General features: G+C 32.5%; 50 protein-coding genes (2 of these 50 cut by a window edge). 32 read left to right on the top strand and 18 right to left on the bottom strand.

What is annotated here, in order from left to right; translation table 11 throughout:
- The 5 genes from EP747_RS18555 to EP747_RS24350 all read left to right on the top strand — a co-directional run.
- A protein-coding gene (locus EP747_RS18555; protein WP_056468118.1) for a PTS lactose/cellobiose transporter subunit IIA crosses the window boundary here: on the top strand, positions 1–79 show its 3' end. It extends 242 nt beyond the left edge of the window; only the last 79 of its 321 coding nucleotides appear in the window; its start codon lies off the left edge, out of view; the stop codon is at positions 77–79.
- A gap of 17 nt (positions 80–96) precedes the next feature.
- Positions 97–1431, top strand: a complete 1335-nt coding sequence (locus EP747_RS18550; protein ID WP_129691567.1) for a 6-phospho-beta-glucosidase — start codon at positions 97–99, stop codon at positions 1429–1431.
- Positions 1424–2131, top strand: coding sequence for a chitin disaccharide deacetylase (gene chbG / locus EP747_RS18545; RefSeq protein ID WP_129691566.1), 708 nt, complete (start codon positions 1424–1426; stop codon positions 2129–2131). The genes EP747_RS18550 and chbG overlap by 8 nt, the downstream gene beginning before the upstream one ends.
- Before the next feature lie 170 nt (positions 2132–2301).
- Positions 2302–3561: a helix-turn-helix domain-containing protein gene (locus EP747_RS18540; protein WP_129691565.1), complete on the top strand. Its 1260-nt coding sequence runs from the start codon at positions 2302–2304 to the stop codon at positions 3559–3561.
- Positions 3558–3710: a hypothetical protein gene (locus EP747_RS24350; protein WP_165347142.1), complete on the top strand. Its 153-nt coding sequence runs from the start codon at positions 3558–3560 to the stop codon at positions 3708–3710. The genes EP747_RS18540 and EP747_RS24350 overlap by 4 nt, the downstream gene beginning before the upstream one ends.
- Before the next feature lie 150 nt (positions 3711–3860).
- On the opposite strand, the gene EP747_RS18535 is transcribed toward EP747_RS24350, so the two are convergent.
- Positions 3861–6887: an efflux RND transporter permease subunit gene (locus EP747_RS18535; RefSeq protein ID WP_129691564.1), complete on the bottom strand. Its 3027-nt coding sequence runs from the start codon at positions 6885–6887 to the stop codon at positions 3861–3863.
- 334 nt (positions 6888–7221) lie between these two features.
- Between EP747_RS18535 and EP747_RS18530 the strand changes: the two genes are divergently transcribed.
- Both EP747_RS18530 and EP747_RS18525 read left to right on the top strand, forming a co-directional pair.
- On the top strand, positions 7222–8934 hold the full coding sequence (locus EP747_RS18530; protein WP_129691563.1) for an ABC transporter ATP-binding protein: 1713 nt from the start codon (positions 7222–7224) through the stop codon (positions 8932–8934).
- A gap of 36 nt (positions 8935–8970) precedes the next feature.
- A complete protein-coding gene (locus tag EP747_RS18525; RefSeq protein WP_235832934.1) occupies positions 8971–9720 on the top strand; it encodes a class I SAM-dependent methyltransferase in 750 nt (249 codons plus the stop codon).
- Positions 9721–9907: 187 nt separating this feature from the next.
- On the opposite strand, the gene EP747_RS18520 is transcribed toward EP747_RS18525, so the two are convergent.
- A complete protein-coding gene (locus EP747_RS18520) occupies positions 9908–10819 on the bottom strand; it encodes a bifunctional helix-turn-helix transcriptional regulator/GNAT family N-acetyltransferase (RefSeq protein ID WP_129691561.1) in 912 nt (303 codons plus the stop codon).
- A 213-nt stretch (positions 10820–11032) separates the two neighbouring features.
- Between EP747_RS18520 and EP747_RS18515 the strand changes: the two genes are divergently transcribed.
- A complete protein-coding gene (locus EP747_RS18515; RefSeq protein ID WP_129691560.1) occupies positions 11033–11779 on the top strand; it encodes a TerC family protein in 747 nt (248 codons plus the stop codon).
- Positions 11780–11837: 58 nt separating this feature from the next.
- Here the strand turns inward: EP747_RS18515 and EP747_RS18510 are convergent, their stop codons facing one another.
- From EP747_RS18510 to EP747_RS18495, 3 genes are all read right to left on the bottom strand, one after another.
- Positions 11838–12473 (bottom strand): FusB/FusC family EF-G-binding protein, encoded by a 636-nt coding sequence (locus EP747_RS18510; protein WP_129691559.1) that lies wholly within the window; start codon positions 12471–12473, stop codon positions 11838–11840.
- Positions 12474–13146: 673 nt separating this feature from the next.
- Positions 13147–13410, bottom strand: coding sequence for a CD3324 family protein (locus tag EP747_RS18500; RefSeq protein WP_129691558.1), 264 nt, complete (start codon positions 13408–13410; stop codon positions 13147–13149).
- A gap of 304 nt (positions 13411–13714) precedes the next feature.
- Positions 13715–14617: a LysR family transcriptional regulator gene (locus tag EP747_RS18495; protein ID WP_129691557.1), complete on the bottom strand. Its 903-nt coding sequence runs from the start codon at positions 14615–14617 to the stop codon at positions 13715–13717.
- Positions 14618–15154: 537 nt separating this feature from the next.
- Here EP747_RS18495 and EP747_RS18490 point away from each other — a divergent pair.
- Positions 15155–15841, top strand: coding sequence for a response regulator transcription factor (locus tag EP747_RS18490; protein WP_129691556.1), 687 nt, complete (start codon positions 15155–15157; stop codon positions 15839–15841).
- A 74-nt stretch (positions 15842–15915) separates the two neighbouring features.
- On the opposite strand, the gene EP747_RS18485 is transcribed toward EP747_RS18490, so the two are convergent.
- The gene (locus tag EP747_RS18485) at positions 15916–16680 is read right to left on the bottom strand and encodes a DUF2935 domain-containing protein (protein ID WP_129691555.1); all 765 of its coding nucleotides are present in this window, start codon (positions 16678–16680) and stop codon (positions 15916–15918) included.
- 195 nt (positions 16681–16875) lie between these two features.
- Here EP747_RS18485 and EP747_RS24345 point away from each other — a divergent pair, with 195 nt between their 5' ends.
- Both EP747_RS24345 and EP747_RS18480 read left to right on the top strand, forming a co-directional pair.
- On the top strand, positions 16876–17016 hold the full coding sequence (locus EP747_RS24345) for a hypothetical protein (protein ID WP_165347140.1): 141 nt from the start codon (positions 16876–16878) through the stop codon (positions 17014–17016).
- 191 nt (positions 17017–17207) lie between these two features.
- The gene (locus EP747_RS18480) at positions 17208–17687 is read left to right on the top strand and encodes a hypothetical protein (protein WP_129691554.1); all 480 of its coding nucleotides are present in this window, start codon (positions 17208–17210) and stop codon (positions 17685–17687) included.
- A gap of 126 nt (positions 17688–17813) precedes the next feature.
- Here EP747_RS18480 and EP747_RS18475 read toward each other — a convergent pair whose 3' ends face one another.
- Entirely contained in the window at positions 17814–19007 is a 1194-nt protein-coding gene (locus EP747_RS18475) for a M20 metallopeptidase family protein (protein ID WP_129691553.1), read from the bottom strand.
- Between the two features lie 415 nt (positions 19008–19422).
- On the opposite strand from EP747_RS18475, the gene anmK reads away from it, so the two are divergent.
- The 11 genes from anmK to EP747_RS18420 all read left to right on the top strand — a co-directional run bounded on the left by anmK (position 19423) and on the right by EP747_RS18420 (position 29733).
- Positions 19423–20571, top strand: coding sequence for an anhydro-N-acetylmuramic acid kinase AnmK (anmK, locus tag EP747_RS18470; RefSeq protein WP_129691552.1), 1149 nt, complete (start codon positions 19423–19425; stop codon positions 20569–20571).
- Positions 20572–20582: 11 nt separating this feature from the next.
- Positions 20583–21677, top strand: coding sequence for a DUF871 domain-containing protein (locus EP747_RS18465; protein ID WP_129691551.1), 1095 nt, complete (start codon positions 20583–20585; stop codon positions 21675–21677).
- A 176-nt stretch (positions 21678–21853) separates the two neighbouring features.
- Complete coding sequence (locus tag EP747_RS18460) at positions 21854–22159, top strand: PTS sugar transporter subunit IIB (protein WP_098230765.1); 306 nt, start codon at positions 21854–21856, stop codon at positions 22157–22159.
- A 33-nt stretch (positions 22160–22192) separates the two neighbouring features.
- A complete protein-coding gene (locus tag EP747_RS18455; RefSeq protein ID WP_129691550.1) occupies positions 22193–23491 on the top strand; it encodes a PTS sugar transporter subunit IIC in 1299 nt (432 codons plus the stop codon).
- Positions 23492–23572: 81 nt separating this feature from the next.
- Positions 23573–23860: a hypothetical protein gene (locus tag EP747_RS18450; protein WP_129691549.1), complete on the top strand. Its 288-nt coding sequence runs from the start codon at positions 23573–23575 to the stop codon at positions 23858–23860.
- Between the two features lie 30 nt (positions 23861–23890).
- A complete protein-coding gene (locus EP747_RS18445; protein WP_129691548.1) occupies positions 23891–25231 on the top strand; it encodes a 6-phospho-beta-glucosidase in 1341 nt (446 codons plus the stop codon).
- A 36-nt stretch (positions 25232–25267) separates the two neighbouring features.
- Entirely contained in the window at positions 25268–25585 is a 318-nt protein-coding gene (locus EP747_RS18440) for a PTS lactose/cellobiose transporter subunit IIA (protein ID WP_129691547.1), read from the top strand.
- A gap of 50 nt (positions 25586–25635) precedes the next feature.
- A complete protein-coding gene (locus tag EP747_RS18435) occupies positions 25636–26544 on the top strand; it encodes a BadF/BadG/BcrA/BcrD ATPase family protein (protein WP_129691546.1) in 909 nt (302 codons plus the stop codon).
- 67 nt (positions 26545–26611) lie between these two features.
- Complete coding sequence (gene murQ / locus EP747_RS18430; RefSeq protein ID WP_129691545.1) at positions 26612–27502, top strand: N-acetylmuramic acid 6-phosphate etherase; 891 nt, start codon at positions 26612–26614, stop codon at positions 27500–27502.
- A 204-nt stretch (positions 27503–27706) separates the two neighbouring features.
- On the top strand, positions 27707–28561 hold the full coding sequence (locus EP747_RS18425) for a MurR/RpiR family transcriptional regulator (protein WP_205753849.1): 855 nt from the start codon (positions 27707–27709) through the stop codon (positions 28559–28561).
- A 596-nt stretch (positions 28562–29157) separates the two neighbouring features.
- The gene (locus tag EP747_RS18420; RefSeq protein WP_129691544.1) at positions 29158–29733 is read left to right on the top strand and encodes a hypothetical protein; all 576 of its coding nucleotides are present in this window, start codon (positions 29158–29160) and stop codon (positions 29731–29733) included.
- A 124-nt stretch (positions 29734–29857) separates the two neighbouring features.
- Here EP747_RS18420 and EP747_RS25435 read toward each other — a convergent pair whose 3' ends face one another.
- Positions 29858–29941, bottom strand: coding sequence for a hypothetical protein (locus EP747_RS25435; protein WP_129691585.1), 84 nt, complete (start codon positions 29939–29941; stop codon positions 29858–29860).
- Positions 29942–30271: 330 nt separating this feature from the next.
- On the opposite strand from EP747_RS25435, the gene EP747_RS18410 reads away from it, so the two are divergent.
- Positions 30272–30412, top strand: coding sequence for a VOC family protein (locus EP747_RS18410; protein WP_419179325.1), 141 nt, complete (start codon positions 30272–30274; stop codon positions 30410–30412).
- Positions 30413–30569: 157 nt separating this feature from the next.
- Here EP747_RS18410 and EP747_RS18405 read toward each other — a convergent pair whose 3' ends face one another.
- Positions 30570–31721 (bottom strand): SLC13 family permease, encoded by a 1152-nt coding sequence (locus EP747_RS18405; protein ID WP_129691543.1) that lies wholly within the window; start codon positions 31719–31721, stop codon positions 30570–30572.
- Positions 31722–32100: 379 nt separating this feature from the next.
- Positions 32101–33510 carry a SpoVR family protein gene (locus EP747_RS18400; RefSeq protein WP_129691542.1) on the bottom strand — a complete coding sequence of 470 codons (1410 nt, stop codon included), beginning with the start codon at positions 33508–33510 and terminating at the stop codon, positions 32101–32103.
- A gap of 389 nt (positions 33511–33899) precedes the next feature.
- Here EP747_RS18400 and EP747_RS18395 point away from each other — a divergent pair, with 389 nt between their 5' ends.
- Both EP747_RS18395 and EP747_RS18390 read left to right on the top strand, forming a co-directional pair.
- Positions 33900–34403: a hypothetical protein gene (locus tag EP747_RS18395; protein ID WP_129691541.1), complete on the top strand. Its 504-nt coding sequence runs from the start codon at positions 33900–33902 to the stop codon at positions 34401–34403.
- 496 nt (positions 34404–34899) lie between these two features.
- Positions 34900–36327, top strand: a complete 1428-nt coding sequence (locus tag EP747_RS18390) for an Ig-like domain-containing protein (RefSeq protein ID WP_129691540.1) — start codon at positions 34900–34902, stop codon at positions 36325–36327.
- Positions 36328–36438: 111 nt separating this feature from the next.
- On the opposite strand, the gene EP747_RS18385 is transcribed toward EP747_RS18390, so the two are convergent.
- From EP747_RS18385 to EP747_RS18375, 3 genes are all read right to left on the bottom strand, one after another.
- Entirely contained in the window at positions 36439–37773 is a 1335-nt protein-coding gene (locus tag EP747_RS18385; RefSeq protein ID WP_129691539.1) for a (Fe-S)-binding protein, read from the bottom strand.
- Positions 37770–39182, bottom strand: a complete 1413-nt coding sequence (gene glcD, locus EP747_RS18380) for a glycolate oxidase subunit GlcD (RefSeq protein ID WP_129691538.1) — start codon at positions 39180–39182, stop codon at positions 37770–37772. The genes EP747_RS18385 and glcD overlap by 4 nt, the downstream gene beginning before the upstream one ends.
- Positions 39183–39268: 86 nt before the next feature.
- On the bottom strand, positions 39269–40387 hold the full coding sequence (locus tag EP747_RS18375) for a CdaR family transcriptional regulator (RefSeq protein WP_129691537.1): 1119 nt from the start codon (positions 40385–40387) through the stop codon (positions 39269–39271).
- Between the two features lie 246 nt (positions 40388–40633).
- Between EP747_RS18375 and truA the strand changes: the two genes are divergently transcribed.
- Positions 40634–41377 (top strand): tRNA pseudouridine(38-40) synthase TruA, encoded by a 744-nt coding sequence (gene truA / locus EP747_RS18370; protein ID WP_129691536.1) that lies wholly within the window; start codon positions 40634–40636, stop codon positions 41375–41377.
- A gap of 47 nt (positions 41378–41424) precedes the next feature.
- On the opposite strand, the gene EP747_RS18365 is transcribed toward truA, so the two are convergent.
- From EP747_RS18365 to EP747_RS18345, 5 genes are all read right to left on the bottom strand, one after another.
- A complete protein-coding gene (locus EP747_RS18365) occupies positions 41425–42657 on the bottom strand; it encodes an MFS transporter (protein WP_129691535.1) in 1233 nt (410 codons plus the stop codon).
- 178 nt (positions 42658–42835) lie between these two features.
- A complete protein-coding gene (locus EP747_RS18360; RefSeq protein WP_129691534.1) occupies positions 42836–44026 on the bottom strand; it encodes a MalY/PatB family protein in 1191 nt (396 codons plus the stop codon).
- 20 nt (positions 44027–44046) lie between these two features.
- A complete protein-coding gene (gene malX / locus EP747_RS18355; RefSeq protein WP_129691533.1) occupies positions 44047–45609 on the bottom strand; it encodes a maltose/glucose-specific PTS transporter subunit IIBC in 1563 nt (520 codons plus the stop codon).
- Positions 45610–45798: 189 nt separating this feature from the next.
- A complete protein-coding gene (locus EP747_RS18350) occupies positions 45799–46569 on the bottom strand; it encodes a MurR/RpiR family transcriptional regulator (RefSeq protein WP_129691532.1) in 771 nt (256 codons plus the stop codon).
- 185 nt (positions 46570–46754) lie between these two features.
- On the bottom strand, positions 46755–47177 hold the full coding sequence (locus tag EP747_RS18345; RefSeq protein WP_129691531.1) for a VOC family protein: 423 nt from the start codon (positions 47175–47177) through the stop codon (positions 46755–46757).
- Between the two features lie 876 nt (positions 47178–48053).
- On the opposite strand from EP747_RS18345, the gene EP747_RS25240 reads away from it, so the two are divergent.
- The 6 genes from EP747_RS25240 to EP747_RS18315 form a co-directional block, all read left to right on the top strand.
- Positions 48054–51560, top strand: a complete 3507-nt coding sequence (locus EP747_RS25240) for a S8 family serine peptidase (RefSeq protein WP_129691530.1) — start codon at positions 48054–48056, stop codon at positions 51558–51560.
- 183 nt (positions 51561–51743) lie between these two features.
- Positions 51744–52598 carry a MurR/RpiR family transcriptional regulator gene (locus tag EP747_RS18335; RefSeq protein WP_129691529.1) on the top strand — a complete coding sequence of 285 codons (855 nt, stop codon included), beginning with the start codon at positions 51744–51746 and terminating at the stop codon, positions 52596–52598.
- 403 nt (positions 52599–53001) lie between these two features.
- Positions 53002–55380 (top strand): immune inhibitor A domain-containing protein, encoded by a 2379-nt coding sequence (locus EP747_RS18330; RefSeq protein ID WP_129691528.1) that lies wholly within the window; start codon positions 53002–53004, stop codon positions 55378–55380.
- A gap of 196 nt (positions 55381–55576) precedes the next feature.
- Positions 55577–56641 (top strand): DUF871 domain-containing protein, encoded by a 1065-nt coding sequence (locus tag EP747_RS18325; RefSeq protein WP_129691527.1) that lies wholly within the window; start codon positions 55577–55579, stop codon positions 56639–56641.
- Positions 56642–56735: 94 nt separating this feature from the next.
- Entirely contained in the window at positions 56736–57344 is a 609-nt protein-coding gene (locus EP747_RS18320) for a methyltransferase domain-containing protein (protein ID WP_129691526.1), read from the top strand.
- Positions 57345–57435: 91 nt separating this feature from the next.
- Positions 57436–57671: the 5' portion of a threonine aldolase family protein gene (locus EP747_RS18315; RefSeq protein WP_235832933.1), read on the top strand. Its footprint extends 856 nt past the window's final position; 236 of the gene's 1092 nt are visible here — the first part of the coding sequence; its start codon is at positions 57436–57438; its stop codon lies off the right edge, out of view.

The raw sequence follows: 57671 nt of genomic DNA, 5'->3' as shown, positions 1-57671 counted from the left end.
TCATTTAATGACAGCAATGACGCTTAAAGATTTAGCAAGGGAGATTATTGAACTACGGCAAGAAGTAAGCAACCAATAAAAGGAGGTTTACATAGTATGAGTAAATCAATCAAAATTGCGACAATTGGTGGAGGCTCAAGTTATACTCCAGAGTTAGTAGAAGGTTTTATTAAGCGGTACAATGAGCTTCCATTACGAGAGCTATGGCTTGTAGATGTTGAAGAAGGCAAAGAGAAATTAGAGATTGTTGGTCAATTAGCAAAACGAATGTTTCAAAAGGCAGGTCTTCCTGTAGAAGTTCATTTGACACTTGATCGAAAAAAGGCACTTAAAGATGCTGACTTTGTTACAACGCAATTCCGCGTTGGTTTGTTAGATGCGAGAGCAAAGGATGAAAGAATACCTTTAAAATATGGTGTACTTGGTCAAGAAACAAATGGACCAGGAGGATTATTTAAAGGTTTGCGAACAATTCCAGTAATTTTAGATATTGTAAAAGATATGAGGGAGCTTTGTCCCAATGCGTGGTTAGTTAATTTTACAAATCCTGCTGGTATGGTTACTGAGGCGGTACTTCGTTACACCGACCATCGAAAAGTAGTAGGTTTATGTAATGTCCCAATTGGAATGGAAATGGGAATTGCCAAATTATTAAATGTCGAGCATTCTCGCGTACGAATTGATTTTGCTGGATTAAATCATATGGTTTATGGGCTTGATGTATTTGTTGACGGCGAAAGTGTAAAAGATCAAGTCATTGAATTATTAACGAATCCGGAAAACTCTAGTTTTGTTAAGAATATTCAAGGATATGGATGGGAACCTGAGTTTCTTCGTGCTTTAAACGCACTACCTTGTCCATATCATAACTATTATTATAAAACTCGTGAGATGGTTGAAAAGGATATTAAAAATGCCGAAACTGTAGGAACTCGTGCTGAAGTTGTTAAAAAATTAGAGGATGATCTTTTTGAACTTTATAAAGATCCAAATCTATCAATCAAACCACCTCAACTTGAAAAAAGAGGTGGAGCTTATTACAGTGATGCAGCGGTTCGCTTAATTTCTTCTATTTATAATGATAAAGGTGATATTCAACCAGTTAATACGATGAATAATGGTTCGATTGCCAGTATTCCTAACGACTCAGCAGTAGAGGTTAGCTGTGTTATCACAAAGGATGGGCCAAAACCAATCGTAATGGGGGATCTACCGGTATCTGTAAGGGGGCTCGTTCAACAAATCAAATCATTTGAAAGAGTAGCTTGTGAAGCGGCGGTGACTGGTGATTATGATTTGGCAATTCTAGCGTTAACGATTAACCCGTTAGTTGCATCTGATAAAGTTGCTAAGGAAATTGTTGATGAAATGTTAGAAGCACACAAGAAATACTTACCTCAATTTTTTAAAGAGGTGAATGTAAATGATTAAACTAATTGTGAATGCAGATGATTTTGGCTATTCAAGGGGAATTAATTATGGAATAATTGATGCACATAAAAATGGAGTTGTTAACTCAGCTACGATGATGATGAATATGCCCGGCGTAAGTCACGCAGTAGAGCTAGCAAAAGAAAATCCTAGCCTTCAAGTAGGAATCCATCTTGTTCTAACTTGTGGAAAGCCACTATTAAATGATGTTCCAACACTTGTTAATGAAAATGGTAACTTTAAAAGTCGACATGAATTCTTTGAAGATAAAAATATATCACTAGATGAATTAGAAAGAGAATGGACTGCACAAATAGAAAAATTCTTAGAATTGGGACTAAAACCAACTCATTTTGATAGCCACCACCATGTTCATACCGTACCTGAGTTTTTACCAGTCGTACAGAAGTTAGCTCAAAAATATAATTTAAGTGCTAGACGCATTTCTGAAAATGCTTTACAAGGAATCGCTCCTTTTACGGATGTTTTTCTTCATGATTTCTATGGGGAAGGCGTGACGGATGACTATTTTGAAAAGATAATAACACGCGTTCAGGACGGTCAATCTGTTGAAGTCATGTGTCATCCTGGTTATCTTGATTACGAGATACTAAACAATTCCTCTTACGCTAAAGATCGAGTAAAGGAGACGCTAATTTTATCTGCTGTTAAACTACCAAAAGAGATTGATTTATTATAGGGTAATTTAATTACTAGCATAGAGTCTGAAATGGGCTCTATGCTTTTTTTTTAGTATATATATATAATTAGAGTTTTATAATCATGGGAAAAAATGTAAGATGAAATAGGAGTAGTTTTACACTATAATGAATATTAACAATATTAAAATAATATTTAAGGAAAATATCTATGAAAATTGGAAAAATTATTAATTACCATCGAAAAAAACAACAGATGACACAAGAGCAACTATGTGATGGAATTTGTTCAATTTCTCATTTAAGTAAGATTGAGAACAACTCAAAAGAGGTTAATATCGAAACTTTAAACTTATTGTGTATGAAGTTAGGTATATCAGTTGAAGATGAAAAAAATAAAGTTAATCATATTAAAATAAAACTACAGGAGTTCTATGACGCAATGGAACGACTGCATCATAAAAAAGCAAATACACTCTATCTAGACCTCACGGAATATAAAGAGTTTGTCCAATATACGGAATTGCTTTATGTATATGAATTATACATGTTAAGGTATACTTTGTTTTTAAATCAGGTCGATTTGGCAGAGCAATTGATTGAAAAAATGGGTCAAAATACGAAGATGTTTTCTGAATTTGAACTATTTGTTTGGAATGTATTAAATGCAATTTTTAATCATAAAAGGAATAATTTTATTAAATCTTTAGATTTACTAGAAGAAGTAAAAGATTTAAGGAAACTGTATCGAGATGAAATAACTGAATATTATTATTTAAAATCCTTAATGCATTGTAGATTAGGACAATCTGCATTAGCAATCTATTTCGGCAATAAAGCGCTAGAAGTTTTTAAAAAAAGGAATAATATTATTAGAATGTTAGATGTGAAAACAATTTTATCAATCCATTTAACTGAAACAGGTGAATATGAAAGAGCAGAAAATTTATTAAAAGAAATACTAGATGATGCAGAATTAATTCAAAACACAACAATTGAAGAAATGGCTTGGCATAATTTAGGTTTTTTATATGGTACTCAAAATTTTTCAGAAAAAGCGTTGGAGTGTTATTATAAATCACTTGCGTTAATAGAGAAATATACTGAGAGTTATTACCTTACATTAGGAAATATTGCTACTCATTTGCTAAAGCTACAAAAAAATGAACAAGTTGTGAATATGCTAGATCAGGAACTAGAGTCATTTGAAGATACAACAAAATTAGAATATGTGAAATTACGAGTATTATATTTTGAAGCAAAAAATGAAGAGAGGGCACTAATCCGGTATTTAATGGCAGACGGCTTACCAATTATGGAGAAATACGGTAATCGAATGAAGGTTTATGAATACAGTGAACGAATTGCCGAATATTACCAAAGACAAGGCGACCCACTTTTAGCTAATAAGTATTTACAAATCAGTTTACATCAAATGAAGAAGACACATAATAAAGGAGTTCTCAGATGAAAAAGAAGATTAAACTTATCACTCTTTCCCTAATTATCACTGTGCTGGTGAGTGTAGGAGTAAATACTATTCAAAGTCATCATTCGCCAAACAATGAAATTTACGCATCCAATAAGATGGAAGATGATCCAAAACCTCCAGGAAGTTGATGGGGATATAAACAAGAAACACAAGGTAAATCCATTTTCCTTGTGTTTTTTGTTTATAGTTGAATTAAGCCGAGTTCACAAAGTATTCGTGAATGATCTTTAACCAAAAAAATGGGATATCTCAAAAACTTCGAGATATCCCTTATTTATTTACAAACTTACTGGCTTACTAGTATCTTGTTGTCTACGCTGTTTTCTAGATTTTCTAAAATAAAGTAACTCATAAATGACAGGGATGACAATTAGTGTTAATAATGTTGAAACAGTTAATCCGCCAATTACAACAACTGCAAGGCTTTGGGATACAAGGCTACCGGTTTCGGCCTTTTTGAATAGTAGCGGTAGCATTGCACAAATTGTAGCAACAGCCGTCATGAGAATTGGTCGAATTCGAGTTACTGCAGCATCGATAATTGCTTCACGAAGAATCATTTGTTTTTCTTTCTGTTTTACTCGGTCTAGTAATACAATTGCGTTTGTCACGACAATTCCGATGAGCATCAGTGCTCCTAATAGTGCTGTAGGTTCAACTGATATACGACTTATAATTAATCCAAGCACAGCTCCAATCGCCGCTAAAGGTAAAGAACATAGTATAGCAATTGGTGCACGGAATGTTTTAAATGTAATAATCATGATTAGGAAAACTAATCCGATTGAGACAAGCATGATCATATATAGATCTGAGAAGTCTTGTGATTGTTGTGCAAGAGCCCCACCAATGTATACATTTACACCATCAGCAATTTTCATGCCTTTTGATTTTTTATCTCCAAAAATAACTTTATTTAAATCCGCATTAATTTTTGAAAGCTTATCTGGCTTTACTTCGGCAGATATACTTAAATACGGATCGCCATCTTTATGGTATAGATTAGTAGGCTTTTCATCTACTTTTAATGTAGCTACTGATGATACTGGAATCATTCCGGTTTTAGTCATAATCGGTACTGATTTGATATCCTCAGGAGATTTAGGTTCTAATATTGGTTCAAGATAAACATCAGTCGGTTGTTGATCAATTGTAACTGTTCCAAGTGGAGTTCGATTCAACATAACAAATAATTGTTGCGATAGTTGCTCAGCATTACCTTTGGAAGGGTCAACATCTAATGAGTAAACAGTTTTTTTATCTTCCTCATTTGTTGTTACCTTTTTAACTCCATCAATATTTTTAATCTTATTTTTAATTTCACTTGCGGTATTCTCTAAATCATTTAGATTATTTCCGACTACATCGATAGTAATTTGAGTTTTAGATCCTCCAAATAAACTAGATGCCATCGTACTTAATTCTGCATCCGCATAGTTAGATTTTTGTGTATTGATTTTTTTGACAACTTGATCAGTAAGTTTTTTATCGTCTAGTGTAATTAAATAGATTGCTTGGGTAGAAGAGCGAACGTCTCCATATTTTGCTGCATCAGCTGTACTGCCTAATTGAGTGTAAACTCCTTTAATACCTTTTTGTTCAAGAATATACTTTTCTAGTTTAAGAGTGTTTTCCTTTACTTTTTCGACTGGTGTATTACTTGGATACGTTAAAGTTGTTTGAACAAAGTCTGAAGAAGAATTATCTGTTGCACCTTTTGGCATAGCGAAATAAGTACCAATTGAGCCGACAAATAATAACAATGAAACGACTAAAATTACCCATTTATGATTCAATGACCAACTAAGAACTTTTTTATATCGTACTGAAGGATTATGAGCTTTTAATTTAGCCTTTTTAAGGAAGAATGCACTTAATAATGGGACGACCGTCAATGCGACAAATAATGAAGCTAATAAAGAGTAAGTAATGGTTAAAGCAAATGGAAGCATGAAATCTTTAAGCCCCGTGCTAATAATTCCTATTGGTAAAAATACAGCAACAGTCGTTAAAGTAGAGGCTGTGATTGCACTACCGACTTCTTTCGTAGCGTCAATAATCATTTGGACTGAAAATTTCTCTGATTGAGTTTTTCTAAAAATATTCTCAATAACTACAATACTATCATCAACTAATCGTCCAACTGCTACTGCTACTCCACCGAGTGTTAAAACATTTAGTGTAATGCCAGACTCCGCAAGTAGAAATAATGTTAAACATAACGATAGAGGAATTGAAACAATGGTAATTAGTGTTGAACGTACATTTCTTAAGAATAACATGATGACAATCGTAGCAAATAATGCACCAAGTAAAACTTCCTTAATCATTGCATGTACAGAAGTCTTAACCATATCTGATGTTGCAACCATGACATCTGAATTCATATTCTTATATTTTTTATTTAAGTGTTTAGTAGCTTCTCTTACATCCTTAGTAATACTAACTGCATTAGAATTACTATCCTTCGTGACGATTAATAATAATCCGTCTTTTCCGTTGATTCTTGTTAGATTGTTTGCTGGCTTTTTCACTTCAACAGTTGCAATATCAGCTAATTTAACATGATCAGCGACCATAAGATTCTTTACTTTGTCTATATTGTCTAAATTCCCAACAACCTTTATATTACTAGTTTTATCATTTATAACACCTTCGCCAACTGAAACTGCAGAATTTTGGCCGCGAATAATACCCATGATAGTTTCTAGTGATACTTTATTCTGCGCAAGCTTCGCATTATCGATTTTTACAGAAACAAAAGATTTTTCTGTACCGTACGTTTGAACGTCAGCTACGCCTTTTATGTCTTTAAAATATGGAATAACTTTTTTGTTTGCAAAATCAATATTATTCGGACTTAATCCATCCTCGAAAGTGATTGCAACATCTGCGATAGGGATCATGGAAGTGTTTAATTGAACAATTGTAGGTTTACTAACATTTTGAGGTAGTATGACTTTATTTAAAGATTCTTGGACTTCTTGTTTAGCGTCCTTCATATTTGTTCCTGATTCATAATATACATCAATTTTTGAAAAACCATTGCTTGTGCTTGAATAAATATGACTTTTACCTTTTACACCAGAGACAGCACTTTCGATCGGAGTAGTTACTTGATCCTCCATTGTTTTCGAATCAGTACCTTGGCCCATAACAATGACAGAAACAATTGGTTGGTCTGCAGCAGGTAGAAATTCCATTGGAAGCTTTTTATAACTTAGTACCCCAATTAATAAAATGAGAACTGATAAAAAGGTAATGGCGGCTTTATTATTAAAGGCCCATTTTGTAAACCACGACATTCAAGTTATCCTCCTTTATGGTAAAAATATCCAGTAACACGCAAGTTGAATCGTAACACACTAATCTTGAAAATAAAATACATTTTATTTAGAATTTACAAAATATTTATAAGCACAATTCGACATCTGAACAGTTAAAGAGGTAAATGTATTAGTACATACTTTACTAAAATATGAGACAATTTGTCTTTTATACTTGTTTAATAAAATTCAGTTTTGCGATATTTTAGTTGCTTAGTTGGAAAATTCTGAAATGATAGCACACATAAATCACATGTGGTAAGGTATTAACATCTAACAAACTAGAAATTCAATAGAACTGAGGTGCCGTATTTTGATTAAACGTTTTTTTAGTTATTATCGCCCGCACAAAAAGCTATTCTATATAGACTTTTTCTGTGCATTATTAGTAGGGTTAATGGAACTTGGATTTCCTTTAGCAGTGTCTTGGTTTATCGATAAACTGCTGCCGGAAGGGAATTGGAGTAAAATTATCTCGATCAGTATCGGACTTTTACTACTTTATTTAGTAAGTTCTGGTATGCAATTTGTTGTGAATTATTGGGGCCATAAACTTGGTATTAATATTGAGACTGATATGCGTCGTGAGTTATTTAATCATGTTCAACGTCAATCTTTTCGTTTCTTTGATAATACGAAGACTGGTCATATAATGAGCCGTATTACAAATGATTTAATGGATATTGGTGAATTAGCGCACCATGGTCCAGAGGATTTATTTATTGCAATTATGACCTTCATCGGTGCATTTTGGATTATGCTAACAATTAATGTGAAGCTTGCATTAGTAGCAATCATAATCGTTCCATTTTTAGTTTGGTTGATTTCATACTCAAACATGAAAATGAATAATTCATGGAGTAAAATGTATGGAAATATTGCGAATGTAAATGCGCAAGTTGAAGATAGTGTTTCAGGGGTAAGGGTAGTTCAATCTTTCACTAATGAACAATATGAAATGAAACGATTTAATAAAAATAACCAATACTTCCGTAAAACGAAACTAAAAGCTTATAAAGTAATGAGCGTGAATTTATTAGGAATCTATGTATCTACTCGGTTAATGACACTTGTAATTCTAGTTTTTGGAGCTTGGTTAAGTTTTACGAAAATTTTATCGTATGGTGAATTAGTAGCGTTTATTTTATATTTAAATATTTTATTTAAACCGATTGATAAGATAAGTGCTTTACTTGAATTATATCCAAAGGGTATGGCGGGCTTTAAACGTTTTACTGAATTGATTGATAATGAGCCAGACATTGTAAATACTCCTGATGCAATTGAAGTAATTAATTTAAGAGGGGATATTAAGTTCAAAAATGTTTCTTTTGGTTACGAAAACAAACGTAGAATCTTAAATGATCTTTCCTTCTCTATTGAGGCCGGTAAAACAATTGCCTTTGTAGGTCCTTCAGGAGCTGGGAAAACAACAATTTGCTCATTAATTCCAAGATTTTATGATGTTTTAAACGGTGCGATCACAATTGATGGAATTGATATTCGAAACATGACGAAAGAATCATTGCGATCAAATATCGGAATCGTACAACAGGATGTCTTTTTATTTACAGGTACATTAAAAGAAAATATAGCTTACGGTAAGTTAAATGCAACCGAAGAAGAAATAGAAGAAGCAGCTAGAAAAGCCCACTTAACTGATTTGATTGCTTCATTGCCTGATGGTTATGAAACTCAAATAGGTGAAAGAGGTTTAAAGCTTTCTGGAGGACAAAAACAACGATTAGCAATTGCTAGAATGTTTTTGAAAAATCCACCAATCCTAATATTAGATGAAGCTACTTCGGCATTAGATACAGAAACGGAAGCAATTATTCAAGAGGCATTGAATGATTTATCTAAAGATCGAACAACATTAGTTATTGCCCATCGATTAGGCACAATTAAAAAAGCGGATCGAATTTTAGTAATTACTGAAGAAGGAATTGCTGAAGATGGTACTCATACAGAACTACTTTCACAGGAAGATGGAATTTTTGCCAGACTTCATGCTCATCAAATTTAACACAAAAAACATTTTTGAAAAGAAGGTGTTTTTATATTGATTGAAAATTTTACTGGTAAAGCAGATTTATATTCGAAGTTTCGCCCAAGTTATCCGAATGAATATATCAATTATTTACTCTCAGAAAATCATTTAGGTGAGGGGAGTGTTATTGCAGACATTGGTTCAGGTACGGGTATTTTAACGAAACTTTTACTTGTAAAAAAGTTAAATGTTTTAGCAATTGAACCAAATGATGATATGCGAGGGATCGCTGAGAAGACTTTGGAGTTATATGATCAATATAAGTCAATTAATGCAACAGCTGAAAATACTTCTTTAAAAAATAATAGTGTTGATTTAATAACAGTAGCGCAAGCATTTCATTGGTTTGATAAAGAAAAATTCCGGTTAGAATGTAAACGGATCCTAAAAAAGAATTCAAAAGTATCTCTAGTTTGGAATAGTAAAGATTTAATAAATCCATTAATGATTGAATTGCGGGAGATTTGTAAAGAAACTTGTCCTAAGTTTAAAGGGTTTAGTGGTGGAATAGAAGATACGCCAGATGTTACTAACCAATTTTTTAAAAACGAAATTTATGAAACAATGGTTTATAGAAATGATTTGGAAATGGATTTAGAAGGATTTCTAGGTAGAAACTTATCTTCTTCTTTTTCTCCATTAAGTGGGGAAAAAGAATTTGAACCATATAGAACTGCACTTACAAATTTATTTGATAAGTACGGTTTAAATGGCAAAATTATTTATCCTTATATTACTAAAAGTTATTTAGGTTTTGTGTAGAATAGGCAACATAAGTAGAAAGAGCATCTTAATCGATGCTCTTTTATTATTGGAAAAAACATTGTTTATTTTACTACATATAAAATTTTAGTCCCGTTCACGTGTTGATCCATTTCATATGTCTAAATAGACTTCCGACTATAAGATATCCCGTAATTTAGTAAAAGACTACTATACATTATTTATTCTATGAAAGTACTAAATCCCATCTTTCCTCAATTAACTCAGATCCAGTCCATTCGAAGTTAGGTTTCTCTTCAGTTAATGTAAAGTTATATTTTTTATAAAGATAACGTGCGGTCTCTAATGTGCTTACAGTCCATAAAAATACATGTTCGAATTGATTTTCCTGACAGAAGTTGAGTGCTGTTTCAATTAGCTTTTTTCCGATACCTAAACCTTGGTATTTTTCATCTAATACAAACCATCTAAGCTGTGCTACTGACTCATTTGTCTTCGTAATAGCAATTGATCCGACGATTTCTCCATTTACTTCTGCGACCCAAAGTTCTCCTCCGTTAGGATTCAATAAAAATTCGCTTAACCCTTTCATTACATAATATTCAAATACACGTCCAAATTGGTAGCTTGTACTATAAATCTTTCCATGAATATAAGCGACATACCCAACATCGCCAGGTTTAAATGGTCGAATTGATATTTCAGGAATAGGTGCCTGATTTAATGAGAAAATTGATTCAATTGTTTCCATTGATTTTACTAGCTCTTTTACTTCAGGAGTAGAAAGGCTTTGAATCATACTTTCTACTCCAATGTTCGCATCATTAACCAATTTATTGTAAATTTCGTTTCCTTTTGCCGTTAAATGAAGAGTATATTGACGTTTATCTTCAGGAGATTGGATTTTTGTAATGATGTTTTCATCATCGAATCGTTGAATAATGCGACTTAAATAACCTCGATCAATGCCGAGTTTTTCGATAATATCTGTGGCAGTACATCCGTGGTTTTCGTTGATTTCTGTAATGATTCTGGCTTCGGTTAATGGAAAAGGGTGATTATAGATTTCTTGATCAATTTTTCCTAATACATTAGCATAATGTCTGTTAAATTTGCGTATTTTTTCAATATAATTCATATTCTTATCTCCTTTAATATTCTGAAATTTTAGATTACTAATAATATAAACTAAGATAGTTGACTAAGTCAACTATCTTGAAGGTGATAAAAGTGTAAATGGTGGAAATTGTACTAGAATATTCAAAAATTTGGATAAGAAATTGATAAAAAAGGGAATATAATTAAAAAGTGGTTAATAAAAGGTTAAAAGTAAATTAAATAGGGGGAAAAAATGGAACTATCTTTATTATTAGAGTACGGTTGGGTATTAATTATTCTAATTTTATTAGAGGGTTTATTATCGGCCGATAATGCACTAGTGCTTGCTGTTATGGCAAAACATTTACCAGAGGAACAACAAAAGAAAGCGATAAATATTGGTTTACTTTTAGCTTTTATTTTTCGAATCGGTGCCATTTTTATTATTTCATTTCTTTTTAATGTATGGCAGGTTCAAGCGATCGGAGCAGCATATTTAATATTCATTGCATTAAAGCATTTATTTAAAAAGCATGATGATGATAAAGGAAAAAAAGTAAAAAGCTTTCGTATGACAGTAGCTCAAATATCATTAGCAGATATTGCATTTGCGATTGATTCTATTTTAGCAGCAGTAGCTCTAGTAATTGATCTACCTAATACAAAAATGAGTAATATAGGTGGCATGGATGGTGCAAAATTTATAGTCATCGTTATTGGAGCAATTGCAGGTTTAATCGTTATTCGCTTTGCGGCAGGTATTTTTGTTAAATTGCTGACAACACGTCCAAGTCTAGAAACAGCAGCTATGCTTTTAGTTGGCTGGGTAGGGGTTAAACTACTAATGCATACTTTGGCACATCCTTCTCTACACATTATTTCACATCATTTCGTTGAAGGACCAATCTGGAATACGATTTTCTGGTCAGTCATGCTATTAATCGCTTTAGGTGGTTGGTTTCTCTCTAAAAAGAAATCAACAGATACTAACGTAGAATAAATGATAAATAATAGATAAATCGCTTAGTTTGTAGCACTAAGCGATTTTTTAGTTTTCACTATTTAACCAACATAATAAAATCATGCAGTTTATCTAGCGACATAATATTTTGATTGCATACTTGGCTATCTTTGCAAATGTAATTTCCTCTTTGTGTAAAAGTACCTTCAATTTTTCCTTTTGTTTTTGTCATGAATAATCCTAAGTCTCCGTATTTATTACATATTGTGCAGTTGCCTCTTTTTTTCATAGGATTAAAAGTACCTTGTAAACCAATTAGTTTGTCATTTAAATATGTGACAATAAACTTTGAATTAGAGCCTAAGTCATCCCATCCAATATATGTTGTCTCAACTAAATCAATATTTTGTAATAAGGGAAGCTTTAATTTTTTTGCTTTAGGAAATAGCTTTTTGATGGATTGTTCAGATACTTGTTTAAAAGGAATTATATAAGGCTTTAGTCGGCTCAGTAAAGCATCTGCTTGATCAGAATTTTTAATAGTGCTAATTGGACTGAAGAGTATATGATGATCTTCAGTGAGTTCAGGAAATAAACTTAGTATTTTATCATTAACTAGTGAATGTAAAGCATTTAAAACAGTTCTATCATTTACAGTAGAGTGTCCATTTGTTAAGACTTGAAGTTGATGTTTAATAAAATTATATTGTTCTGTTCTAATAAAAGGTTTCATTTATATCACTCCTAATTTGAGAGGAAAATTCGATTTATAACTTAACATCTTTAATTTACATCAAAAAAGTGAATTTATATATGTTGAGTTTATGTAAGAAACAAAGTTGCCATAAAAAAACACTGATGAGGTTATCAGTGTTTTTCATGCTGTTGAAAAAAGAATTTGTCAAATTAAAATGTTAGATTGAACATTGATAAGTAAGTTGGGTCATATTGATTTCCACTACATGGTGCTCGCTTTCCATGGGGCGAGACCTGAGCCTCCTCGGCGCCGCCTCCGGGGTCTCAGCCTTCCCGCTTCTCCCATAGGAGTCGAGCACCCTTTCGTTCCAATCATGTTCTTTATAAAAAAAAATAATCTTAAAAACATTAGAATAGTCAATTGAAATAATGAATTATCCTTTATTAATCAAATTGTGTCTTATGATGACGACTTACACATCTTTATAAAGATTGAACGTCAAAAAAGAAGGGATTTTTATTTTTTGCAAGTTAGTTAAAACATTAGATCAACTAAAATCACTCGTTTATCAATTAGATGACAGATAAAACAATAATAAATAGATTATTTTTTCATAGAAATTCATTTAATGTTTTTATTATTCAATATTGACTACAATATATTTCAACACTCTAAAAAAACACTGATGAGGTTATCAGTGTTCTTTTATTTATTTAGTGTATACAATTTTTTTTATCGTTTCGACTGAGAGAAAATATTCCTTCGCTAATTGCTCAATTGATTGACCGTTTTTAAATGCTTCTTTAATTGCTTTATTTCGATTATCTATTAGCTTTCTTGTACCTGAACGTGAGCCCCATTGTTTGTGAACTTTTTCAGATTTTGGAATATAAAGTGTTTCTCCCTGTACGTATTTTTGTATTTCCAATAATAACTTTTCAGGTAAAATAGCAGTTGCTTTTATATATGCCATCTTTGCCAGCCCCTTATTCTTATTTAGTAAATAAGGTGCAAAGCCGTTGAATCAGAACTGCTTACTTGGGCGATTAGTAAAACCTACCCATGCAAAGTATCGCCTTTCTAAATCTAGGCTTTGCATGGGATGCTGATTTATCTGACAAACTAACAGTATTTGTCATAATAGATCACCTCCTAAGAAATCATGAAAACTTTTTATTTATTATAAATTATATCTGTTCGGATTGCATTTGTTACTTATGAATAATATGAAAAAGGAATAGAAAGCCTTATAGATGGATTGTTCCTATTCCTTTTCATTATTTATTTAATTGAAATAATATGTGTTTAATAATCTCACTAGATGAACTTGATAATCCATGTTCTTTAGAATAAATAGCCCATATATCCTGATATATGTAATTCGTTTCGTCAGTATAAGTAATCGGTATTACCTTGAGTTCATCATTACGAAATGTTGGGTAGTTTTTTACTGTAAACTCATGAATAAAAGAAAAACCAGCACTTTCCTTAACGACGTTTAATAGTAGTCTAGGATTATTTGTAGTTAAGATAACATGATTAGTAATACATTTTGAAAACTTTTTTACTATGCCATTTTTTGTATTTTTTAATATTACTATTTTCTCATTATTTAAATCTGCAGGTGTTACATATTCATAATTGAATAATTTAGAATTCTTTCCAACTACAATACCTACTCTTGCTCTATTGATTAACTTTTTATCCAATTTTGGATATTTATCTAATTCTTCTTTCTCTATTGGTAGGAAACCAACATCATAACGATCTGGATTAAAACTTTTTAGTAACTGTTCTTGAAGCATTTCCTCAACGTCAATTGAGATTTGAGGATTTTCTAAATTGAAGTTTGTCACTGCTTCTTGAAAAATATCAAAAAATGCTGTTGCTGCAACGATCTTTAACTGTTTTTCTTTTTTTATATTTAAGTTAAAAAGTTCCTCATTTAACTGCTTAATATTCGATAATATATTTATTGCTTTCATTATAACAATATTTCCTTCAGGTGTAGGAGTAGTTCCTATCCTTGAACGATTAAATATTGTTATATTTAATTCTCTTTCTAGTTGTGAAATAGATTGGCTTATAGCTGATGTAGAGATATATAACCTTTCGGCAGCTTTAGATATTGATTTTTCACTTGCTACATAAACAATATACTCTAATTGTTCGAAATTCATAGTAATCTCCTAATAATAAAAAATTCTAATACATGTAGTAACTTAAGAACATAAAAACGTAAAAGATAGTGGACATCGTTGGTTAAAATTTAGCAATTTCATTAATTTTGAGGAGCTAATAAAATTATATTGTGGAAACGGTATGAAGGAACACTTAAGATAAGAAAACAGTTTAATGATACACCTTTTTTACTGGAAAATCTTGTGCATAGTTAAATTTATATTATTAAAATAATTCTTAAGTTTTGTTCATAATCTCTTTTTACTAAAAAAGCAAGAAGTTGAAACGTTGTAAAGTAAAATTTTTCCTTGGAAAAATTATAGTAATAAAAAAAAACTGTACATAGATATCATAATATAAGACCGTAAGTTTTTGAAACCTTTATTTTAACGATTTAGTTTAAATTTTAATAACAATAATCTTTTGTTTAAGAAGTACTTAACTTTAATTTCAAAAATATTAAATTTATTTAATCAATTCAAATATGTACAATACAAATGTTGCTATAAAAAAATTGCAAATTGGAGGTGGCAGTAATGTTAGCAAAATTAGTTCCAAATCATCCAAGAAATAATAATACTGTTATTTTTGTTGAAAATTCGCTTTTCGTCGCGGGTATTCGTACAATATTAGAATTTAATCGAATAAATGCTATTAAAATTAATTTAGAAGATAGTTTTTCTTTCCAGGAAATTAGTAATTCAATTCTTATAACTCAAGTTTCGGGAGAAGAAATGGTAAAGTATGCAAGAAGTATTATGTTACACGATGATTCTTCAAAAATTATTACCATTAAAAACTCTTTAGACTTTTATGAAATAGATCGTTTATTGAAAGTAGGAGTAAAAGGTATTTGTTTAACAGATGTTGATGAGGCATATTTAGTGAATACTGTTAAGCTAGTACAGGGTGGACAATTCATGGTAGATAATCGCTTTACAAATGAATTGATAAAAGAATATAAGTTTCTCAAGGACAATTCAATCCATTTTATGCCGCCCAATGATTCATATATAAAAGAGTTACTTACAAATAGAGAATACGAAATACTTCACCTTTTAGTAAAGGGATTTTCGAATATCCAAATTGGTAAGGAATTATTTATTTCGAATAAAACGGTCAAAAATCACGTCGCCAATATTTTAATGAAATTAGACGTTCCAGACCGCTTAAATGCAGTAATAAAAGTAATTAAAAATAACTGGATTTCAATAAAACAATAATTTAATTAAAGTAAAAGAGCACTCTATTTATCACATCATATTACGTGTTAAATAGAGTGCTTTAATTTTTATAATTAATTATTAATGGATGAAGATTCTTCTAATTTTTTTAAGAAATACATTTCTTCTCTGTACATATGATCTGCCATTAAAGCGGAAAAGTTACTCAACATTTGGCTTGAAATATCTAATTCTTCAATTTCTTTAAGAAATATTTGAAATAACTGAATTTCTAATTTTACGTCTTGATTCATTCTTTTTAATGCAGGAAATGTACTTAGCTTAGTACGTAAATATCCGGTGAGTTCTACTGCTTTAAGATAGAAGTGTTCAAAATGCTTTGTGAATTCGTGACTTTTCTTTCTTAGCATTTTTTCTGTACTATCGAGATTCGTATAAATGGCATCTGCATGACCTGCCGCATCCAGCACCCATAATAAATGATGATGAAGTTCATTGAAGATAGGTGGGGTTTGATTTTGTTTTAAGTAAGATAGTACTAATAAATATTCTTCCAATTCATTAACCATATGGTTTAAAAATGTAGGCGTTAAGTAAATCGTAAAATTAGCGTCAGTAATATGTTTCGTTAGTAATGAAAGTTTAAAATCGCGCAGAGCTAAAGCACCTTTTTCTGCTTGAATTGTAATTTCGTTCATATTTTCATTGTTATTTACCCTAGTAAATAAATTATTAAAAATTACGTAAAATGATTTTGCAATCTTAATTTCTTCCTCTTGCTTAGACGGTAAAGCATCCAATATAAACTGAGAATGATCTCTTAACACATGCAACCAAAACGAATGCTCAAAATTGGCAGTTTGTACAAAATCCGGCATATAATCCCCCCTGTTAATTCTACAAGGTAATTATATTAATGAATCTCTTAAAATATTAAATTAAAAGTAAGAAGTGTTAAAGCTAGTGGTGTTCTTAGAGAATAGCTTTTTAATTTTGTGGCTATACCTGAAATGGTTGAGGGTTGTTATTATTTCATTCGTAATAATTTTTTTGGAATGGATGTTTGTTAGATTATGATGCGTTTTTTTTTTTCATTCAATGTACTCGTTATTAGAACCTTTCAAGGAGAAGTTTATGAGTTTTCAGAGCGTGCATATGATATTGATACTGACCAAAAAGTAAATGAATTAAACAAATTATTAAACTTAAGATAAAAATTATAAAATAATGTACACAGTTATGTAACTAACTAATGCATTAATTCAACAAAAAACAGAGGATGATTACCCGATCATCCTCTATTTTTTACTAAATAGTAGCTTAATTTATGAAGGAATATTGGTAATACAGAAGGAATAATATTTAGTTACATAATAAATAGATTCGAAGGGAAGTAAATTATTTAATGGTAAGTTATTTCATTCAATTATTTATATATCTAACTTTAATTATAGGAACCCCAATTTCTATTTGGTCTTTTTATAAAAAGAAGAAAAACAGTAAGCTAATGTATATAAAGGCTCGAAAAAAAAGAAAATTAGATAAATTAACCTTAAAGGAAAAATTTGGACTAGTAGCATCTTTAATTATTTTTTTGTGTAGTAGTATTGCTTCTATACAACTTATTCAAGATTTACCAGATGCATTATCTCATCATACAATATTGTATCAAGGGAATTGTAAAATTAGTAAGTATAATGGGAGAGGAGGTGGAAGTTTAGACGCTAAATTTCTTAAGCATGATATAACGTTCGAAAACAACCCTTATTATAAAGCTCAAAATGGAAATTATTATTGTAAAATTAAGTATCTTCCTAATTCAGAATCAGGGATTACATTAAAACTGTTCAAATCTAAGGGTGGAAAAGAAGTAGTAATAAAGTAAGGAGTCAAATCAGTAGATGTTTCAAAATAGAAGACTATGCAATTTAAAAATAGCCTTAAGCTAATATAGTATAAAACAAAAAAAGTGAAAGCGTTGTTAAATCAATGCTTTTCACTTTTTTGCCTTTTATTTAGTAATTGTAGTATCCGTTAATAGTTTGAACACCGATCGGGCCATTAGTTTTACACCAATTTTTATTGCGTCTTCATCGACCGTAAATTTTGGGTGATGCCATCCATACGTTATATCTTTTTCTTTATTTCCAGAGCCTAACCATATATAAGAACCAGGAACTTTTTGTTGATAGAATGAAAAATCTTCTCCGCCCATTGTCGATTCTGCAGTCACAATATTTTCTACTCCGACTGTTGAGATTGCTGCTTCTCGGACTACTGATGTAACTTTCGAATGGTTAAATACTGGGGGCAGTAATACTTGATAATCTACTTCTACTTCTCCTCCAAGTGAATGTACAAGGTTTTGAACTAGTGTTTGAAAGTTTTCTTGAATTTGCTTTCGAATTGTTTCATTTGAAGTTCGAACTGTGCCTTTTAAAACTGCAAATTCAGGGATTACATTATTTGTATTCCCAGACTGAAACGATCCAACAGTTATGACAGCAGATTCTTTTGGAGAAATTGTTCTGCTAACTAGAGTTTGTAAAAGGTTGACAACGGCACTGCCAATTACAATCGGATCAATTGCTTTTTCTGGAAGTGCTGCGTGACCGCCTTTCCCTTTAATCTTAATTGCAAAATCATCTACGCTTGCCATTAGGAAGCCTTCTTTAATTCCAATCGTACCAACTGGAAGATCCGGCATATTGTGAAGTCCGATAATTGCTTTTACATCATTAAGTAAGCCCTCAGCGATCATTCCCTCAGCGCCACCTTCAGATTCCTCAGCAGGTTGAAAGATCAATCGAACTGTACCAGGAATCAGGTGTTTTAATTCCTGTAAAATAAATCCAACTCCGAGTGTAATAGTAGTATGAACATCATGTCCACACATATGGGCGATTCCATCAACAACTGAACGAAATGGTAAATCAGATTCTTCTTGAATTGGAAGTGCGTCAATATCAGCTCGGAGTGCAACAATCGGCCCTGAATTGCCAATTATCTCGGCTGCAGTTCCTGTTTGACTATTCAATTGTATTTTTTTGATATTAGCTTTTTCTAATTCTTGATTGATAAATTTCGTTGTTTGAAATTCTTGATTACTTAATTCAGGATACATATGCATATGTCTACGGATTTCTATTAGTCTCGTAAAATATTGATCTACTAATTCATCTATTTGTGTTTCTAAATGCGACATCTTAGATTCTCCTTATTGTTATATAGATTTATTGTTTGATTATGTAAAGAATTGTATAATTATTCTGTTGTTCATTCAATACTTTTTTACTAGTTACTGATTTTTTATAAGTTAATTATGCCTACTTTATCAAAGTGATCAATGGGTTATTAGAAATTATCTTATATAGTTTTTTAGTAAGTATTATTTTTATGGTAGAGAGAGAAATGAGTAATAATTCATTATGAGAGAATTTATCATGGTAGATGTGTAGCGTCTAAATCAGTCTGTAAAAATCTCTTTCTATTCACTGATTTCTAAAAAAATCAACGGTTACTTTTTGAAAAAATTCTAAATAAACTTTCACTCTTTTCTTTTACAAATTTGAAATTCTGTTTTAAGGTATTATTAATAAAAATATGAAGGAGTGAATGAATTGGGATATGCAGTTGGATTAATGTCGGGTACATCTTTAGATGGAATCGATGCAGCTTTAGTAGAAATCACTGGATGTGGACCTGACACAGAAGTAAGATTGATTGATTTTATGACAGTTCCTCTTGAGGAAGTTTTATTAAAAGAAATTCAAGATGCGATAACACTTGTTTCTTCAAACGCTCAGCATCTATGTAGTTTAAACTTTAAGCTTGGCTATGCTTTTGCAGATGCAGTAAAGCAAATTTGTAGTAAAAACGAATTTTCAATAGATCAACTTGATTTTATTGGATCGCATGGTCAAACGATTTATCATCAGCCTGAAGCTCATGGGAATTTCATTCAATCTACATTGCAGTTAGGAGAGCCAGCGGTTATTGCATATGAAACAAACACGAAAGTTGTTTCTAATTTTCGAGTGATGGATATGGCAGCTGGTGGGTATGGAGCGCCATTAGTTCCACATTCTGAGTTATTACTTTATAAAAGTAAAACTAAAACGCGTTTACTACAAAATATTGGTGGGATTGGTAATGTTACGATCATTCCAAGGAATTCTACAATCGATGATTTGGTAGCCTTTGATACAGGTCCTGGTAATATGATTATTGATGAAATTTGTAAGCGTTTTTTTAATGTTCCATATGATGCTAATGGAGATTTGGCTGCTAAAGGTAATGTAAATGAGAGATTACTAGAAAGATGCATGAGAATTCCTTATATTTTAGCACCTATACCTAAAACAACAGGAAGAGAGTTATTTGGTACTCAGTTTGTTGATGAAATATTGGAAGAGTTTAGTGATATTTCACCGATTGATTTAGTGACTACAATGACGATGTTTACTGCAAAATCGATCGCTGAAAATTATAAAAAGTTTATTTTACCAGACCATCCAATTGATGAAGTAATTGTAGGTGGCGGAGGTAGTCATAATAAAACGCTACTACGCATGCTTCAAGAATTATTAGGTGTGGATTCAAAAGTATTAGTTCAAGAAGATATTGGCTTTTCTTCGGACGCAAAAGAAGCAATTGCCTTTGCGATTTTAGCAAATGAAAATTTAAACGGTTTACCAAGTAATGTACCTGGAGCAACAAAGGCAAATCGTTTAGTTGTTTTAGGAAATATTACACCAATACCATATTAGGAGGATTAATCGTGAAAAAATTAGGAATTTCAATTTATCCAGAGCACTCAACTGTTGAAAAAGATAAGGCTTATATTAAATTAGCTCATCAATATGGTTTTAAACGAATCTTTACGTGTTTATTATCAGTAAATGGTGACAAGGAACAGATTGTAAAAGAGTTCAAAGAAATAGTTGATTATGCAAATAGTTTAGAGATGGAAGTCATTGTTGATATTGCCCCTCGAGTATTTGGCACATTAAATATTTCATATAATGATTTATCATTTTTTGCTGAATTAGGAGCTTATGGGATTAGACTTGATATGGGGTTTACTGGGAATGAAGAGTCCATTATGACCTATAATCCATATGGATTAAAAATTGAAATTAACATGAGTAATGCTACGAAATATCTAGAAAATATTTTAGCCTATAAGCCAAATCAATCTAATTTAATCGGATCTCATAATTTTTATCCTCATCGTTATGCAGGTTTAAGCTATTCCCATTTTGTTAAATGTAGTGAAGAGTTTAAAAAGCATGGTATTCGTACAGCAGCATTTATTAATTCAAAAGCTGCAACATACGGACCTTGGCCAGTATCAGAAGGTCTTTGTACTTTAGAGATGCACCGTAATTTATCAGTCGTAACTCAAGCGAAACACTTATTTTATTCAGACTTAATTGATGATGTTATTATCGCAAATGCATATGCATCTGAAGAAGAGTTCAAACAACTTGCGGAGCTAAATCAGAACGGTAAAGACTTATTTACACTAAATATTGACTTACATGATTCAATTACAGATTTAGAGAAAAAGATTGTTTTAGAAGAGTTTCATTTTTACCGCGGGGACGTATCAGATTACTTAATTCGTTCAACTCAGTCTCGCGTTAAATATAGAGATGAAGAGTTTAAACCTACTTATACTCCACATATTCGTAGAGGCGATATTTTAATAGAAAATGAATTATATGGACAGTATAAAGGTGAATTACAAATAGCACTGCAGGATATGGAGAATTCAGGGAAAACGAATGTGGTTGGACGCATTGCAGAGGAAGAAATCTTCTTACTAGATTTCTTACATCCTTGGAGTAAGTTTCAGTTTAAGGAAAACTAAATGATCATTATTTAAGAAGATGTGAAATTTTTTTTTACATCTTCTTAAAATTTTATTTCATTTTTTAGTTAAAATAATTGAAATTTTATTTTATTAAGAATATAATTGCCTCATAGAAAACGTTTTCAGTTTTTCGAATCTTTTATTTATTAAATTTTATTTAGGAGGATAAGAGTATGAAGGTATTATTTGTATGTGCAGGCGGGATGTCAAGTGCGATTGTAGTAAACGCTCTGAAAAAAGAGGGAGAAAAGAACGGATTAAGTCTAGATGTTTTAGCAGTAGGGACTCAAGAGTTTGCTGAAGAAGTTAAGAATGGTTGGGATGTAGCGATGGTTGCACCACAAGTAAGACACCGATTTGATGGTTTTAAAGCTTCATCTGACGAAGCGAATGTACCTTGTGCTGTCATTCCACCTCAAGCATATAGTCCACTTGGAGGGCCAACGTTATTAAAATTAGTTCAAGAACTAGTTAAGTAGTTTCATAATTTAATAAACAAAGGAGAAGAACAAATGGATAGGTTTATTTCATTTTTGGAAAACAATTTATCAACACCAATGGCAAAACTATCTGAACAAAAGCATTTACGCGCAATTCGTGATGGTGTAGTTTCAGCCTTACCTTTTATCATTTTTGGAAGCTTGTTCTTAATTATTGCCTTTCCACCAGTGCCTGCAGATTCTGCGGTTGGAGTGTGGGCAGCAAAACACGCTGCGGATATTTTAATTCCGTACCGACTTACAATGTATATAATGACCCTTTATATTACTTTTGGGATTGGATATAGCTTGTCCCAAAGCTATAAACTAGATCCGCTTTCTGGCGCACTATTATCCGGCTCCGCGTTTTTATTTACAACTGGGGTTCAAATGATTGATAAAGTGGGATTTGTATTACCAATGGCAAACATGGGTGGGCATGGTCTTTTCGTAGGTATGATTACTTCTATTTTTGCAGTTGAAGTATTACGTTTTTGTAAAACGAAAAATATTACGATTAAAATGCCTGATTCAGTGCCAAGTTCTGTCGCACGTTCTTTTGAAGCACTTATTCCTGTAACGGTTGTTTTAACAGTAATGACGTTAATTACAGTTGTATTTAAGATTGATACACATTCACTTGTAGACAAAGCTGTTGCACCGCTAATTAGCGCGGGTGATTCATTACCAGGTGTATTAGTACCTGTATTCTTAATCACATTTTTCTGGGCATTTGGTATCCATGGGGTATCAGTAGTAGGTGCAGTTGCACGACCTGTTTGGGAAGTTTATTTAGCTAATAACTCTGCAGCTGTTGCAGCTGGTAAAGTTGGGAGTCAGTTACCACACATTGCTCCTGAAACTTTCTTCCAGTGGTTTATTTGGATTGGTGGTTCAGGTGCAACATTAGGCTTAGTAATTGCTATGTTAATCGCAGGAAAATCTAGTTATTCAAAGGCTCTTGGAAGAACAGCAATTATCCCAAGTATTTTTAACATTAATGAGCCAGTAATTTTCGGTATGCCGATTGTATTAAACCCTGTATTAATTATTCCATTTATGATCGTTCCAATAATTGGTGCAACAATTTCTTACCTTGCAACAGCAGGAGGATTAGTTAATCCAACTTACGTAATGGTTCCGTGGACTTTACCTGCTCCAATAGGTGCATATTTATCAACTGGTGGAGATTGGAGAGCTATTATCCTAGTAGTAATCAATCTGGCAATATCTGTTGTTATTTATTTACCATTCTTCAAAATGTACGATAAAAAATTGTTAGCGCAAGAATCTACAGTTGAAGTGGATAATGGTGTAAAAGTATCTTTATAAATTTTATAGTAAAGGGAGTTTGGGATCATTAATCCCAGCTTCCTTTATTTATTATCAAGTAATCAAGAAAGGAAGCTTAACATGAACACTACAAAGAATCTCCATTTTTTTAGTTATAAAGGTGCATTTGTATTTTTTGTATTTATTCTTGCGTTTAATCTTATCTTTAATCCTGTTCTACTCCTTATTGGAATGACTAGAGATCTTGCTGTATTTATTACAAATAGTATTGGTTTGAGTGTAGGACTTACAGGCGTGATTGTATTTATTGAAGGTAAGTTTAAGAATAAGAAACAAGCTTTAATTTTATTTTTTACATTATTAGTTTTCTGCACCGTGACTTGTTATCTCGTTGTATTCAATTCATAAGAAAAAATATGAAATGAAGGTGTGTTTTAGATGAATAAAAAAAGAGGAATTAAAATCGTGACAATAGGCGGCGGGTCTAGTTATACTCCAGAATTAGTGGAAGGTTTTATTAAAAGATATAATGAGCTACCTGTAAGTGAGTTATGGTTAGTTGATATAGAAGTAGGCAAGGAAAAGTTAGAGATCGTTGGTAATTTAGCTAAACGAATGGTAAAAGAAGCTGGAGTTCCAATGGAAATTCATTTAACATTAGACCGAAAATTAGCGCTAAAGGATGCTGATTTTGTAACGACTCAAATGCGAGTAGGCTTACTAGAGGCACGAATTAAAGATGAACGTATACCTTTACAATTCGGTATGATTGGTCAAGAAACGAACGGTGCAGGTGGTCTATTTAAAGGTCTAAGAACAATACCTGTATTACTTGAAATTGCTGAAGAAATGCAGCAACTATGCCCAGATGCATGGTTGATTAACTTCACAAATCCTGCTGGAATGGTGACAGAAGCATTACTTCGATATAGTAATCATAAAAAGGTAATTGGAGTTTGTAATGTACCAATTAATATGAAAATGACGATTGCTAAATTATTAGAAGTGGATCTAAGTCGTGTACATATCGATTTTGCTGGATTAAACCATATGGTTTATGGACTTCATGTTTATGTTGATGGAAAAGAGCTGACTGAACATGTATTAGAGTTATTAGCAAATCCGGAAATACAAATGACGATGAAAAATATCGCACCATTACCATGGCAAAAAGAATTTCTTATGTCATTAGGCGTACTTCCTTGTCCATACCATCGTTACTATTACAAAACGAAACATATATTAGATGAAGAATTAGAATCTTTTAAAACTGGCACTACTCGAGCAGAAATCGTTAAGAATTTGGAAGATGATTTATTTGAATTATATAAAGATGAGAATTTAGCTATTAAACCGCCTCAGCTTGAAAAACGAGGTGGAGCATATTACAGTGATGCAGCTTGTAGCTTGATTTCATCTATTTATAACGATAAAAAAGATATTCAAGTATTAAACGTTCAAAATAATGGTTCAATACAAGGGATTCCGAATGAATCAGCTGTAGAGGTAAATTGTATCGTTACAAAGCAAGGACCAATTCCGATATCTGTCGGTGAATTACCTCCTCAAATAAATGGATTAGTCCAACAGATTAAATCATTTGAACGAGTTGGAGCAGAGGCGGCTGTTACTGGATCTTATGAGAAGGCATTATTGGCACTAACGATTAATCCTTTAGTTCCAAGTGATGAAGTTGCAAAGGATGTACTAGATGCACTTTTAGATGCTCATAAAGAATACTTACCATTATTTTATAAAGAAGAATTGGTAATTCATTAAGGATAAATAAAAAAACAAAAATTAAGGAGTATGAATATGATGATGACTAACGAACAAGAAATTTTTGAAATTATTTCACACGGTGGGAATGCAAGATCACTAGCTTATGAGGCATTAGAGACTGCAGAAAAAAATGATTTTGAAACAGCAGATCGCTTAATCGAAGAGTCTCACCAAGAAATTGGTCATGCGCATAAAACACAAACGACTTTAATACAAGCTGAATTAAATGGTCAGCCATGTGAAAAGTCTCTATTAATGATTCATGCTCAAGATCATTTAATGACTGCAATGAGTGAACAAAAGCTAATAGAGCATATCATTCGTTTACATAAAAAATTAGCCGAGAAATAATCGATTCTTATAGTAATAGAATAGACGAAAGATGGTAGGGGGCAGTTTTAGTGAAATATGTTATAGGTCTTGATGGTGGAGGAACTAAGTCAGAGGCTATTGCTTATAATTTAGATGGTGAAATTATTAGTCAAGGTTATTCTGGTTTTAGTAATTTACTAATCAATGAAGAAGATGGAATTAATCACATTGTAGAAGCAATTGAAAATTGCATGAGCCCTTTATCAAAAGAGAATTGCCTGTTCTTATTTTTAGGAATTGCTGGAATTGGTGGAGTGAAAGATCGAGGTCCTTTAGAAAAGGCACTAAATGATGCTTTTCGTATCCCTTTTAAAATTGTAAATGATGCACAAATTGCACATGCAGCATTACTAAATGGACAAAGTGGTGTATTAACAATCGCTGGTACGGGGTCAATTTGTATCGGAATGAATAAAGAACAGACTGTTACAGCAGGTGGATGGGGACATCTTCTAGGGGATGAAGGAAGCGGATATTGGATTTGCATGGAAATCTTTAAAAAGATTACACAGGAATTTGATGAAGGTATTCCATTAAGTTATTTATCTTTGAAAATACTGGAAAAATTGCAGTTAAAAGAAGCTGAAGAACTTAAAAAATATATTTATCACAATACAAAAGCTGAGATTGCTTTACATGTTCCATTTATAGTTGAAATGGCCAACTTAGGTGATTTGATGGCCTTAACAGTTCTAGAAAGAGCTGGTCAACTTCTTGGAAAAACGACCATCCAAGCCATAAAAAAGTTAAATCTTCGAGAAGAGCCACGAGTTGCAATAAAAGGAAGTATTCTAAGTCGAATACCGGTCGTTCAGAAAACGTTTATTCAAACAATTCATGAGCACTATCCAACAGTAACATTTTACACGGACGAAATCTCTTCGACCTTTGGAGGATATCTATTAGCTATGAAAGAAGTAAATTCAAGTAAAGAATAATTAAGTACGGTAAAAACAGGAAGAGCAGGAAGTACAAAAAATCCTGCCTTATGATTGAGGTGTAATTGTGTTAGAGAACTTAACAACCGAAATTAGAAACAAGCGTACGAGTAACTTAGATCAACTAAGCGTCGATGAGTTTTTAAATATAATGAATGAAGAGGACCAAAAGGTGGCTCTAGCAGTTAGAGAACAAATTCCGATGATTTCAAAGGTAGTTCAACTAGTTGTTGAAGCATTTCAAAACGGAGGACGTTTAATTTATACAGGGGCTGGTACAAGCGGACGAATTGGTCTGCTAGATGCGGTTGAATGCCCACCTACATTTGGAACGAATCCTAGTGAAGTCATTGGATTAATTGCAGGCGGAGAGAGAGCTTTTATTAAAGCCGTTGAGGGTGCTGAAGATAGCGAAGAGCTAGGCAAGGAAGACTTATTACGAATATCACTTACAAAAAATGATATCGTGATCGGTATTGCAGCATCAGGTCGAACGCCTTATGTAATAGGTGCTTTAAAGTATGCAAACGAGATTGGAGCAAAAACTGTAGCGGTAGCGTGTAATAAAGGTTCAAAAATTGGAGAGGTAGCCTTCCAAAAAATTGAAGTAGATAATGGTCCAGAAGTGTTAACAGGCTCTACCCGATTAAAAGCTGGAACATCTCAAAAGCTAATTTGTAATATGATTTCGACAGCTTCATTGATTGGAATTGGAAAAGTATATAAAAATCTAATGGTAGACCTGCAACTAACGAATAGTAAACTAGTTGATCGAGCAAAAAGAATAATAGTCGAAGCTACTGGCTGTGATTATGAAACGGCAAGTAATTACTTACTGAAAGCAAATAATCAAACGAAAGTAGCAATCGTAATGATTTTAACAGGAATGAAATACGATGAAGCAATGATCAGTTTGAATAAAGCTAGTGGTTTTATTAGCAAGGTAGTAAAAAAATAATTAGAGGGCGGCAACTAGTCATTTTTTTAAACTAGAATGTCGCTTTTCTATTTCATATCAAAATATGATTCAGCTTTTCTATTTTTTACATTATAATTTGGTTGTAATCATGTTGATAACACGACTATAGAAGCAATAAAAGCCGTTTAAAGATTTTTATAATTCGTAATTTTATACAAATAAAGAGAGAGTTGAGTAGACTAAATGAATGCATTAAATGGCGGTTTAATCATGTTAAAGGAAATGCTGTATAAACTTCCACCATCTGAAAGAAGAGCAGCTAAATATATAATTGAAAACCCAGAAAAATCGATTCAATATACAGTTTTTGAACTTGCGGAAAAAAGCCAAACAAGCAATTCTGCAATTATTCGATTATGTCGTTCACTTGGTCTAAAGGGTTTTCAAGAGCTTAAGCTACGAATTGCAGGTGATATCATTACGACAACAGAAGTAGGATCAAGAGATATCAATTTAGGGGAATCAACAGGTTCCATTATTAAAAAGATGATGAATAACAATATTCAGGCCATCAAAGATACTAGCGATATTATTAATGTGAGTGATTTAGAGGAAGCTGTACAAGCTTTAACAAAAGCGAGAAATATTTATTTCTTTGGTGTAGGTGGGTCAATGGTAGTGGCCTTAGACGCACAGCAAAAGTTCTTGCGTATAAAAAAATACACATCTGCATTTACTGATTTGCATTTGTTAGCTGTTCAAATAGCGAACCATGAGGAGAATGATGTCTTAGTAGGAATTTCATTTTCTGGAGAAACGCTAGAGGTTCAAAAAGCTGTTCAAATTGCCAAGGAAAACGGCGTTAACACTATTAGTATCACGGGCTTTGGTTCCAATTCTGTATCAAACTTAGCGGACATAAAATTATTCAATTCTCCACATAGGGAAGCAACATATCGAAGTGGAGCAACATCATCAAGGATGGCTCAACTACATGTCATCGATATTTTATTTATGGCTGTTGCGACACAAGAGTACGATCAAACAATTCAATATATCGATCAAACAAGAACGGCTATTTCTTCATTAAAAAAGTAAATAGTGCAGGATTAAGGATAAAACAGGGTTTAGGTAATATAAGAAAAAGCACAAGGAAATCAAAGTTCCTTGTGTTTTTATTTTTAGGCTCTGTTAAAGTAGATTGTTGAATTTTATTAATTAACTAAATTGCAGGATAGTTGAACAAGGATTATTTGAAATTCTCTGGAAAAAGTGCAAAATTCCCCAAGTTACAAAAAACGATTGTTTAGGTATAATTAATTAGAAAAAGAATGGGTACCTTGCACCTTTTTTGTTCTTGATTAAGAATAAGTTCAAAGACTTTTGTATTATCATCACAAAAAAGTGATTTTAATAGATAGATTTTACATAAAACGGAGGGGTTATTTATGAAAAGGCTCTGTTATAAAAGATTGTTGAGTTTCTTATGCAACTAAATGGCAGGATAGTTGAACTAGAAATGGACTATTTATCATTAAAATAACTCAAACGGTGTAGTATTTTGAAATTAAAATATTCTTGATTGAGAACAAAACATTGTATACAATGTTTAAGGGGACTATTTTACCGGTTATTATTACATGTTTTATAACATGTGATTTTAATAAATACATACTTTCGGAGGGGTTTTTTACATGAAAAAGACAATTGGTGGTTTAATTTTAACAGGATTATTAACTTTAGGTGTGGTAACATCTGGAGCAAATGCGGCAGTTAATTTTGATTCAACAGCAGGTTCTGGATTTGTAGGTAAAGGAGATGTTCAGTTAGCATTTAATTGGAACAACACTACTTTACAAAAAAATGCGAGTGGTCTTACTTTTACTTATGAGACAAAAGATACATATGATGTAACAGAAGAGTGGGATACTCCTGCTGGTAAGAAAATTGTACATCACGATGTAACGATACCAAAACATGTATCTGTTGATGCTAACGTAGTTTACGAATCTCGTACAAATAAACAAACGTCAATTACTGGTTTTAACTTAAATAATTTTGGAACTGTAGTAACTGAAGGAGTTTTACCATCTGTAGGCGATCCTTTAACTGGTAATAAATTAGCTTATGACGAAGAATCTAAAACTTGGGTAACAGCCACTGTAACGGATGTTGAAAGAACAAAGAGCGAAGGCGGATTATTTGTAAACTATAATGGAACAAGTATTGCAATGCCAAATACTCCAGTTGAACCAATAGTAGTTCAATAATATTTAAACCAAGCCAATAAAAAAGTCGATTTCCAAATATGGAATTCGGCTTTTTTATTCCTTATGCAATAGAAACTTGCCAACGATTTGATCCACTTGAATATTCTTTCGGAACAAGTCCTGCCTAAGACATTAGTTGCATTGGATTTGAGAAACGAGAAAATTGCCCAACTTCAGTGACTAGTGTTACAGCCGTAATCTCAGCTATTCCTCTTAAATTTGGAGTGCTTGAACGACAGGCGCATGTTCACTTTTTATTGTTTCTTCATGAATCTGTGCTTCAATTCGTTTCATCCTTTCCTCAACTTCGTATATAGAATGAAGATATTCTTGGAATACAATTCGATGGGAGAAATACAGACTCTTCCTAAGTAAATTTCCACTACCCTCACCAAGAGTACTTTGGCAGCTCTTTTTTTGTGCTAACTGGCAGGATAGTTGAACAAGAATATTTTCTGTTTTAAGCGAATTATAATTTCAAACAAACCTTACACGAATACAGGTATTGAAAGTAACAGGAACATAGGAGGTATGAGATATGAAAATCAATAAAATAGATCATGTAAGTATAAACGTAAATGATCTTTCAGAGGCTAAAGCGTTTTTTCTTGATTTAGGACTTGAAGTGCAAGCGGAATGGGAAATGGATGGAGAACAGTTGGACAGAATAGTTGGGTAGCCATAATAAAATCCCCCTATAGTAGACTACCTATCCATTTTACTGGATGGGTTTCAAACTGTGTCTACTATAAGGGGATAATACCAGTATTAAAATTTGAGAAATTGGGTTTTTTATATAGGTAGGACCCAAAGTTATTTAAACCTATTACTTTGTATTAAAAGAAATTTTGATATTTCATCGTAAAATAATAAACAAGAGTTAAAAGAGCTAAAATCGAAAAGTTATAAAAGCTAAACCTTATAAGGTACATTTTACTTTTTTGTGGATCTCGCTTAATAAAAAGTTTAAATGAAATTACACTTGCGAGGGAAGCAACAATCGTACCAAGTCCACCTAAATTCACACCTACTAATAAAGGCTGCCAATTCACGGAGAATTTTGATAAAAAGATCGCAGCTGGTACATTGCTTATCAGTTGGCTTAAAATTATGGAACTGAAAAAGATTGATGTGGGACTTTTGAGATTTTCGCTGGCAAATGTGTGTACTACCTTTAATTCCGATATGTTTCCTATAAATATAAAAAAACATATAAAAGTAATAAGCAATAAATAATCAATTTTCTTCAATAATTTTATATCAAGTATACATGCGGTTCCCAATGCGATGATGAACGCAAGTTTGTAGCTTAAAACCCCTAGTATGGATACAGATATGATGCCAAATAGTATTCCCCATACTGTTGCCTTTTTTTTATTTTTTATAGGAATATGCGGAAGTTCCATTTCCAATGTTTTACTAGTCAATCTTTGATTAAGAAAGTATAACAGAACAATTCCTAGAACCACTAATAGAAGAATTGTTGTAAAAAATTGTATAGGCCTTATTCCGTAGTTAGTAAATATGAAAAGATTTTGAGGATTTCCCATTGGAGTTAGGCTGCTTCCGATGTTAGCCGCAATTGTCTCTAGTATAATAGTATCTAACATAGAAGTTTGTATAATCTTACTAATTATAAGTGTTAATGGTACAAATGTTATTAATGCCACATCATTCGTTACAAGCATGGAACTAAAAAAGCATAATAAAATTAGGGTTGCTGAAACACTTTTACTATTTTGACATTTACTCAGTATAGCAATGGCGAACTTATCCAATAGTTTAAGATCTTCTAGAGCCTTAACTACGAGCATAAGATTAAATAAACTGACTAATACTTTAAAATTTATATATTCTAGTTTTGGTGGATGGAATAAACAGCTTACTATTGCTAAAAAGAGTGATATGGTAAGTACAATGTCTTTTTTTAAAATTCCAAATTTCAATTTCACTTTTTTTTCGTTTTCCACATAAATATATTCTTTCATCAATCCCCCTCCAGTACAATCTATTCTACTACACACCCCTATTTCTTGCATTTGAAACCTCATTGCACTTAAAAAATACCATCATTTCCATTAAATTACAGAAAAAATGGCGTTTTTTCGTTATGGAGGTAATGATTTGTTTTGACTTGATGGGCATGGCGATACCCCTTATTCAACTAAAGCATGCATTAGTGAACAAGGAATTAATAAATACCTTTATAAATTTAAAATCATTAACTAAAGTATGATTCATATTACTTATCAAAGTTTATTCAAAATTGGAACGCCATATCACATTGCTAACATGATCTAGTCGATGTACTATGCAGTAAACAACGTTTAAGAATTAGCTAAAATAAAAAAACGCCTAAACAGGCGTTTACAAATTTTTACGATTTACATTAATTCCATCATAACTAAATAATACAGCTTTTCCATCCATTCTTGTCTCAATATGAGTCGTTCTTCCCCATAATTGGTATAAATATGGTAAAACTTTCTCTAGATATTTAACGTCTAATTCAATCTCTTCAAATGAATGCTTTAAATACAATTCACCATTTTTTTGATAGTCCCCATCATTTACAGTTATATAAGGATATCCTCCATTCGTACGCATATTTACCAATTGATCACGTACATTCACCCAGCTTTTATCATTAATCTTATATTCTTTTCCTTGTTTTTTAAACAAGTACAAGTCTTTGTTCATCACAAATTCTTTAGATAAATAGTTTCTAATAAAACTAGTATCTGATTCAAGCTCACGTACTTCAAAAATTTTTTCAGTTCCAGAACCGACTTTCACCCCATTTTGTTTCATTTCTTCAGAGGGATTGTTATATCTTTCTTCAATATCCTCAAACATTTTTAGTCCAAAATAGTAAGGGTTTATACTTGTTTTCGAGGGCTGTACTACACTTGCATTTAATTTTGCATATTCAATTGATTCACCTGATGTTAAATCTAACTCTCGCATAATACGTTGATGCCAAAGACTAGCCCATCCTTCATTCATAATTTTTGTTTCGAGCTGTGGCCAAAAATATAACATTTCCTCTCGTAACATTGTTAAAATGTCTCGTTGCCACTCTTCTAATTCGCGACTAAAATGTTGAATAAATAGTAAAAGATCCTTTTCAGGTTGTGGTGGGAATTTCTTTTTTCGAGGTTTTACAGGAGTAATATTTTCATTTTTATTATCCAAGTTCCATAAATCATCATATGGTCCTACTCGAGGAGGAGGGATGATCAGATCATCTTCTAATTGCCACGATAATCTATTTCTTACAATAGAAGGGTCAATATGTTCTTGGATACCTATAACTGCATTCAAAAATTCTTCTACTAACTTTTTTCCATATTTTTGTTCATATTGTTTAATTCTTTCAGCTGTTGCAGCCATGCTTTCGACCATATCTCGATTTGTATTGCTAAATCGCACATTATTTTTAAAGAAATCGCTATGAGCGAGTACATGGGCAACTATCAATTTGTTTTGAATCAGGCTATTGGTATCAAGTAAAAATGCATAACATGGGTTAGAGTTAATCACTAATTCATAAATCTTACTTAATCCTAGATCATACTGCAACTTCATCTTATAGAATTTTTTTCCAAAGCTCCAATGTGAATATCTAGTTGGCATTCCGTACGCACCAAACGTGTAAATAATATCAGATGGGCATATTTCATACCTCATTGGAAAATAATCGAGCCCAAATCCTTTTGCAATTTCAGTAATTTCATCTATTGCATACTCTAATTTACGTAAATTATTTGAGTCCATTATTATTCCCCCTACTATGTGTATTGACAATGTATGATAATTTTTGACGATATATACTATGGAGTTTAAATTAATAATTTCTACATAAAATTTGTAGTTTAAATGAATTTACAAGACAAAACCTCTTTTATGTCGAATTAATCTGTCAAGATTACAGATTTAGAGCATGATCCGAACCCAAAAGAAATACTTTATTTGATTACTAGATGGGGAGAAAAATCTTAATCTTATTCAACATAATGGCAGGATAGTTTAATAAGTATAGTTTGAACTTCTATGAAAAAAAACAAAATTACCCCAATTACAAATGTTGATATGAACTATATAATTAACTTATTAAGTTTAATAAGGCAAAAAAGCATTTCTAACAGGAGTTGAAAACAACAAGAATGAAAGTTTATAAGGCTAAAATCCAATTGATGTTTTTTTTTATAGTAGTTGCTTTAATTTCACTATTTTTAACAATTATGTTCACAGTTAGTTTAAATCGTTTTACTGTTTCAAATTTGTTCTATTGGATAGGATTGATAGCATTTACTATTTTACTATTTTGGTCTTCATACTCTATATTCCTTTCGAGAAAAAGAGGTAAGGGAGTTTATTGGGATGATGAAGGTGTGGTAGTTGATTTTAAAGGTAACAAAATTTTTTGGAATGAAATTGAGAATATTGAAATACATAAAAATGATAATGAATGGTTTACAAAATCAACATTTATACGAGTTTTCATTTATAAAGAAGAGCAAGTTAGATTAAGACATAAACTTCCTTTAAAAAATATTTTTTGGAGATATAGTGGTAGCATAAATTGGATTGAGATTGAAAAACCAAAAGAAATGCACGAAGCACTTATTCAATATTGGATAGAAAAAAATAAACTTAGTTCTATTTAACTTATCCAACTAACGCTGTGCTTTAGTTGAATAAGCATTAAAAAGACTGTTTGGTTAAAACAGTCTTTTTTAGTACGCAAAAATCAACATTTTAGTTTAACAGAGTCTATTTTTAAGAGAGTTGATATGATGATCAGTTGGGTATTCAAAAAAATGAAAGGGTATGTAGGTAAAATATGGTTAACATCAAAAATATAAAGGAGGATTAGAAAAGCTGTTCGGGAAGGCAGAAAAAACGCACATGTTATTGTGATTGATGTAATCCATTCACTAGGGGAGGTGATATATGAAATGAAGTGGTTAGTTACAATCACAACATGTTTTGATCCTAGAAGAGGGTGATTATGTGATCAAATTAAATCGGACTTAAGTACTGTTTGGCGGTCATAAAGTTTTATTAGTTTAAGGTGAAATTTATATTGCGTTTGGGGAATTATTGAAGGATACTAATAAGGGGTTCACTATAACGAACGAAACACAAAGGGGAAAGAATATTATGATGAAAAAGGGAATTTTATCTTTAGCAACTTTAGGTTTATTAGCTTCACCATTATCTTTCACAACTGCTCATGCAGAAGAGAACAGTTATGATATATTAAAGAAAACTAGCGAGAATCAAATAGAAAAGCAGCTTCCGGCAGTTTCAAATGATTTTCATACTTTTAATCACCCTGATATTACAGCAAAAGTAAATCGTTTTAATCAAAAGAAATCTATTAATCTATCTGGCCAAAAGCAATCTATAAATACTTCAAGCTATAGTACAACAGAAGAAGACGATACTTTATATGAATATGAATCTAATGATGATTTCGATTTGGCAGACGAATTACCATTTGGGCCACTTATGATAGGTCAACTACTTCCGTATGGCGATATAGACTTTTATGAAGTAAACGTACCTACAGATGGAAAAGTGTTGTTATCTGGAGCTACTAATTCAGATGCTATTGACTTACTTTTCCTTCTTGTTCAAAAAGATTTTGCAAACGATCCTAGTAAGGTAACATTTTTAGGTTCAGAATATGATGAAGAGACAGGATGGGAAGATCAGGAGTATCAAGTAAAAGCAGGTACATATTATGTAGGTGTCACTGATAATGATTACGATGATTATGATGACAATACGGAAAATGATATTTATGGTATCTTTGCGTTATTTGAAGATAATGTAGCACCAAATAAACCGTCAATAAACAAAGTTGATAACAATGATTTAGTTATTACTGGAAAGGCGGAGGCTAATTCTACTGTAACAGTTAAAAACGGTAGTACAGTAGTAGGATCTGTAAAAGCAACATCTACTGGAACTTATTCAGTTAAAATCACTAAAGCACTACAAGCTGGAGTAACTTTAAGTGTTTACGCTAAAGATGCAGCTGGTAATACTAGTGCAGCGGCTACAACAAAAGTTGTAGATGTAATCGCTCCTTCTAAACCAATAGTCAACAGAGTTGATAACAACGATAAGGTCGTAACTGGAAAAGCAGAAGCAAATTCTACAGTTACTGTTAAGAAAGGAACAACAACATTAGGAACTGTAAAAGCGTCATCAACTGGAACGTACTCAGTGACAATCGCTGTTCAAAGTGCTGGCTCAACGTTAACTGTAACGGCTAAGGATGCTGCAGGAAATACGAGTGCTGGTACAAATGTAGTGGTTGTGGATGTAATTCCACCAGCTAAACCGACAATCAATCGTGTAGACGACAATGATTTAAAAGTAACTGGAAAAGCTGAAAAAGGTTCAGTAGTAACGGTTAAGAAAGGTACTACGGTTTTAGGATCTGCAACAACTAACTCTAGTGGAGTTTATTCAGTTAGTATCAAAGCACAGAAAAAAGGTACAGTCATTTCTGTCACTGCAAAAGATAAAGCAGGAAATAAAAGTGCTGCTGCAACATATACAGTTGTAAGACATTAATAGTTACATGGGAGCCAAGGATTTATTCCTTGGCCTTTTAATTGTATAAAAATTGACGCATAATAGGGCAATAAAAAACACAAGGATTATATTCCTTGTGTTTTTTTAGAATTAGTTTGCTTTATATTCAGCAGCTTTTAAAAGTAAATCAACTATGTGTACAACTTCCACTTGTTCTGATTGATTCTCTCGATCTACACCTAGCTTCATTTGTAATAAGCATCCAGGGTTAGCAGTTACTATTGTAGTAGCTTTTGTTTTTGTTGCTTGCTTCATCTTGTAATCTAGTATTTGCATCGACATTTCGGATTCGACGATATTATATATACCAGCTGAGCCGCAGCAACGATCTGCATCTTTCATTTCGTGATAGTGTACATTTTGAATTGCCTTCAATAATGTTCTTGGAGCAGAAGCGGTTTTCATAACATTTCTTAAATGGCATGAATCCTGATACGTAATAATTTGTTCTGGTAAACTTAATTTTACATTATTATGAAATTCAACTTCTATTAGAATTTCTGAAATATCTTTTAGTTTATTTTTAAACGAAAGAGCTCGATCTTTCCAATTTGGATCGTCTTTAAGAAGATGATCATAGTCAATTAGGAAACCACCACAGCCACCAGCATTTGTAATTATATAATCGACTCCGAGATTTTCGAAGGCCTCGATGTTTTTCTTTGCCATATCTTTTGCAATCGACTTTTCACCACTATGACCATGTAATGCACCACAACACGCCTGGTCTTTTGGAATGACAATTTCACAACCAGCTAATTGTAAAAGCTTCATCGTTGCATTGTTTGTTTCTAAGAACATTGTATCCATTAAACATCCAGAGAAAAAAGCAACCTTCTTTACTTTTTCTTTTAATGGTGGTAAATAATCAGGTCGTGACTTCATTTGTTTCATAGTCGGAACCTTTGGTAAAACCTTTTCCATTGCAGATAAATTGTTTGGGATTAGCTTCATAATTCCAGCTTTTCTTGCTACGACTTGAAGGCCTGTTCGTTGATATAAACCTAATAAACCAACTGCAAGTCTCATACGTTTTTGATGCGGGAAAAGTTCTTTAAATAAAACTTTACGAACTGCTCGTGCAGGAAGTGAATGTTTTTTGTGTTGAGCAATAATATCTCTAGCTTCTTCTAGTAAATGACCATATTTCACACCAGAAGGGCAAACAGGCTCACATGCGCGACAACCAAGACAAAGCTCTAGTGTACGTTCCACATCTTCATCAGGTTCAATTAATCCATCCGTTACAGCTTTCATTAAAGCGATGCGTCCACGTGGTGAGTGCGATTCTTTTTGACCGGATTCAATATAAGTTGGACAGCTAGGTAAACAAAAACCGCATCTCATACAGTTTAAAAGCTCATCTTCGTTCATACGCTCTTTAAATTGTTGACCGATAGCTTGTTGTTCTTGAAGTGTTGTCATTTTGACACCACCATTCTTTTACGACTGTCTTTTGCAAAGACTTTACCTGGATTCATAATATGATTCGGATCTAAAGCTGATTTGACAGCGAGCATTGCGTTAATGCCTTCTTTACCAAGCTTTAATTCAAGGTAAGGAGCTTTTACGATTCCAACACCGTGTTCACCTGTAATCGTACCACCTAGTTCAATTGCTTTTTCAAATATCTCTGCAAATGCCATTTCAACTCGTTCCATTTCTTCATGATCACGAGCATCGGTAGGACAGGTAGGGTGTAGATTTCCATCTCCTGCATGACCGAATGTACAAATTTTTACATTATGTTTTTCAGCAATTACATTAATTGCTGAGACCATTTCAGCAATTTTAGAACGTGGAACAGTTGCATCCTCTAAAATTGTTGTTGGTCTTAATTGTGCAAGAGCAGAAAGAGCAGAGCGTCGAGCCGTACGTAATGCTACTGCTTCTTCTTCAGACTTAGCTACGCTAACTGAAATACATTTTTCTTGCTGGCAAATTGATTTTATTAATTCGATATCTCTGTTTACAACTTCGCTAGGACCATCTTGTTCAATTAATAAGACAGCTTTTACATCGGTCGGTAGCCCAATCTGTGCAAAGTTTTCAACAACTTCTAGAGTAGGTTGATCCATAAATTCAAGGGAAGTAGGAATAATTTTATTAGCGATAATTTTAGAAACGGTTTTGGCTGCATCTTCCAAGCTATCATATAATGCAAGCATCGTTTTTTTCGTTTCTGGCATTGGAATAAGCTTTAATGTAGCCTCGGTAATAATACCTAAAGTTCCTTCAGAACCAACAAATAAACGAGTAAAATCATATCCTGCAACATCTTTTGCTAGCTTTCCACCAGTTCGAATAATGTCTCCGTTTGCTAATACGATTTCAAGAGCAATGACGTAATCACGTGTTACACCATATTTTAATCCACGTAAGCCACCTGAATTTTCATTAATATTTCCGCCAATTGTAGAAATTTTCATTGAGCTTGGATCTGGCGGATAAAATAAACCTTTTTCTTCGATTGTATTAATCATATCAAGAGTCACTACACCTGGTTGAACTGTAATTGTTAAGTTTTCTTCATCTATCTCAAGAATATTGTTTAAGTGTCTAAATAAGATAACGATACCACCATCTGTTGGACAAGTACCACCACATAAATTCGTTCCAGAGCCCCTAGGAACAATTGGAATATGGTGTTCGTTACAGATTTTAACAATTTCGGATACTTCTTTAGTAGAACGAGGACTAATGACTGCATCCGGAAGAGATTGCAAATTCGGTGTAGCATCGTAAGAATATACGAGTCTCTCCACTTTTGAATCATCATAATTTTCTTTACCAACAATTGCTATAAAACTTTGTGCAATGTCATTTGTAATCATAAATAAATTCCCCCCATTATCTTAATTCAAGTATAAAGAGTTAATAGATGAATTTACTATAGAAGAACATACAGAAAAAACACCATTTATCGGTGTTTTTTTGTAGAATCATCTAGTAGGTATGTTCCGATATACAATTTAAGTAAATCTTGGATGTCTTTAGGATTCAATTTCGTTAATTCAGTAATTTTACCTAGGCGATACAGAAGTGTGTTTATATGAATATGTAAAGATTGTGCGGTATTTTTAAGAGATTGATTTTGATTTAAATACTCATTAATTGTAATAAATAAATCCTCTTCACTTAAAATAGGAGCAATCGTCCGTTCTATAAATGTTTTCTTAATCTCTTGTGAAAGTTCCTGCAGAATTAAATCAATTGTTAAATCTTCATCAAAAATAATTGAACTTGTTTTTAATGCAACTTTTAATGCACGAGCTGCTTGATGATATGATTTATGTAATTGTTTTGGAGTGATTTGTTGCCCAACGCCTGCAGCAATGGGAAAGTTTAATCGACTTTTTATGATCTCATATAAATCATGCATTCTTTGTAGTTTATGAATATCCTTATTCGTATCATCAATTTTTATCAAAAATACAATTCGATTATTGCCCCAACGAACAAATATGTCATCTTTATTTCGATTCGCTAGATCAATTATTAGTTGTCTTGTATCGATTGGGACCATATTGGTATTTTCCCATTCAAAAATAATAACCTGCCTAATATAATTTAAATCAATATTTAGCATAGTAGAACGTTCATAAAAATAATCATCCCACTCAATCTCTTGAATCCAATCAAATACAAATGCTTCTAACGTTCTTTGTTGCAAATCAATTTGATCTGTATAATAGTTTTCTCTAATTAATAATTCTGTCATCCTACGAAGCATTTCTCCAAAAGGGGAAATTTGCTCGGGATTTCCTGTAATTCCAATTACTCCGACTATTTCATTTTGAAAATAAATAGGAAGGTTAATTCCAGCTTTCACACCATTTAACCGATTTTCATCTTCAGATGTGATCGTGAACGTTTTTCTTTCATTAATTGCAATTAATGAGCCTTCATGAAATGTACCAGTTCGTGCTGGGTCTGTACTTGCTATAATGATGCCACCTGTATTAATAATAATGATATCCTCTTGTATTAACTTTCTAACTTCATTAATGATCTTTAATGCCAACTCATCAAGTACCATGTCAAACTCCCTCAAAATTGTTACTATTAGTATAATGTAAAATGTCTCATTTCTACTATATAGTCTTAAAGTAGTTTGTGAAAAAGTGAAAAAAGTTATGAACTTAGAGCCAATAGGCTAAAAATAGGATATGTGATAAAAAAGTGGTAAAGTGTTAAGAGCAGGAAGTACAAAAGATCAGTACTTTAAAATCTTAACGTAAAAGGCAAAGTAGTACATACTTAGAGTTAGATAAAGGAGCAAGAGATGAACAATTATAAATTAGTCATTCAATATGATGGGGGCCGTTATAAAGGCTGGCAAAGACTTGGTAATGGTGAAAATACAATTCAAGGTAAAATCGAGAATGTAATATCAGAAATGGTAGGAAGAGAAATTGAAATTATTGGAAGTAGTCGAACTGATGCAGGTGTACACGCATTTGAACAGATTGCTAATTTTAAAATGAAAGAGAACATGCCTGAAATAGAAATTAAAAGTTATTTAAATCGTTATTTACCTAGAGATATTAGTATAAAGGAAGTTTCGATTGAATCTGACCGTTTCCATTCAAGATATAATACTAGTGCAAAAACGTATATATATAAAATTTGGAATGAGGAATATACGAATCCATTTATGCGCAAATATAGTATGCATGTAGAAGAGAAATTAGATCTTAAAAAAATGAAGGCTGCAGCCAAGTACTTTTTAGGTGAGCATGATTTTACAGCATTCTCAAATGCCAAATCTAAAAAGAAGTCGATGGTACGAGAAATCTACTCGATTGATTTTGAAATGATAGACGGATTTATTCAAATTAGAATAAGCGGAAATGGTTTCCTATACAATATGGTAAGAAAAATCGTAGGAACACTAATTGAAGTTGGAACAGGAAGATTACAAGCTGAAAATATATCGAAAATAATTGAATTAAAGGATCGTGCTCAAGTGAGTAATCTTGCTGATCCTGGTGGGTTATACTTGGAGAAAATAGAATTTAAGTCATAATTTTATAATAAAAAAGCATTGGAATTTATCGATTCCAATGTTTTTTTTTACTTTTGTTCGTTATCATTTTTCTTGTTATCTACTACCAAACAATCTCTTTCTTTAAATAAAATCATAAGGAAAAAACCAATTATCATTAAAATTAGCATGAAAAAAACTGAATGATTCCACGTTGACTGATTGCCTTTAATTAGTTGCATCGCCCCAATTACAATTACGGCACCTAAATTTCCTGCCATTAAAAGTAGTCCTGTTGCTTCACCGGAAACTTTTTCACCAACTAGCTCTTCAGTAGCCGACAATAATAAAGCAAAGGCCGGTAAAAATATGAATCCAAGGATACTACCTATTACAATTAGAAAATCAAAGTTCCCTGAAGTACAAACAGGATAAATTAATAGAAGAGAGCCGATTATAGTGATTAATAAGAAGGGCTTTCTTTTAGCAATTTTATCTGAAAAATGGGGGATAACGATTGATCCAATAATACCGCCGACTATTAAAGTGCCTCCTATAATTCCGGATTGTTCTGATGAAATTCCGTACGGTTTTAAGATTTGTTCAAGCCAGGATGTTAGTCCATTAAAGACTCCTAAACCTAGAAAGGAAACAATGTTTAGTAGTAAAAGATTCTTGTTTTTCAATAATTTAAATGTAGTACTAAAACTTCCTGAAGTACTGGAATTTCGGTTGAAATCTGAATTATGGTGACCGATGAAGTAAAAGACGAGTGTTGCAAGAATTGTTAAAATGGCCATGATGACTAATGTTGGTTGGAATCCAAAAAGATTTACAAGAAGTGGAGTCCCTGCTAAGGCGACTGCCATACCGATGAACATACCGACTGTGCCAACACCAGTGGCTGTTGCTTGTTTATTTTTAGGAAACCAGTCTGCTACTAAACTTGATATTGCATTTAAAATATAAGGTTGGCCAATCGCAACTCCTATTTGACCAATTAGTAAAAATGAGAAGCTTGAATCAAAAATTCTAATAGTAGAAAAAACGGACATGAAAATACCACCCAGTAAAATACTAAATCGATATCCAGCTCGATCAATTACTTTACCTGAATGAATCGAAAATACGATATAAATTAATGGAAATACAATTAATAACCAATTAATATCTGACTCTGAAACTTCGTAATGTGATTTTAAATATGAAATTAGAGGTGCAAAATTTAACCAAAGCATTTGGCTAATTCCTGCAAGTACAGCAAATGACAGTAAGACATACCAGTTCGATGAGAATGGCTTAATAACTTTAATGGCCGTCATTCTAACACTTCCCCAAATTATATTCTATAAAAAACGATTTAATAGAATATATGTTACTTCTCAAATTAATAACTACATGTTTACAAAATGGAATAAGTAATTTTCAACTATTTTCTTCAAATGAAAACCTCTAAAAGTAGTTTTCTGGTCTTCTACTTTTAGAGGTTTATTAAATTAACTAGTTTTTACTTTCTAAGTAATCTATTGCTTTTTTTAGACGATTTAATCCATCAATAAGCTTAGTTTTGGGACATCCAATATTCATGCGGATAAATCCTTTTCCAGCCTCACCATATGTCTCTCCGGGCATGATGGCTACTTTTGCGTGATGAACAAGTGCATGTTGTAATTGCTCACTAGAAAAAGGTAGCCCTGAAATATCAATCCATGCTAGGTAAGTTGATTCTGGCAATGTAAATTTAAGTTTTGGAAGATGATTGTTAAGATAATTTTTTACTGTTTTTAAATTATCATGAGTATATTCGACTAATTCATCAACCCAGTTCTCACAGGTTTTGTAGGCTTCGATTGTCGCTAATGTCCCAAAAATGCTTGCAGATGAAAGGCCATCTCGATTTTTTAAAGATAGAAGAAATTCTTTATTGATTATTTCATTAGGTAAAATTAGATATGATCCACCTAGCCCAGGAGTGTTAAACGTTTTACTTGCAGAAGTACAAATACATACATTCTCCAAATTGATGCTAGTGTTTATTATCGGAGTATGGAAATTAGGTTCATATACGATATCCATATGAATTTCATCAGAAATGATAAATACATTATGTTTATTACATAAACCTACAATCCTTTCCAATTCATGCTTTGTCCACACACGTCCTGAAGGGTTATGCGGACTACATAGTAGAAAGACCTTGGCTCGCACGTGAGATATTTTTTGTTCTAAATCATCAAAATCGATTCGATATTTACCATCTTCATAGATTAATTGATTGTCAGAAATGAAACGATTGTTATCTTGAATGACTTTAAAGAACGCATCATACGCCGGAGTTTGGATAACAACATGATCACCTTCATTCGTCAAGTATTCGATTAGTTTCGAAATTGAATAAATGACACTTGGACTATAAAAAATCCAATTTTCTTTTATTTCACAGGAGAATCTTTTACTAAACCAATCTATAATTGATTCTTTAAATTCAGCATGATTCCATCGCGTATAGCCAAATATACCGTGTTTCATTCGCTTTTCTAACACATGTATTATTTCATCTGGACTTTGAAAGTCAGTATCTGAAATCGAGAATGGTAGTAAATCTGGCACTCCAAATCGATCTTCAATATAGTCCCACTGTGTACAATAAGTACCGGTTCGATCAACTATCTGATCAAATTTGTATTTCATTTCGTACAACCCCAATTTATTTAAGATGATAATTTTTCTAATTGTGTTTTAAGGATACCAACTTGTGGACCAATAACGACTTGTAAATTGTGTTCGTCTAATTTCACAACCCCAAGTGCACCACAATCCTTTAGAACTTTTTCATTAACAATATTCATATTATCTACAACAAGTCTTAATCTTGTAATGCAGTTATCGAGCGATTGAATGTTCTCTTTCCCACCTAAAGCAGTAAGAATTTTTAATGCTTGGGCATTCGTACCTTTAACCAATGGTTCCTCACTTTGTTGATCATCAATAACTTCTTCTCTACCAGGGGTTTTTAAATTAAATTTTAAAATTGCGTATCTAAAAACTGAATAGTATACGGTAAACCAAATTGCTCCTACTATAGGTACAAGATACCATTTTGTTTTAACTCCTTGTAAAACGCCAAAGATAATAAAGTCTAATATTCCACCATCTGTGTTACCAATTGTTAAGTGTAATAAAGCCATTACCATAAAACCTAGTCCCGTTAAAATAACGTGTATGAAATATAAAGGTGGAGAAACAAACAAGAATAAGAATTCGATTGGCTCAGTGATACCGGTTACAAAAGTTGCAATAACACCAGAGATTAATAGTCCCTTAATTTTATTACGATTTTCTGGACGGGCAGTATGATAAATCGCAAGCGCTACTGCAGGTAAACCAAACATGAATGTTGGCATTTTTCCTTGAGATAAGAAAGCTGTCGCTGATGGACTGATTGGAGCACCGGTTTTTAATTGTGCATAGAAAATATTTAGAGCTCCTGAAACAGTTTGACCGTTAACAACTTCAGTACCACCAGCTTCTGTGAATCGAATCATTGCCACTAATATATGATGAAGTCCAAATGGTAGTAGTAAACGCTCACCGGCACCGAATAAAAATGGTCCGAAAACGCCAGATTTTTGAATTAAACTTCCGATTCCTGTAATGGCAATTGCGAAAATTGGCCAGATCATCGGAATGATGATTCCAACAACAGATAATGCAAGTGTCGTTATGATTGGAACAAAGCGGGCACCACCAAAAAATGCAAATGCATCTGGAAGTTTAATACTATAAAAGCGGTTATGCAAAAAATAGACAAGTATACCGGCGATGATTCCGCCCAATACACCCATTTCAATTGTTTGTATACCCATAACCATACCTTGACCAGCTTGTCGCATTTTATCTGCCGCTACTAATTGGTTTGTTTCTGTTAAATAAAAATTAATCGATAAGTGCATGATGACGTAGCCAACAAATCCAGAGAAAGCAGCGACACCTTTTTCATATCGTACAAGTCCAAACGGAATTGCCATTGCAAATAAAACTGGTAAGTATGAAAATGCAAATCCACCAATAGTGGACATAAAGCTAAAAATAACTTGGAGTAAGGAATTTCCTAAAAATGGGAATGTCTCGATAGTTGTCGGACTAGTAAATGAGCTTCCAATCCCTAATATAAGACCCATAAAGGCTAATAACGCTACGGGCACCATAAAGGTCTTACCTAGCCCTTGAAAAAATTCCCAAAGTTGTGATTTAACGGACTGCTTCTTTGCCATGTTTTTAGCTCCTTCGTTTTTTTTTTATGTCTTAAGAATACTAACGGCAAAATCGTTTAACAACCGTTTAAGGTGTTTATGTAAGCGTGTACATTTTTTGTATATTGCTTACTTTAAGTAGATTAATAAGCTCATAAATAAAAAGAGTCAGTAGTTGTCCGATAATAGACTACTGTCTCTTTTGATTAACTAATATATTTTCATTTCGTTTAAATAGGCAATAATAATGAAATCTAGTACCATACTTAATGGAAACCTTGAAGTCATATCAAGCTCACCAAAGTAAGTGTTTGTAATATAAGCTTGAAGAGATAAACTTACTTCTTTTTGTAAACGATTCGAGTGGTTTCCAGTTATGGCAATCGTTTTAACGTTCTTATTCTTTAAAATGTGGGCAAATTCTAACATATGTAAAGTCTCCCCACTATATGAAACTAGTATGGCCAAATCATTTTCTGTTAAACTATTTGCAGCACTACGTAGCTCGTCCCAATCAGTTCGTGCATTACATAACTTTCCTGCAAACATGAGCTTTCTAGAAGCGTCGACACAAGCAGGAAGTGAGTTACCAACTCCGAATATTTCAACATGTGTACTTTGGTTTAGATAATTAGCAGCTAGCTTAATCTTTTCTTCATCAATATATTCCAATGTTTTTTCCATTTCTACTTTCATTCTCTCAATATGCGTATTAAGTAGATAGGAGGTAGAAGAAACTGGACTTTGAACCTTATTTGTTTCCATTGAAAGAGTATATTTTAAATCTTGAAACCCACGAAAGCCTAATTGCTGGCATGTTCTACTAATGGTTGCTGTAGATACATAAAGCTCTTTTGCTAATTCATCAAGATTTAGCTTCGTAATATAATCCGTATTTTGTAGAATATAATCCAATACTTGTTTTTCAAGCTGGCTAAGTTTTTCTCTATTTTGTGATAAACGTTTTAATAGTATTTGCATAATTTCACCTACTTTTAGAGAACTAGAAATATACCTTATTATATAGTAAATTCTGAATGAAAAGAAATATAGATTGAGGAGCAAGATGAGGAATACTTCAAGTGATGAAGTGTAGTAGGGATATGTAAAATAAAAGGAAATGAATCCTATTAATGAAGGGTTCATTTCCTTTGTTTTTCTATAAATTAAAATTCACCAGTACCGTGATTAAACATCCAATGAATGCCAAATTTATCTGTTAGGCTACCATAAGCTTTACTCCAAAATGTTTCTTGAAGTTCCATTTCTACCTTCCCGCCATCACTTAATTTAGTAAAGACAGATCTAAGTTCTTCTAAGTCTTCACTTAAAAAAGATAAATGAATATTATTGCCTTGGTTAAAAGGGAAACCAGGGAAAGTATCAGAGAACATAACATTGCTACCGCTAATGTTCAGTCTAGTATGCATAACTAAATTTTTCGCTTCTTCAGGTAGTGGGTATTCTGGATTTGGGGGTGCTTCACCGAAAGTCATAATTTTTGGTTGTTCTGTGTTAAATACAGTCGCGTAGAATTCAACTGCTTCACGTGTATTACCATTAAAATTTAAATAAACATCGATTGGCATTTTTTTCACTCCTAATGTTATGTATTCAAGACTTTTAAAGCCTACAAATCCATTCTATCCAAAAAAAGGTAATTTAACAAACCAAGATTTAATAATTGTATGAAAAATTCTGATTTTTATATAAAGTGGGATGAAATAATAGTGGAATTGTAATTAAGATGGGAAATTGTATTAAATTCAGGGGAGCAATTAAAAGAGACAAATTGTAATAAAATCGTGGTATCGCAATTAAAAACGGAGAATCGTAAATAAAATCGCGGAATCGCAATTAAAAATGGGGAACGGCAAATAAAATCGCGGATTCGCAAATAAAATAGCTAAACCGCAATTAAAACAAGGGCATAACCAATAAATACATCAAAACAATCAAGTTTAATTTGTTGCCATTAAATTACTTCCTTAATTGTAGTATTTTTTCTACCCTTACCAATGTCTAGGTGAAAAATAAGTAGAAATTTGTCATAAATATAGTAAAAACAGATTATCCTGACTATTATTAATGCCATATTTTTACCTATTTAAATTTAATAAACCTCAATAAGAAATTACAAAAAGTTTCTTTAATTTAATATAAACCTTAAAATGTCTCAACCTATTAATTTAATTTTCCTGAGTTAATAAACTTTTTTCGAACATCCTCGACTGAATATGTCAAAATCTACTTTTTTTCTACTTGAATTCTTTAAGTTCTCTTCAAACTGTATATGCCAAAAGTCTGGTTGAATAACCCAATATGATTATAGAGTCAACGTAATTAAAATTAATATAGTATCAAGTTTCTTAGTAAAGCATTAGTAATTTATTAAAACAGTTTGGTTTGAATCTATTTTTTAAATAGATTAAGAACATTAAAGTTTACTGTAGAGGAGATTAGAAATGAAGAAGAGAAAAAGCTTTCCTTACAAAGTCCTTGCAACGACAACTTTAGCTTCAATGTTATTTACATCAACTGGATTTGCTGAAGGAACAAATGAAAATCAGGTGCCAGCTCCAAGTTTAGATGAGATTGCAAAGCAGGGTCAAAAGATTTTTGCTGAAGAACAAAAACAAACTGGGGAAAAAGCTGTAGATCCATTTGGCTATAAAGATCTAAATGATGCTCATGCTTATGAACCAAATGAAAAAGTACGTGTAATCGTTGAGGTAGAGCAACCAACAACTTCTGATGATTCTACTCAAACTAAAAAAGCACGTTTTAAAGAAAAGCAAGATCAAGTCATCTCAAAGATATCAAAGGAAAGATCTGTACCTAAAATAAATCAACGCTTTTATGAAGGCTTTAATGGTTTTAGTTTGGAGACAGAATATCGTAACTTAAAAGAAATTCAAGAAACACCAGGCGTAACGAATGTACATATTGCAAGAAAGTTCCAACCTTCAATGGGAGCAAGTAAAGAATTAGTACAAGCCCAAAAAGTTTGGCAAAGTTACGGATATCAAGGTGAGGGATTGTTAGTAGCAGTAGTCGATACAGGTATAGACTATACGCATAAAGACATGACAATCACTGAAAAAGGAAAAGCAAAAGAAAAATGGAATCAAGAAAACATTAAAAGTAAACTAGCTGAAACAAGTGTAGGAGAAGTTTGGTATAGCGACAAAGTTCCAACTGGATATGACTGGGCAGATCATGATACAGATGTCATTCCACATGGTTCAGGAAATGAACATGGTATGCACGTATCAGGTACAATTGGTGCAAACGGTGATGAAGCAAATGATGGTGTAGAAGGTATTGCTCCAGGCGTGCAATTACTAGCAGAAAAAGTATTCTCTGATACAGCAAATGGGGCGTATGAAGACGACATCATTGCAGGGATTGAGCATGCGGTAACTATGGGAGCAGATGTCATTAATATGAGTTTAGGAACTGATTCGGGATTTGTTAGTGAAGTAGATGATCCGATTCAAAAAGTGATCCGTGAAGCGACTGATCAAGGTACGCTTGTAGTTGTAGCGGGTGGAAACTCTGCTTATAGTACACAAAATAATTTGCTGGAATCTTCTTTAAAACCATATGCTGAAAATCCTGATATTGGTACAGTAGGAGAACCAGGTGTAAGTCCTTTCGCATTATCTGTGGCTTCATATGAAAATACAAGTATACATATGAGTACGTTACAAGAAGAAAATGGATTGCAACTTCCATACCAAGATCAATCACAATATAACTTTAATCTTTCAAAAGTATTATCACCACTTGAATCTTATGAATTGGTTTATGTAGGAGAAGGTAAAACTGCCGATTTTAAAAATCTTCCTGACTTAACAGGTAAAGTTGTAGTAGCAAAACCAAATGTAAGATATGCTACTTACTCTTATATTCAATCAGAGGCGAAGAAGAAGAACGCAAAAGCAGTAATTCTTGTTCCTGCTGATGAAGATATTGACTATCCATTAGTTTATTGGAGTCCTTATTTTAATACGCAAGCAGCTACGACAAGTAAAGCAATTGGTAATGCATTAATTTCTAAGTTAAAAAGTGGTTATGTTGTAAAAATGAAACCATCTAAAGGGGTATATGTTGATAACCCAGATAAGAATACGATGTCATATTTTTCTTCATATGGAGCACCACATACATTAGACTTTAAGCCAGAAATTTCTGCACCAGGAGGAAATATTTACTCAACTGTACCAGGGAATGGCTATGAGGTTATGAGCGGTACATCAATGGCATCTCCACATGTTGCTGGTGGTTCAGCATTAGTTTTACAATCGCTTTATGAAAAAGGATTAAAACATTCAGAGAGCACAGCTTTAAAAGCTAAAATTGCTTTAATGAACACTTCTAAACTAATACAGGATCCTAGTACGAATAATGAAGTACCGTATTCTCCACGTATTCAAGGATCTGGTTTAATGCAAATTCAAAATGCAATTAAAACGCCTGTACTTGTGACAAGGGAGAAAACGCCGCTTGAACAAGCTGGAGCAGTTGCACTAAAAGAAGTTAACAATAATATTCACTTCAAATTAAATGCAGAAGCTCTTCAAAATCTGAATGTAAAAGATTTGGAATATCAAGTATATGTAGATGTATTTACAGATGGCAGAGAAACAAAAGAATTTGACCTAGACAGTGATGGAAAGTTAGATTCAAAAGAATATTTAACATTAAAAAGTGAGCGTATCCAAGGTGCTACGGCAACTGTAAATGGTGAAAAAGTAACAAGCACAGAAGGAAAGACATTAAAAATTAAACCAGGACAAGAAAAAAATCTTGATGTTCAGATTCAACTTCCATCAAGCTTAAAAGATGGTTCATTTGTTGAGGGATATGTACGTTTAGTTCCTTCTGGAAAAAATAGCGATTCAGCAGTACCGTTATCAGTTCCTTACATGGGGTATTATGGCAAATGGGATCAACCAAAAAATATTGATCCAGCAGCATATGAGAAAGATGCATTCTTAGGTTATACTACACTTTGGAATGATGAAATAGGAGCAGAAGGGGTATTCCCATTAGGTTATGATCCAAGAACAGGAAGATTTAATATTGATCGAATTGTAATGTCTCCTAATACTCCATTGAAAGAAGTATATCCATCATTTACAGTGCTTCGTAACTTAGCTAAAACAGAAATGTACGTAGAAAATGATAAAGGTGAATTACTTCAATACTTAGGTGATTTTAGTGAATATACTGGTAAGCCATGGAAATTCCGTAAAAACATTATGTCTTACAGAGACTATTTGAATACAGGATATGGTTGGGATTTAAAAGATCAAAATGGACAAGTAGTGAAGGATGGCGTTTATAACTATGTTATCAAAACAACGCTTGATTATAATGGTGCGAACCCACAAATCGTAAAACTTCCATTGCATATTGACTCAGTTGCTCCAGTTGTTTCAGATATAAAAGTAACACCTAAAGATGGACAATACGAAATCTCGTTCAAAGCGGATGATGCTGGAAGTGGCTTTAATGGTGCGATCGTTTGGTATAACGGCAAATATAAGCCATTAGCTCAAGGTGAAACATCTACTCTAGTAAAAGAAGAACCAAAGAGCATTGTAGTATTAGGAGCAGACTATGCACTAAACCAAAGTTATACAGTTTGGGGAGATCCTTCATATATTAACGAGGGAATGCTTGTTAGCTACTTCAGTGTATATCCAAATAAAAATGTAAATGCAAAAACACCTGCAGGAATCAATGCCTTTGCAAATAACAATGTAAATTGGAAAATTTATATTAAAGATGCAAACGGTAAGGTAATTGATTCTCTAGATGTACAAAATGATAATGAAATCCACTTACATTGGACTCCAGAAGCAGATGTTCCAAATGGTACGTATACAATATCTGCGGATGTATCGAGTAAAGATGGATTTAAAGTTTCAGTTACACCACAAACAATTACAGTACAACAATAAATAATTAAAGTAAAAGTGTAGGGAATATTTTTTCCTACACTTTTTATTTTTAACAAGATTTTTAATGTAGAAAGAACTAAAAAACAACTTTAATTTGGTATTTAATATGATTTTCTAAGCATTTGGTTCATAATAGAGAATAATAGTATTTTGTATGTTTTTTAGCAGAAAGGTGTTTAGTAAATGAAACATTTAACAATCTTATCAAAAATTGAAAATTATATGGATCGATTTACGCAAGCCGAAAAGAAAATCGCTGTATATATAATGGAGCATGCTGAAATTGTACCAAACTTAACGACTAAAGATATTTCTAACAATACTGGAGCTAGTGAAGCAAGTGTTGTTAGGTTTTGTAAAACAATAGGAATCGGTAGTTTTAAAGCCTTTAAAATAGCATTAGTTCGAGATTTGACTGTTGCTGAAATGAATATTAATGATTTTTCAGTAATGGATAAGAAAGACACGCCGTATGACTTATTTAATAAAGTAACATATGTAAATAAAGCCGCTATTGAAGCAACGGTATCAACTTTAGATAAAAGAGAATTAGAAAAAGCAACAGATGAAATTGTAAAAGCTAAGAAGATTATATTTTATGGAGTAGGCGGTTCAGCTGTATCAGCTATGGACGGAGCATATAAATTTGGGAAAATTGGCTACCATGCCATTATGTCTCCTGACTTCCATATGGTAATCACTTTAGTTGGTCATATGGAAGAAGGCGATATTTTTGTTGCCGTTTCTAATTCAGGGAAAACAAAGGATGTATTAGAGCTTGCTCGTTTTGCTAAGAAAAAGGGAGCAACGATCATTGCGATTACTAAGCTTGGCAAGTCTCCGTTATTTAAGGAAGCTGATATCAAGCTATGCACACCTGACATGGAACAAGATATCCGAATAGGAAGTATAGCTTCTAAAATGGCACAACAAAATATAATCGATTCATTATATGTCATATGCTTTAACCGAATCGGTAACAAAGTATCTAGTAAACTTCATGAGTATAGTGAAGAAGCAAGCAAATTAAGAAGGTAATCCAAATCTAGTTAAGGAAGATAGGTAAAAAAATTTTACTTATCTTCTTTTTTGTTATATTGATAAGGAAAAAAATGTCAAAATTTGAAGAGTGAATTTTTTGTATATAGTTATAATTACATGTATTATATTTTTATTTTCAATTTTAATGCAATTTTAATAATTCTAAAGTGCTAGTTATAAATACTAGATAAAAAGATTAATATAAGACTAAAGGTAGATTCTTTAAAAAAGCAAGTTATAAAAACTGACGAAATTCGACGTATTTTTATGTTGTAAAGTAAATTATTTGTAAAAATATTGTGAATTTTGTAAGTATTTGATGAAAAAAACCCTCTGTGATTTAAAGAATTTTTAGAATATTATTAAAATGTAGTATGAAAATTATTAAGGGGGGCTTAATTTGAACAAGTTTGTAGTAACTAGTTTTGCATCAGTAATGGTTGCCGGAACTTTATTTTCTGGAATTCCATTAAAAACAGCATCATCTGAAAGCTTAAGTAAAGTGCATAGTGCATTAGCTAAGCATTCAAAAAGTACTTTAGATTTATCGTTAGTTAATGACGATAAGTTATTAGAATCATTAGTTAAACGTGGGGTGGTTTCTGCCAATGCTTCTCAAGCACAGAAACAAGCTGCATTACAAAAATATTTAGAGGTTAAAGGTCAAGCGGATCTAGTAACAGAAAAAGATCCAATTGCTAGTAAAGTAAAGAAAGCAGAAGCTACTAAACATAGTGAATTTAAGGATTTTAATAATGGCCTATTACACGGAAACGGTAAGAAAAATGGTCAATTAAAAGGTACTCCAGATCCAGTTAAAGAATCAGCTTCTCCAGGTGTTCAAAAGAAGGGTAAACTATTAACATTAATGGTAGAGTATTCTGATTTCCCTCATAATAAACTTACGAAGGAAGATACAGACAATTACTATTCTGATTATAATACACAACACTATGAAGATTTGATTTTTGGTAAAAATGGAGTCAAAGGTCCAAACGGAGAAACTTTCCTTTCACAAAAACAATATTATGAACAACAATCTGGCGGAACTTATACAATTGACGGTAAAGCATATGGTTGGCTAAAAGTACCAGGCACTGCAGCATATTATGGAAAAGATTCTGCAACTGGACATGATAATGTAACGCCAGGCGGATCAAAACAATTAGTAGTTGATACTTATAACGCTGCATTAGCTGCTGGAATTCCTTTACAAGATTATGATTTAGAAGATCCACATGATTTAGATGGAGATGGAAACTACTGGGAGCCAGATGGTTTAGTTGATCATCTACAAATTATTCACTCAGGTATGGGACAAGATGCTGGCGGTGGAGCACTTGGAGATAATGCAATTTGGTCACATCGTTCTGCTAAATTCTTTGATCCAGATGGACTTGGAAAAGGAAAACCTGGATTCTATGACTACACAATGATGGCTGAAGACGGTGCAACTGGTGTATTTGCACACGAATATGGTCATGATTTAGGATTACCAGATGAGTATGATACAATTTACTCTGGTGCTGGTGAAGCTGTTGAATATTGGTCAATCATGTCAGCTGGTTCTTGGGCAGGAAAGATTCCTGGAACAGAACCAACAGGTTTCTCTCCTTGGGCAAAATCATATTTCCAATCAACATTAGGTGGAAAATGGACTAACCCAACTGTTGTAAATTGGGATGATGTATCTACAAAAGGTACTCAATTCTTATTAGATCAAGCAAATTCACCACTTGGTCAAAATAACCAAGCTATTCAAGTGAATTTACCGAAAAAGGTAACACCTGTTAATAAACCTGCTGCTGGCACTTATGAGTATTGGGGTGGACAAGCAGATGAAATGGATAATAGTTTAGTAACAAATGTAGATTTAACAGGAAAAGCTTCAGCAACATTAACTTTTGACGCTTGGTACGATATGGAAGAACAATGGGATTTCGCATTTGTTCAAGTTTCAACTGATAATGGTGCGACTTGGAAATCATTAGGTAACACTCACACTAGAAGTGACGTTGTAGCTGACGGATATCCAACAATCTTAAATTCAATGCCTGGTTTCACTGGAACATCAAATGGATGGGAAGCACAAAGCTTTGATTTATCAGCATATAAAGGCCAAAAAATTCAGCTTCGCTTACGTTCTGCAACTGACTGGGGTACTTCAAACGTTGGATTCTTTGCAGATAATATTAAAGTAGTAGCAGATGGCGCTACAATTGTTGATGATGGTGCTGAAAATGCAACTTCTCCATTCACTTTAAAAGGATTTTCAAAATTCGATGGAAACAAATATTCAAATCATTACTACTTATTAGAGTGGCGTAACCATAAAGGTGCTGACGAAGGTTTAGCTCACATTAAACGCGGAAACTCTCTAATGAGCTACGATGGTGGTTTAGTAGTATGGTATGTTGATGATAGCTTTACAGAAAACTGGACAGGTATTCACCCAGGTGATGGTTTCTTAGGTGTTGTTGATGCTCACGACGATACAAACTTATTATGGAACTATGGCGCTGAAGCAAGTGCTCGTTTCCATGTAGCGGATGCAGCATTCGGATTAAATCCGACTTCAGGTTATAACATTGCTTATTCAACAGGAGAAGAATTGAAATCTCCAAGTCAAGAAGGTATCTCTTTATTTAATGATAGCAAAGACTACAATAATCAATTCTTACCAGATGCTGGTCGTAACATCGGACACTTTGGTTTAAAAGTTCGAGTTAATGGTCAATCTACTGACAAATCAGTTGGAGCAATCGTAGTTTATAAATAATAATGAACTAGAAAGGTAGCTTAATGTTACCTTTCTTTTTTAATTTTAAATGATTAATAGGAAACAATAGATTTATATTACTTTCTTTCGAAATTAAATTTCGCTTATTTTATATATTATATTGACTTTTAATTTCGTAAGTTTAAAATGATAACAGATTAGTATAATTCTAATAGAAGGAAGATGGAAAGAGACTATGTTAGGTATATCAATCTATTTATCTGAAAAAAATATTGAGAAGAATAAACAATATATCGAAATCGCAAAAAGTAATGGATTTCATTCAATATTTACCTCATTACACATTCCTGAAGATGACCCTTCAACTTATAAAACACTTCTTCAACTACTTGGTACAGCAGCAATAGAAAACGAAATGGAGCTTATGGCAGATATTTCAGCAAAATCACTAACTCATTTAGGAGTAGATTACTCAAACGTCAGCGAATTACAAAATTGGGGAGTTACTGGATTAAGAGTAGATTACGGATTAAACGAAGAACAAATAGTAGATCTTTCTAAAAAAATGAAGATTGCACTTAATGCTAGTACACTTACGCCTGCATTTTTAGACGAATTGCTTAAATGCGGATTACAAACTAAAAACGTAGAAGCTTGGCATAATTTTTATCCCCGCCCAGAAACCGGATTAGCAACAACTTATTTAATTGAAAAAAACAAATGGTTAAAAAGCTTTGGAATTTCAACAATGGCATTTATTCCTGGAAATGATGAAATGAGAGGACCTCTATTTAAAGGACTACCAACATTAGAAAAACATCGTGGAATTAACCCTCTTCTAGCTTATTTAGACCTAACTCAAAACTGTCACATAGATAAAATTTTAGTTGGTGATATTAGTATAAAAATAGAAACGATGGAGGCTCTTTCAAAAACAAAGGATTTTATTGAATTAAGATATAGACCGTACTCAAAAGATGAAGAAATCCTTTCCATAGTGGAGCAAGTTCACACCAATCGAGAAGATCCTGCACGCGATTGTATTCGATCAATGGAATCTAGATTATACGGTAGCTTTGGCGAGAATAGTCTAAAACCAGCAAATACGATCATAAGAAACATGGGCTCAATTACAATTGATAATGAATTATATGGCAGATATGGAGGAGAGCTACAAATTATGCTTACTAATCTACCAATCGATGAGAAAGTAAATGTAATAGGGATGATTATTGAAGACGATCTATCATTATTACAATATATTGGAGCGGGTAAGAAATTTAAGTTGAAGCGTGTTTAAATAACACGCTTCTTTTTGTAAGGTTAGACTGAACTATTTTTAAACGGTATGATAAAGATACTTACAAAATATTAGTTCGAATGGTCGTGGAAAAATGGACGATAAGTATTATGATAATCTACTGAATATAAAAACAGAGGGAGAGCAAAAAGGATTTAATGAATCTTTTCATTATCATCGATATGAGCCAACACCTTATAGCGCTTTACAACAACTATTTAAACAATACATACTTTCAAGCAAGGATCGAATAGTTGATTTCGGATGCGGTAAAGGAAGATTAAACTTCTATATAAATAGCTTATTTAATGCTACTGTTGTTGGAATTGAAATGAGTGAAAAATATTATAATGAAGCTATTGAAAATAAAAAGAATTACATAAAAAAAACAAAGACAAGTGAAGACAAGATCCTGTTTTATTGCTGCTTGGCAGAAGATTATCAAATTAATCCATTAGATAATTGTTTCTATTTTTTTAATCCATTTTCAATCCAAATTTTTATGAATATCATTAATAACATTTTAATTTCAGTTGAGCAATCAAAAAGAAATGTTGAAATCATTTTGTATTATAGTTCTGATGATTATATTTATTTTTTGGAAAATCAGACTGCCTTTGAATTAAAACAAGAGATATTATTAGCAGATGCTTATAAGAAAAATCAAAATGAAAGATTTTTAGTCTATCGATTAACTTACTAATTTATTAAGATTCAAGGATTTATTGGTCTTTATGGAGAATTTTTTTAAGTGGGATAAAAGTAAATTTAATAGTTGGAAGGAAGAGTTCAATTTGAATAAAATTAATCCTTTTATAGAATCATTTAAAAATACAAAACAACAATTAGCAGGTAATGGATTTAGAAATATTCAAGTACTAAAGGATGCACTAAAAGACTTTAATGGTAATGAAGAAAGCGATCTTTATGGAGTAGGGAATTTTATTGAAGATTTTCAAGAAAAAATGGCAGAGTTTTTAGGAAAAGAATCAGCAGTGTTTTTTCCTAGTGGTACGATGGCTCAGCAAAT

This window comes from Gottfriedia acidiceleris, from assembly GCF_004138285.1.
In the GTDB taxonomy this organism is placed as follows: domain Bacteria; phylum Bacillota; class Bacilli; order Bacillales; family Bacillaceae_G; genus Gottfriedia; species Gottfriedia acidiceleris_A.
The sequence above is the reverse complement of the archived record's forward strand: the minus strand, read 5'-3'. Positions and strand labels throughout refer to the sequence as shown.

Bases quoted from the DNA above. Each gene is read 5' to 3' on its own strand.
- EP747_RS18445 (WP_129691548.1), top strand. From the start codon at position 23,891: ATGAATAAAAAAAGAGGAATTAAAATCGTGACAATAGGCGGCGGGTCT.
- EP747_RS18480 (WP_129691554.1), top strand. From the start codon at position 17,208: ATGGTAAGTTATTTCATTCAATTATTTATATATCTAACTTTAATTATA.
- glcD (WP_129691538.1), bottom strand. From the start codon at position 39,182: ATGATTACAAATGACATTGCACAAAGTTTTATAGCAATTGTTGGTAAA.
- EP747_RS18345 (WP_129691531.1), bottom strand. From the start codon at position 47,177: ATGCCAATCGATGTTTATTTAAATTTTAATGGTAATACACGTGAAGCA.
- EP747_RS18360 (WP_129691534.1), bottom strand. From the start codon at position 44,026: ATGAAATACAAATTTGATCAGATAGTTGATCGAACCGGTACTTATTGT.
- EP747_RS18495 (WP_129691557.1), bottom strand. From the start codon at position 14,617: ATGAATTTCGAACAATTAGAGTATATTGTTTATGTAGCAAGTGAAAAA.
- EP747_RS18535 (WP_129691564.1), bottom strand. From the start codon at position 6,887: ATGTCGTGGTTTACAAAATGGGCCTTTAATAATAAAGCCGCCATTACC.
- EP747_RS25240 (WP_129691530.1), top strand. From the start codon at position 48,054: ATGAAGAAGAGAAAAAGCTTTCCTTACAAAGTCCTTGCAACGACAACT.
- EP747_RS18450 (WP_129691549.1), top strand. From the start codon at position 23,573: ATGAACACTACAAAGAATCTCCATTTTTTTAGTTATAAAGGTGCATTT.
- EP747_RS18395 (WP_129691541.1), top strand. From the start codon at position 33,900: ATGAAAGTTTATAAGGCTAAAATCCAATTGATGTTTTTTTTTATAGTA.
- EP747_RS18515 (WP_129691560.1), top strand. From the start codon at position 11,033: ATGGAACTATCTTTATTATTAGAGTACGGTTGGGTATTAATTATTCTA.
- EP747_RS18385 (WP_129691539.1), bottom strand. From the start codon at position 37,773: ATGACAACACTTCAAGAACAACAAGCTATCGGTCAACAATTTAAAGAG.
- EP747_RS18500 (WP_129691558.1), bottom strand. From the start codon at position 13,410: ATGGCATATATAAAAGCAACTGCTATTTTACCTGAAAAGTTATTATTG.
- EP747_RS18410 (WP_419179325.1), top strand. From the start codon at position 30,272: ATGAAAATCAATAAAATAGATCATGTAAGTATAAACGTAAATGATCTT.
- EP747_RS18510 (WP_129691559.1), bottom strand. From the start codon at position 12,473: ATGAAACCTTTTATTAGAACAGAACAATATAATTTTATTAAACATCAA.
- EP747_RS18550 (WP_129691567.1), top strand. From the start codon at position 97: ATGAGTAAATCAATCAAAATTGCGACAATTGGTGGAGGCTCAAGTTAT.
- EP747_RS18520 (WP_129691561.1), bottom strand. From the start codon at position 10,819: ATGAATTATATTGAAAAAATACGCAAATTTAACAGACATTATGCTAAT.
- EP747_RS18420 (WP_129691544.1), top strand. From the start codon at position 29,158: ATGAAAAAGACAATTGGTGGTTTAATTTTAACAGGATTATTAACTTTA.
- EP747_RS18440 (WP_129691547.1), top strand. From the start codon at position 25,268: ATGATGATGACTAACGAACAAGAAATTTTTGAAATTATTTCACACGGT.
- EP747_RS18405 (WP_129691543.1), bottom strand. From the start codon at position 31,721: ATGAAAGAATATATTTATGTGGAAAACGAAAAAAAAGTGAAATTGAAA.
- EP747_RS18460 (WP_098230765.1), top strand. From the start codon at position 21,854: ATGAAGGTATTATTTGTATGTGCAGGCGGGATGTCAAGTGCGATTGTA.
- EP747_RS18335 (WP_129691529.1), top strand. From the start codon at position 51,744: ATGAAACATTTAACAATCTTATCAAAAATTGAAAATTATATGGATCGA.
- malX (WP_129691533.1), bottom strand. From the start codon at position 45,609: ATGGCAAAGAAGCAGTCCGTTAAATCACAACTTTGGGAATTTTTTCAA.
- EP747_RS24345 (WP_165347140.1), top strand. From the start codon at position 16,876: ATGATGCGTTTTTTTTTTTCATTCAATGTACTCGTTATTAGAACCTTT.
- EP747_RS18485 (WP_129691555.1), bottom strand. From the start codon at position 16,680: ATGCCGGATTTTGTACAAACTGCCAATTTTGAGCATTCGTTTTGGTTG.
- truA (WP_129691536.1), top strand. From the start codon at position 40,634: ATGAACAATTATAAATTAGTCATTCAATATGATGGGGGCCGTTATAAA.
- EP747_RS24350 (WP_165347142.1), top strand. From the start codon at position 3,558: ATGAAAAAGAAGATTAAACTTATCACTCTTTCCCTAATTATCACTGTG.
- EP747_RS18475 (WP_129691553.1), bottom strand. From the start codon at position 19,007: ATGTCGCATTTAGAAACACAAATAGATGAATTAGTAGATCAATATTTT.
- EP747_RS18455 (WP_129691550.1), top strand. From the start codon at position 22,193: ATGGATAGGTTTATTTCATTTTTGGAAAACAATTTATCAACACCAATG.
- EP747_RS18390 (WP_129691540.1), top strand. From the start codon at position 34,900: ATGATGAAAAAGGGAATTTTATCTTTAGCAACTTTAGGTTTATTAGCT.
- EP747_RS18540 (WP_129691565.1), top strand. From the start codon at position 2,302: ATGAAAATTGGAAAAATTATTAATTACCATCGAAAAAAACAACAGATG.
- EP747_RS18425 (WP_205753849.1), top strand. From the start codon at position 27,707: ATGAATGCATTAAATGGCGGTTTAATCATGTTAAAGGAAATGCTGTAT.
- EP747_RS18365 (WP_129691535.1), bottom strand. From the start codon at position 42,657: ATGACGGCCATTAAAGTTATTAAGCCATTCTCATCGAACTGGTATGTC.
- EP747_RS18350 (WP_129691532.1), bottom strand. From the start codon at position 46,569: ATGCAAATACTATTAAAACGTTTATCACAAAATAGAGAAAAACTTAGC.
- EP747_RS18400 (WP_129691542.1), bottom strand. From the start codon at position 33,510: ATGGACTCAAATAATTTACGTAAATTAGAGTATGCAATAGATGAAATT.
- EP747_RS18325 (WP_129691527.1), top strand. From the start codon at position 55,577: ATGTTAGGTATATCAATCTATTTATCTGAAAAAAATATTGAGAAGAAT.
- chbG (WP_129691566.1), top strand. From the start codon at position 1,424: ATGATTAAACTAATTGTGAATGCAGATGATTTTGGCTATTCAAGGGGA.
- EP747_RS18320 (WP_129691526.1), top strand. From the start codon at position 56,736: ATGGACGATAAGTATTATGATAATCTACTGAATATAAAAACAGAGGGA.
- EP747_RS18375 (WP_129691537.1), bottom strand. From the start codon at position 40,387: ATGGTACTTGATGAGTTGGCATTAAAGATCATTAATGAAGTTAGAAAG.
- EP747_RS18490 (WP_129691556.1), top strand. From the start codon at position 15,155: ATGTTAGCAAAATTAGTTCCAAATCATCCAAGAAATAATAATACTGTT.